This is a genomic window from Anoxybacillus mongoliensis, assembly GCF_014201515.1.
Classification (GTDB): domain Bacteria; phylum Bacillota; class Bacilli; order Bacillales; family Anoxybacillaceae; genus Anoxybacillus; species Anoxybacillus mongoliensis.
On the sequence record NZ_JACHEQ010000003.1, the window covers coordinates 1 to 57671 of the forward strand.

The window sequence follows — 57671 nt, forward strand, 5'->3', positions numbered from 1 at the left end:
CTTTCCGCTCCTTTTACACATGAGTATTTAGGAGCAGTATAACCATGGGAGAAGGTGTTCATACAGAAGTTACGGTTTTAAAGTGCATGTATATAAATCTCTATCTACTCGCTCCAAAAAAGCATATACACTCTCATTCAAATAGAGTGCTATAACCATAATCATTAATAATATACCCAAAGTCAATATAGTAATAATATTGATCATACATTCTCCCTCTTTCTTTTTCCTAAACCTTACCGGCTCTTTTTCTTCTTCCACTAATAGTAGTCAAGGGTGAATCCGACTTAACAACCCTCTTCCCCCCTTAAAAAGGTAGATATTGATGTGTTTCCGTATAATCTTCTTTGGACAGTAATATATCACCCCTCCTATAACTCGATGCAATCCCAATAATCAGTGATATAGCGGTGTTCAGCAGAAAAATCTTCCGCTATTCTCTTGGATGTGTCATCAGGATGAACAGAGATGATCTGCACATCTTTTTGTGCATGCCTATACTTAAGCAACACATCATAAAAATGATCATCTCCCGAAAGAAGCAAAATGCTGTCTAGCTGATGGAATTTTTCAAGCATTTTTTGAATGAGTTTTTGATCATCTATGTCATATTCTTTTCCATCAACAATTTCCTTGGCCTTTTCTTTACCATTCTTCACCTCTAACACCATAAACCCAGCTCGCTCCAAATCATCCTTCAACATCATTAGTTGTAACTGTACAAACTCTGTTTTTTTCTCTTCTTCATAGACAGGTAAAAAAAGCGATGCATATTGTCCCTTAATTCTTTCTTGAGCAGATATCCCATAAATTTTTGTAAATAGAGCATGATAATTGATTTTTAGATGATGAATACCTTTATAAATATTAGCTACATCCAAAAACACTCCTATTTTCTTTCGTTGTACACTATTCTCTTGGTTAAAGTAAAATCGAACAATCTCTTCAAAATCATTAAAAGATATTCCATCTTTCAAACGATTGTACAGCTTAAAAAAAGGTTTTTGATGATGGTAAATACTTATAACACTATTAGGGCAGTGTGAGTAGTAATAATTAAAAAACGAGGTAATTAACTTGGAAAAGGCCCGTAAATTTTGTTCCAATAATGTATAAGATCCACCCCGATTACATGTAAGTAAATCGTAACTAACAAAGAATATGATCTTACCACTCTTATCAAATAAAAAATCATCCAAACTAATATTTTCTACATCTACAGAAATTTTCTCATCCGTAATAGCGGTAAAAAACTGAATAAGTTGTATAACCCAGTGATCGTTATTGCCCATTTGTATGACATGAGAGTAGTCTATTGAGAAATTTCCACTACAGGAGTAAATCATCACTGGAATATAGCTCTTCATCCCAATTTGTTTCATTCTATCTATGTAACTTTTTGCATCACTTATATATCTCTCTATTTCTTTTCTATTCTTAACGTGATGACATATCTTCTCTAAATTTTTGATTTGAAGTGATATTCTTTTCAATGAATAGTCCTCATCTAATTCTGAAATAAGTCGATCCATCGCCTCGCTAGAATAAAACAATCTATCATTTTCGTAGTACTCAAACAATTGATCAATAGGCAAATATTCATAATTCGGCAATGCAAAAAAATTGGACTTTTTACCACACAGCATATAAGTTCTACGATGCACATTCATTGCGTAATAACAAGTAGCTGTGATAGAGTTACGAATCATCTTCTTGAAAGAAGGAAAAATTAACAACTTCCCATCCATTTCAATTAACACCCTCCCTCAACATGAATCAGAATTTGATTATTCTTCCACCCCCTCTACATTCAGTTGCATAATATTGTTCCACTCTATCACCGCCTTACGTATATTTACAAAAAATTATATCAAATACTACATAAATAATTTGTTGAATATTGTCGAATCGCGACTTAATAACAAAAGAATTATGTTTTTTCATTATTTAATTTTAATACATGTCAGTCTTCGATTTTCTAAAACAAAAATGGTAACTATTCACCCCGATAGTAGTATGTAAAAAAGCGCAACACAAATCGGGCATCTCCGTGATAGAAAATGCCCTAAGTGGTAGAAAGAACACGATCGAGCGTGTCGCCCGTCAACAGGAGGCATAACGAGTCCCACACGTTTTTTTCGTGTTTCGTCAGTGTGGAAACGATGCTTCTTGTGATACAAAAAGACTGGGCGAATGTTTCTTCGCGAAATGTACCCGAAATGTTCTCTTTCACTTTGACCATGCGAAGATCGCGTTCGGCTTGGTTGTTGTCAAAGGGAACATGCACTTCACGTAAGAAACGCAGCGCTTCTTCCTTTCGTTTCTGAAGCCGTCGAATAAAAGCGAGTGCTTTTTTCGGAAGAGGCTTCATCGTTTCCAATCGGTGCTGTGCTTTCATAAGGATGCGATCATACACTTGTTCCCATCGTTTCGCTTCTTTTTCGGAAAGTGCACCGTGATGGGCTTCAACGGCTTGTTTGGCGGCTAACAGAAACGTCGTCATACGCGATGCCCATGTATGTCCTTGTTCGATGAAGCCTTTTAGCTCACGTAAATGATGGGCATGGCAAAGGGCATGGGTGGCTTTTGTGTATTTTGGATACGTACCGAACCCATCGTGTATCATCGTTCCTTGATATCAGGGAAGAATCCCGATGTCATCGGTCGCTTTCTTTCCACGAGAAGCGTGAGGAGCCAAGTATGTATATCTCGATGTACACGCGACATGCACCCATGCGAGTTTCCCATTGATGCACAAACTTGTGTCATCGACATGCAGGATGTTGGATTCAAGTAAGGCGTCTTCGATGATGTCCATATTCGATTCCAGCGCTTCTCGTTTCACCATATTGGCAAGGGTTCCTGTACTAACCGAGTGTTGATATAACGCTTCGATTGTATCACTTAAACGCTTGTAAGGGATCAATTGGATATGATGCAAATAAACAACGAGTGCCGTGAGACGTGGACCGTATTGCACATGATTCGTGACATGTGGTGGAAACTCCGCTTGTTGAACACATCGGCAATGTGGACAGGATTTCACTTCACGCTCATGTTGTGTCACTTCGATCGTCACGGGAGGGAGATCGAACACTTGACGGACATCGACTCTGAACGGTTTGACTTCACACAAAGAAGCCCCACATCCTTGACACGTGTTCACACGATGGACGACACGATGATGTGGATGTTCCACTTGATGGAGCGTCGTTCCTTGATGCCCTTCTTGTCCGCCTGGCTTGTTGCCAGATGGCTGACGAGAAGAATGGGTGTGAAAACGGTCAGAAGATGGGGGCAAATGGCTATTGGAGCTGTTTTTTTTCGTGCGTGCTTCCAGCTCTTGAACGCGATACTTGAGTTGTTCATTTTCTTTGCGCAGCTGTTTGTTTTCTGTCAACAGTTGCTCAATGACTTGTTGTTGGTGAGTAATGAGCTGTTTTTGTTGTTGGACTTTGCCAATTAAGTTCTCTACTGTAAATACAGCTTGTTGTACCGTCAACATGCGATTCACCTCCTTGTCTATCAATATTCACATCATAGACAGGAAAAGCAAAAAATATTCAGCTCACTTTATGATGTGGCTGAATAGTTACCAAAAATGTATTATATGCTATTTGCATAATCGTATCACAGGCCAATCACTTTCCTCGTCTTTCCAAAAACATCTTCCATAAACGACAACTATCAAAAAAGAATTGAAATGCAAATTATTCAAACCTTTATCTTGATAAAACAAATAAAAAAGCATCTCATACACATGAGACGCTTACAATACATCTTCTTATCGCTCTGCCCTAATCGTCAAAATCGGCGTCTGTGTGTAAATGTCAAGATGAACATGTACATTTTTGACTATTTAAGAATGTACAAATTTACTCGTTTTCACTTTCCTTTTCTAAGTGATTTTTTAAACGATACGAGTTCCCTACGATGTTAATAACGGTTGCATGGTGTAAAATCCGATCTAAGATGGCATTGACTAACTTGGGATCTTAGAAAATCTCCCCCCAGTCTTTAAAATTGGCATTGGTCGTAAAAATCGTACTTTTCTTTTCATGTCGCAAATTAATCAACTGAAAAAACAGTTTGGCGTCTTCCTTATCAATCGGCAAATAACCAATTTCATCGATAATCAATAGCTTATATTTCGCGTAACACTTTAATCGGTTATCTAATCGATTTTCCATCCTCGCTTTCTTTAGTTGTAAAACTAACTCATGGTATTTGATAAAATACGTACTTGTTCTTTTTTTGGCTGCCGCAATACCGATGGCGGTAGCCAAGTGGGTTTTCCCCACTCCACTTTGTCCTAAAAAGACGATATTTTCTTTCTCTTCGATAAAACGTAAGGTGGTAAAGTCGAATATTTATAGTCTGTGGAATTTTTCTTTCACCTGCTTTAACGTCGCAACGATGAGAAAGCTGACAATGACTAATAAAAACCATGAACTTACTTTTCCTAAGTGAACGATGCTCCAAGCCTTCGTTTGGTTCGGGTATTGCCAAGCGCCAAAAAACGTAGCAATATTTTCCGCAATCCAAATAAAAAACCCGATGAGAAGAAATGAAAGCACAAGCGGCATGCGGTAACGAGTGCCATTTACTTCATACGTGACCGATGACGACCAAAAGACGATGATGACAAGTCCAATTAACCACCACCGAACGTCCATCCAATAATGATGGGTGAAAAAATTTAAATAAATCGCTGCAGCTAGTGGAACAACGATTGAAAATGGCGGCCATTTGACGAGCTCGACTTTTAACCGCCGCCACGCTTGGCAAAGATAGCTAGCGACACTCGCATACATAAACCCGCTATATAAAGGCACACCAAAAATTTTTGCATATCCTTCTTCTGGATAAGCCCAAGACCCTATGTGCACTTTAAACAGTTCAAGGGCAAGCCCGATGAGGTGAAACATCGTAATCACCTTTAGCTCATCTCTCGTTTCTAATCCAACGCGCACCATCCACCATTGCATGAAAAGACAAATGATAAGTAACCAATCATACCGCGGCAAGAAAGGAAGCGGCACTATTTTTGTCACGGCTAACGAGGCAAAAATGACAACGGGAAACAAACAAGATAGCGCTTGTTGCCAGCCAAAATGAACGAGCTGAATCAATGCTCTCATCGCTTTTGCCTCCCATTACATCTCGTCATCGCTTCGGTATTCTAAAATATCGCCAGGTTGACAGTCTAACGCTTTACAAATGGCATCTAATGTCGACAGCCGAATCGCTTTTGCTTTGCCGTTTTTTAAAATCGATAAATTCGCCATCGTAATTCCTACTTTTTCTGATAATTCCGTCACACTCATTTTCCGTTTCGCCAACATGACATCGAGATTCACAATAATCGCCATGTGCCCCACCTCAGATTGTTAAGTCATTTTCCGATTTGATTTCAATCGCTTTTTGTAAAAGCTTTTGCAGCACCGCGGCAAACACCGCGACGACCAGCGCTCCAAAGACTACCATCAATCCGATGATGATAATCCCTGGGGCATCATCCAAATCGGCAGTGAGATAAAAGAACGGCATGCCTGCGATATACAATAAACTAATGGACGTCGCGCAATGTTTTATATGCTTTAGAGCTTTTACCGATAAATCAGAAAACGCTTCGTTTTTGTCAATATAAGTTAAAATATGGAACGCTTGATACAACGCAAAGAAAAAAGGAATAGCGGTAACATAAAAAAAGATGACGATCGGATAGCGCAAATACGCTAATTCTGGCAACCACTCGGCATAAAAGTTAGGAAACTTAGGCAAGACAAATACACATAGCGCAACAATAGGAGCGCCGATAATAAAAATAGCGATTTTTAAAAAAAGTGTTTCTCGTTTCACAACAAGCACCTCACTTCCATCATTTCCATTTCATTTTAATCCATTGTTTATCGTTTTACAATAAATAATTATTGTTTTGGATAATTTTTTTATTCCAAAACAAAAAGCATTCCTCTTTTAGAGAAATGCCTGTTTCCATTAGATTATTCCATCGAGCAATAAAACTCAAAATAATGGTTACTCCATAAAGGATAAAGATGTTAAAGTTTCAACGTGCATTTATATAGTTTTATTCTAATACTCCCCTTTAATGACAAAAAACGACCCCCGAATCGTTCCGGCTAGTTTCGATTTTTGCTGGGCGAATTTAAACTTTCCTTCTAGCTCTTTCGGTACGTCCATGCCTTCCGAAAGCTTGAAACCAACCGCCCGCTTTTTACGGTCATCGACTGTATACATCACATTGACGACAAGACCATCTTCATAAAAAACGTAAGCAAATTGGATATTCTCCACTTGAAAACGTGACGTTTCTAAAGGCTTGGCCGCAAATTCAATCCCTCGCTCTTCTTTCAAAATTCGATGCACATAATCAATCGTTTCTTGACTTTCACTCGCCGGTACAACTGTAAATTCATGCTTGTATTTATTCATAAAATAACGGGCTTCGTTCGCACGCAACCCCGCAAGAGCATCTGCTACAGGCGAAGATTCTAAACCAACCGTAGATACGTTTTTAAAATCCACAACATAGGCCATTTCTATTCCTCCATTGCTATTTTCATCAGCGTGAATCATATCAAGCGTTAGAAGATGCCAAACCTAACACTCAACCGTGTATTCTTTAATTGTAGCGACAGATACACGGCAGATTCCAATAGTGATTATTCTTTTACGCCTTTCATTTCACAAGGCGAATATTTCTCGATAATGAGGAAAAGTTCATCGCAATGATTTTCTCCACTGTTACATATCTCACCGATCAACAAGCCCCTTAATCGTTTCGTCATACGCTTCGAGCGTTTCATTTAACACGTCGAAAAAGTCTTTCGAAATACCTTTTGGCAAGTTCACCTTGTTACTTTTCTTTACTACAATTTGGTTATTTTCAAGCTCCATCTGTATTTCGTCCCTTTGATGGATATCAAGCTTTTGGAGGAATTCAATAGGAAAAGTAACTCCTAGTGAGTTTCCGATTTTCAACACTTTCCGATCGGCATGTAGCATATGTCTCACCTCTATGTTATAACTGTTATAACAATTATAACATAGAGCAATATTTCAAACCGGACAACATTACTTTACAAATTTCGTTGAAAGAAAAAAGAGCGAGAAACATCGCTCGCCAAGAGGTACTGTGTATGATGTGTTCGATGGTTTGCTACTTTCGCCAAAAACTTGCACAATCGGCTTTCTCTTCGATATTAAAAGCAATCATTTTCTCTAGCAATTCATAATTTACTGGCTTATCCCACGGGATTCGAAACAATCCTTTCGTCGCGCTATAACCAGCTTGGGCGATTTCATCAGCAAAATACGTCATGCATGCTTCTTCCGGTGACACACTTACATGATGCTTTGCTGTGGAAAAACCGATAATAAATGTACCGTGATCGGTAAACATGGGCGTATTCCATTTGATTTGTGGTTTTAACTGTGGGAACGTATCACAAACCCATCGTAAAATTTCCTCTACTCGGTTGCGATGGTCGACATGATCGATCTTTGCTAAATATTGTTCAAAAACTTCCATAATTGTTCCTCCTCGCTACATCTCTCATCTTCATCCTGCTATCAACATTATGACATAAAACAATATGTCCATCATCCTAATATTACGCAAATAATTCGTCATAACTTTTTATCTTTTCTCATACAAATAAACCGTCCATATACAACAGGAGGCGATCATCATGGAGCGACAGGCGAAAGTAATTAGTATTATTAACTGGAAAGGCGGAGTTGGAAAGACGACCGTCACTCATCATTTAGCGACAGGACTGCAACATTTATCATCTGACGAATTAGAGCTACTCGGTCTTGAACAATCTCAACCGAAGGTGTTATTGGTAGATGCGGATGCACAATGTAATCTATCCATTTCATGTTTGACACCAGAGCGGTTTGAACAGTTAGCCTATCAAGAAACGCCACCGATCGGTACGTTGAAAGATTTAATTGAACATTACTTAAAAAACGAATATCCTCAAGTGGATGTAAATGATTTCATTTTAAAAGCGTGCGTGCGAAGTAAAAATGAGAAAGTGTATGAACATATTGATTTGCTTCCAGCACACGCTGAACTTATCCATACAGACATGGATATTGCCGTTTACTCACGGCCTCATTTTAAAGACCATTTATTTGGTTCAGATATTTATAAATTTCAAATGCTTCACCATATTTTAAACACGGTGAAACATGAGTATGATTTTATTTTTATTGACTGTCCACCAAATTTGAATTATATTACGCAAAATGCCCTCTATGCGAGCGATTATTATTTAATTCCAGCCATCCCTGATCGTCTATCTTCATACGGCATCTCAGCCATTAAAAATAAAGTAGATGAATTAAACGAAAGATTTCAATCGAGTGCAAAAGAATATAGCGATACAAAACTCATCGGCATCGTCCTCAATTTCATTCGCGAATACGGAAATCAGCCAAAACAAACACAAGAAAATATGATCAATACATTGAAACGTACGCTTTCATCTGACATGATCTTTCACAGCTATTTACCATACGGTGATGCCATCACGCGAGCATCGATGCTCAGTTATCCTGTATTTGCCGTTGAAAATAACCGCGCGAAACAAAGCGAATGCGTGAAAAAAATGACGCTTGAATTTTTAAACCGAATTGGTGGAGGAATTGTCGTATGAACGTAAACACATTAACACATATGTTAGAAAAAGCGCTCATTATTTTAAAACATTACGAACATTGCACTGTTGATGAGATGTTACAAGATCTTTCAGAAAAGTTACAAAATCAAACGATAAAAAAACAATCAACAAACGAAACAAACTATGCAAACGTCATTACACAAATGAAAAACATGACTAAAGAAGAAGCAACAGCATTTTTAATGACTTTTAAAAAAGAACAACTGCTTCATATCGGGGCACAAATGAATATAAAGTTACAAAAAAGAGAAACAAAACAACTATTGATTGAATCGATTATCACCCATTGCAGTTTTTCTGAACTATATAGCCAAATGGCGAAGCGAAAATTACAAAAACAAATGAGCGAACAGATATAAAAACTGTTCGCTCATGTTTGATACCACAACATCATTCCGATAACATCACTCGTTTCATTGCATCGTATGAAAGTGGACCGACATGTTTGCTACGAATGACCCCTTGTTCATCAATGATATACGAAGTCGGAATGGTGATCACTTCATATGTTTTACTAACTATTCCTTGCTCATCAAGCATAATATCGAATGATACTCCTTTTTCGTTAATAAACGTCTCAACGGCTTGATGATTTTTTTCTTTATTCGTCAAATTGACCGCTACAATCGCGACATGTTGTCCATACTGCTCATAAAATTGTTGCATCTCTGGCATTTCCGCGCGGCACGGAGGACACCATGACGCCCAGAAGTTTAAAACTACTTTTTTTCCTCGAAACTGAGACAGCTTCATTTTTTCGCCCTTTAATGTCATTAACTCGAAATCAGGGGCAATTTCTCCTACATCAATTCCAATGTTCGAACTCGATTGCTGTGAAGTTGTTTCTTTTGTCATATCCGATATGGATGGGAAGATGAAGACGAGAATATGAAACGAAACAAGCAGTTGCCATAGCTTTCTCGTCGTTTTTATACGTGAAGAAACGATAAAGAAAACAACAGCGACGACAGCTTGTAGCCAAATAAAGTGATTTCCTGGAAATTCACTTCCTTTCACCACACTGAATACGATCCAGTACCCGAAATATATAGGAGTAACCGAACGAATATAAACAGCGAACGGAATGTGCTGTTTTTTCAACTGCCAATATGTATACACGACAATAAATATTGCTGCTAAAACAAGACCAACAACGCCACCGTTAAAATAAAGGAGCGTTAACGGATTTTCTAGCACCACGTTCGGATGCACAATACCGTAACTCAATTTCCATATGACTAAACCATATATGAAACTGTTAAAAATAACATCCATCACATTTCGTTCCGCTTTTAAAACAAACACCCCGTAATAAAAAAACACGTACGTCATAAGCAAACTGACGATAAGCAATACATTTTCTCCTTGAATGACAATCGCTCCAAGCTGCAACGTATTTCCCTCTTTTCATTTCCATTTTTTCTTTTTTCAGTGCACGCATCCACCCCCCTCTATTATATTCACATATGTAACAATAGAAAAACGTGAAGTGCGTCAAAAACTTGCAAACTTCACGCTTTCCTCGTCTCTTATGTTTTTCGCGACTGCCTATACGCCCTCCACGACGTTCCAATTCGCGGCAAATGTTTCGCTTGCTCGCTTGAGTATACATACACAAATCCGGCCGTCTTTCCGTTTACGTCTGTCACGAATACTCGCTCATAATCGTTGTGCTTTCCTTCTCCGTCATATCCTTCAAGCCGATCCATTGCCCTTAGTCCTTTTTCGCTCACTGTCAGCCATTCCCCTTCCACCGGAGGAGCAGACGGATCAAGCACTAAAGCCGGGTACAAATCATAGACGCTATGAAGCCAACCACATACAGCACCTTTTTCGATATGTGTAACATACGGGGCAACGACACGATGATTCGCCTCCCCTTGCAGCAACGTCCCATATACGAACACTTGAAACGATTTCATCTTCGCTCACCTCATCATGTTACTTATAGTCATCCTGTTGTTTTTGCCTTTCCCAAAAGTGAAAAAATATGTGCTTGTAACTGTTTCTGGTATGGCTCAGACAATCGTTTTGCCCCTTCTAACAAAATGTTCGCATATTCATCAGACGGCGGAATCTCAGGTGTTTTTTTGTGAACAACTTCATACGTACTAGCTATTCGCATCGTTTTCGCTTGTTCGTCCCACACTTCAATTTCGCGACGCCGATAAAAATTCGGATGTCCTTCTCGTTTGTCCAACTGCTTAAAGTCCGGCACTTCAAACAAAATTCCCTCCACTCTTTCCCCCGGAGCATATACGATATCAGCGACTCCGCCTCGTCTTGTACGCGAATATACTGAAAATGCGAGGCGATAATCAAAAACAATTCCTGTTCCAACGTATTTAAAATTTGTCGTTCTTCTTAAGTCCGAAAACGACATGCAACTGCCGTACGCAAAATATAATGGCATATACATCCACACCTTTCATTTTGTTTATATGTGTCAACATATACGCAAAACCGCAAACAAGAACCGTATGTCACCCATACATCGTCCACATGCCGATATCAGAAAAACCAAGTCGTTTATAAATACGTCCTGCACTCGGATTATCATAAAATAAACATAACGTTTTGCCTGAGCGAATGTAGTCTTGGATGACACGCTTCATTATTTCGCTTGCATACCCTTTTTGACGATCATTCGGATCCGTACAAACACCGACAACCATTGCAGACAGCGTATTCTCTGCTGTTGTCGAGACAGACGACACCATGCGGCCATTCTCCTCGATATAATACGTGCGACCCGTGTTCGTCTCTAACGATTTGACAAGCATATCTCGCGATGAAGGAAGCACCGAAAACTCAGCAATGCGACTGCGCAACGCTATTATTCGATCCACATCATTGATCGTTGCTTGTTTTATTTCATAGCGGCTTTCTACTTCCGGAAATGTGATTTCGTTACATTCGCAAAAATACGTCACACGCTTTTTCCCAAGTGGCAAGAGAGGTTCAAATGCTGCAACAAGATCCGTTTTTCCAGAAAGTCGAACAGGATGAGCAGTATTTCTCATAATTTTAGCAAATCCCTCTATATCAAACTCCCCCGGAGCATATGGAATATACGAATCATAAAATCGCAACAACACAGCTCGCAACGCACCGTCCTCATCAAAGTCGCCCCACAGCTCTTGAAACTCCTGCTCGTATCCAAACGCTTCAATATCACCGATAATAAAAAGATTAAGTGACGGCTCTTGCTTTAAAAAAGAAAACACAACATGATGATCCTTCCTATTCAGCTTACGAATCATATCCATCTCTCCTTTCGATTAAATATTAATCCTACTATAGCAAACATACACACAATTTTTTGTCGAAATATGTAAAAAAACGAAAAAGATGAGGCTTGATTCTCGTCGCATACAAAAAGTGCACTCTCATTGTGATATAATGTAAAAAAGACAAAGAAGCAGGTGAGAGAGATGGAAAAAGCACAACACGGTCGTCTGTATTCATATAAAGATATTCAACAATGGGAAGGAAATTGGGAGCTGATTGACGGTGTCCCTTATTTGCTTGCATCGCCTTCATATGTTCACCAATATGTCGTGGGCGAACTGTATCTCGCCTTAGCTCCTTACTTCAAAGCACAAGGATGTCGCCTCATCTTATCTCCATTTGATGTACAATTCGATGCAGCTAAAAATGAAGAAGAAGCGCAAACCGTTGTACAGCCGGATTTATTCGTTATTTGCAACGTAACTCAACTGAAAAAAAACCGAGTACAAGGTGCACCCGACCTCGTGATCGAAGTGTTATCCGCTAGCACAGGAATTAAAGATCGAAATCAAAAATATTATTTGTATGAAGCAAATGGTGTGAAAGAGTATTGGATGGTCGACCCAAGCAATCGAACGATTGAAGTCATTGGCTTAGAAGACGGACGGTTTCAAAAACGGGCGGTATTCGGCCCGAAAGATGTGTTAACGTCTTTTTTGTATCCAGATTTAGCAATTTCGCTTGATTCCATCTTGCATATGGATGATGTGGAATAAGATAAAACCGGGCAGGGTTCCCTATCCGGCTTTTTATTTGCTTGAATTTAGTCGATAGTGCAATTTTCGTCCGTGCACGTTTTTCCTTCTTCCGCTAGCGATTGCAGCGATGAGGACTGCTGTTCTTCTGTCCACACTCTCTCTATCGCTTGTCGGAATACTTCAACAGGCTGGGCGCCAGAAATGGCGTATTTTTGATTCAATACGAAAAACGGAACGCCGCGGACGCCGAGTTGAGCCGCTATCGCTTCCTCATGTCGCACTTGTTCTGCATAACGACCATCATCAAGCACTACTTCCGCCTCTTTCCGATCAAGCCCTGCTGCTTCGGCGAGCTCCAGTAGCACGTTGCGGTCGCTAATTTGCTTCGATTCGGTAAAATAGGCGTAAAACAGCCGCTCTACTACTTCGTGAAGTTTCCCTTTTTTCTTCGCATATTGTGCTAGACGGTGGGCATCAAACGTATTGGTCGGCTTCATCGTTTCAAAACGGAACGTGAGACCCAGCGCCTCCGCTTGCTTGCCAATATCGGCATTGGCTCGCTTCGCTTCGTCTACCGAAATGCCGTATTTTTGCGCAATCATTTCGTGGATGTTGAGAGGCGTTTCTTTTTTTACATCCGGATCCAACTCAAAGCTACGGAATATGATTTCAACATTTTCCCGATGTGGAAAAGACGAAAGCGCCTCTTCTAACCGCCGCTTGCCGATATAACAAAACGGACAAACAAAATCGGACCATACTTCAATTTTCATCGTTACACCTCGGTTTTGTCCTCCAAAGCGGAGGGAATTTTCTTCCTTATTGTAACGAACACTTCTTTCTTACTTCAAATTATCTGCTTGAAACCGGTATCGTCACGCCATTTTGCGTCTGTAGACGCTTATTGCGGTTATATACGCAACAATGAGAATACCTAGACAACATGCGAGGGCGATCCATTGGATTGTTTTGTTTTGCATATCCTCCGCCCCCCTATACAATGGTAACCTTTGATAAATCAGCGCCTAGGCCTTTCAAAGAAGCATAGGTGAGTTTATCCATTACTGCGCCGTCAAAGCAGATGGTTTGGATAGCACGGTAATACTTCTTAGACAAAGTAAAACCTGGGTGGAACGAAGTATTTTTGAGTGTCGCGCCTTGAAAAGACACTTCGTTCAGCGCTGATTTGTTAAACTTGACACCGATAAAAGTCTGCCCTTCAAATCGTTTTCCTCTTAGGTCACAATATTTGAAGTCCACACCAATAAAAGTACAACGCTCAAACATCGTTTTTCTAAGGTCGAGTGCGTCAAACTTGACGTCTGTTAGTTTGGTGTCCGTGAATTTTGCTCCAGTCAGCCCTGATTTGCTAAAGTTGGTGCGTACAAGGATTGATTTCGTGAAATTCGCATCCGTCAAATCCGTAGCGTAGAATAGGCAATCTGTTAAATTAGCGCTGCTAAAGTTGGCTTCGCGCATATCGCTTGCCTTAAATAAACTCCCCGTTAGATCGGCTTCCGAAAAGTCGGAGTTGCGCAATGCACTCGCCACGAACTTTCCTTTATGTGCGATCACTCCTGCAAAGTCTCCCTTGGCTAGGTTGCTCGCACTGAAGTTTGTCAGTACTTGCCGCTCCAACGAATGGGAGAGGTTCGCGATTTCCAAGATGGTTTGTTCAATGTCACCGATGCTCTCAATGGTCATCTTAAATGCCGTTTCATCGTCCTTACCCTTAGCTTTCAGTTCACGGTATCGCTCCTGCAAATCAGAGAGTAAATCGGTTTTTAATTCAGTGATGCTTTTTACCTCATCGTATGGCGCGAAAACGCTATTTAAGTAGCTAGTCAACTTCTCGTTCATCTTATCAACGCTCCTTATAACAATTTATCTAGCACGCATTTTGCGTACTCCCAGTTGCTCTTGTTGCGGGCATAAGTCTCCTTGCCTTTTTCCGTAATTCGAAAATACTTACGCCGTCCACCTTGAGATTCGTCGCCCCAATACCACTCGATATCGCCACTTGCTTCTAGCCGCCGGAGGCTGGAATACATCGTCGCTTCCTTTAACTCATACTCTCCGCCCGAACGCTCGGCAATGAGCTTAACGATTTCGTAGCCGTAGCGATCTGCTTCGGATAAAAGGCGCAAAATGATCGTATCAGTGTGCCCACGCAGCAAATCGGATGTAATTTTATTCTCACTCATTATTAACACCTCACAATCATATTATCAAGCATATTACTATGTCTGTCAAGGTATTATTTTTGTTTTATTACATTATTCAATTTTATACCTGTGACATTTGCGTATTCGCATGAGGTTCCCCATTCAACTAAAATTCCTACCTTTATCCTACATACAAAACAAAAAAACAGGAGGTTTCTTCACTCCTGTCACAACTTATCGGCAACATCCAACGAGGACTATTGCCCTCGCTGTTTCTCCAAAAATTCTATTCGGTTGTGAAACGGATCAAGGAACGAGAAGCGATCAACACCTAGAATGGCTTTTTCGTCTTTCGTCATTACACCCTTTTCTTCCAAATAACGTCGTACTGCTTCAATATTTTCGACTTCAAACGCGGGATGGCTTTTACTTCGATATCCTTCACGGTTTTCAACACCAATATGCAGTCCTATATCGCCAACTTTATACCAAAGCCCACCGCTTGCTTTCAACGGTTCCGGTTTTTCGATTTCGGTAAAACCGAGCACCCCCGTATAAAAAGCCCTCGCTTCGTCTTCTGCACCGATCGGAATGCAAATTTGCACATGATCAAGCCGTTTGACAACAATGTTCATGCTCGTTCCCCTCTCTATGTTCTTTTCAAATTTCTATCTGGATCTCAGTATTTATCCCTTTCTACTCTCCGTCATTTGTTTCCAAACGGATCCTTTCGCTTCTTCGCCACCTTCGATTCGTTCAATTGCCATTTTTACTTGCATGCTTACTTCAAATTCCGGATCGTTTTCGGCTTCTTTTAACGCAGGCAAAACGGATTCATCGCCATTTTCATATAAAAACATCGCGGCACGCCAGCGAACAAGCTTGCTTGCATCTTTTAGCGCTTCGACCATCACAGGAATGGCCTCCACGTCACCAATATCAGACAAACAGTCGCCGGCTGTACGACGCACAGAAACGGCTGGATCCTTTAGCGCTTCATATAAATATGGAAGTACATTTTTTCCGCCAATCATTCCTAAATACGCAGTCGCTAAGCGACGAATAGCGACTTTTTCGTCTTTTAACGCCTTTGCCAACACAGGCAAATCGTTTTCCGTTGGCTCTCCCATTTGTTCCAACGCCGCATATCGTTTCGTCCAGTCTGGATCCTCTAGCATTTGTTCTGTCACTTGAACACTTGTTCGTTTTTGCGTTTTCGCCTGTTCGCCTTGTTTAAACATATTCACGAGCCTCTCAAGTCGCTCCGGTGGATAAGCAGCAGACAACTCCTCAACAACGTCAGCACCGATTTCTTCAAACGTTCCGTACCGAACGCCCTTTTCGACCCATTTTCTCTCCATGACGATATTCCCTGCATGTTTTTGCGCTTCTAACACCGCATCGACAAACGGCTGTGGCAAGCCAACTCGTCTCTCTTCGTGACCGTCCGTTAACTTCACTTGCATCGGTAAGCCATACAACATTTGCACATACACTTTCACTTCACCAAAATGCTCGTTGCGTACAGGTTCATTATCTTGGATTTCATCCACCTGCTCCCCAAATACTTCGCGCACCTTCGTTAAAATCGGTTTCCAGTCATATTTTGCATGCCGTTCGATAGCTAAAAAATCAGCGACATGGTAAATACCTTTCACGCCTTCAATTTGCAGCAATTGCTGGATAATGGCAGGCGAATGTGCAGCTTGCGCAGGTTTATAGTTATAACTTGTGCCAAATGGAAGCTCTTCATCGAGCAATACTTTCATTGTATTTGGACTTGGTGTCGGTTCAATCGATTGAATTTTCATTTGTTCCTCTCCTATCCTCTACAAAAAATATTTCGTAACTTCATTAAAAAGGAAGAAATAAAGAAAAGCAAAAGTTTCGCTCAATGAACCAAAAATAACCACCCCTATAAATCGCAGAGGTGGTTTCACATCGACTTACATAAACACTTTTGTCACTAAAATGTGTCGTATATCGTCATGAAGCGTTTCATACTTACAATCGTTTAGATCTTCTTTCGTTACCCAAGCAAATTCAGAATGTTCGTCGTTCAGTGTAAGTGAAGAAATATCATCATTTTTTGGTTTGACAAGATACGTAAAAACAACCCGATATATATCTTCGTCACCACTTTTGCTTTTTAAATTGCGAACGAATAGTTCTTCTATCAATTCTACATCCATATTCAATTCCTCTTTCGCTTCTCGAAACAAACCTTGGACGGGAATTTCGTCATATTTAATTTTTCCAGCAGGAACGTTCCATACATTCGGAGCTACCTTACAATGCTCTGCACGTTTTGTTAAAAGAACTTTTCCATCGTGCCATACAATCACTTCAACAGAAATTCGATAATTCGGATACATATATTTTTCCTCCATGTTATTCGAAATAAAAAGACAATAGCTTGTTTTTTCCCTATACTCAAAACAACTCTAACTGTTCTGTTTCACCTAACCGTTCAAGTGATTTCGGATCATAATCTTGGAAATAGGCGTGACAAACAGGTTCGGTTATACGCCCACCCTTCCTATCGTTCGAAATGGTGACACTTCCCATGCTTCATACGGTACTAAACAATTACATTTCATCGCATCCTGTACTCGTGAAGCGATATGAGGTCTCGTTATATATTTTGAAACGTTTTTATTATTTAGCAGAAAAAAATTTGCCTCCTTTATTTCTTGAGGCTGAATGTCCAATTCACCTTCTTCATACTTCGCACGAAATACAACAACTAATATATGGTCTGTAGCATTGTAATATACTCCCGTTACTCCTAATGGTACTATTTTTAATCCTGTTTCTTCATATACTTCCCTTACCAATGCATGATGCAAAGACTCCCCTTCTTCGACTTGTCCACCAGGAAGTTCCCATGTATCGGAACGGTAATGTGTTTTTACAAGCAATACTTCCGGTCATTTACAATATAACCAGAGACAGCCACTAAGTGCTTCGGTACAATCCTCATGTTCTTCTCATCCTTCACTGATTTAAATTTAAACATACATGCAGTTAACTTATTTTTCTTCATGTATTTAGCAAACTTCACTTTTGTGAGAATATATCCATTTAAAACAAAATTAACCAACCGTATAAAACAATGAATACTTATCCCTCACACAAACGGCAACGCTTGTTCATGGACTGAACGTGGATGGATCAACCCTCGATTATGAAAGGTTGAACTTAAATCAGCATAATGAACGGTGATTGGCAAACGTGTTTTCAGCATAGAATGGATGTGCATAAATGATAGCTTATATGCATCTGAAACGATATCCCGAATAGACAAACATTGCGTCTTTTGAACAATCTTTACAGCTTGCGCCATTCCTACAGATTCTCTTGGATCAGTTGCACATAAATAAGCCATCCTTTCCTTCGCATAACATAATCCTTGCACAGTAAACCAACGTCCGTTTGTGTATACAGCCATTCTTCTTCGCGGTCTTTTAATAATTTCAACGAAATCAAATGGGATTTGGAATGACTGCATATACCGTGTTAAATGATCTAAATCTTCGCGACATACGCCATCGCGGTGAAATGTAATATGAGCTGGCTTCATTCCATACATTTTCTCATAGCTAAATATACTCTCATCTATAATTTCTTCCATTGTACGATTGGCAATCGTTTCACCAGCTTCAGCAGTCATGACTGATTTTTGTTTGATCATTCGCCCGTCTTTTCCGATCACTTGAATAATCCCAGAAGCATGTTTGCCATGTTCATGACTGACATCTAAACCGATAAAGCAATCTGAATTCATCTCATCTGACAAAATCCACGGCTGAACTCCCGATTTTGCGTAAATTCCTAGTAGCACATTATATTGATAGTACAAATTTTTTACAACTGACGAATCAAATATGACAAACTGTGTCATTATATCTGCTTTCGCACCAAATTCTCGTTTAATTGCCATATATGCTCGATCAATATTTTCTTCCGTTCCAATGACAATAACAGTCCCATCGAACGCATCAGCGATCGACTTTAGTTCGAACGAAAGACGCTCACTTTTGAAAAAATCGACAGGCAATACTCCAAATAACTGACGCGGTTTTTTCGAGACATTTAACTTTACACCTAGCTTTTCAGATAAATCTTGTAATTTCTTTGTAAAATCCAATATTTCATCTTTCTTCCTTTGATCGTAATTTAATTCTGGATCAACAAAATAGCTAACGGTGACACTCTTCGGCTCATAAACACCAGCTTGACCTAAACCATCAGACACTTTCGTTGTTTTATAATCTCGACCAAATTCCATTAACGGTGAGGAGAGATTAAAAATATCATAATTAAGATTTGCCGCCCGAACGTTTTCTTTTCTGAAAGTCAACATGTTCTGATATTGCAACAAACGAAATATCTCTTGATAAAGTTTCGGCATTTTCTCATTCGGTGGCAACTTAATGATACGATTTACTTGCTTCGCGGTTGATGGCATCAATTGTTCATACGAACAAGTGAGACGTAATAAATGAGGCAAGTATGGAAAAATATCACCGGTTTGTGATCTGACATGCACAATAGGTGTCTTATTATGAACACCTTTTAATTTCCATTTTTCATTTTTTGTTATGTAATAATCTATCACACTTTGTTGTAAATACGGGCTTTTTTCTCCAGCTGTATACGGAGCCACCTCAACAAAAGTATAGTAGTATGATTTTTTATTGTATGAATCAACGACTTCCACCCCTTCTTTGATCAGTGGAGATCGATCACGAAGTAAGTCTTCTAATGTTTTTTTATATTCAAAACGATGTTGATATTCAAAGCCGATCAATATATTTCCGTTCTCTTCAACTGTAAAAGATAAGTAAATAGCCGGGTAAACAATAATTTCGTTCATTTCAATCGATTGTTCGGTTTTCAAACAAAACAAATCTTTGTAAATTTTATAGTCGTTTTTGCATCGTTCTATTAACTCTTGTTTCAATAACCTTTCCAATACCGTTCTTTCTGCGGCATTGAAACATTCTATTGCTCGGTACTCATGTTTAATATATTCATGATCACCCCAATGAGTGATCTCTTGAAACGATGCAATATATTGGCCGTGAGCAGCAATGGTCACATTAGGATTCCTCTTTCTTAACTCATAAACAATGTGATGAGCAAACGAGTATTTTTGGTTCGGGTTTAATAAAGATACAGTATAAATATGAAGTGGAATGTTGCTTGCATTTTCGTTTGCGATACACTCGGTTATATAGTATTGATTCATCTAACCAATCACCCCTTATGATGAATAGTCATCCGTGCATTGATTCGTTGACAATCATCGTGCTTATAACTCTCTTAATCGGTTTCGTTCAATTCTAATCGTATTGTCTTTACCATCAAGTAGATCAGCACGCTTGCTTCCGTAAATGCGAAAACGCGGGGATCCTTTTACGACCTTCACTGATAACCGAGGTGTTCCACGAAATTGCTGTTTATTTACATCCACACATGCAACGAATTCGTCCCAACGAACAATGGCGATAATTTGGTTATTGTCACTTACTTGCTTCTGACCGCAAATAAAAGCAAAAATTAGCGTTTTATCTGAATGATTTTCATGCACATTTATAATTTCCTGTATTTCGTTGTCACTAAATGTGAAAGACCATGTAAAATCTTCGGAGCCAGATGGGGTAGTATGATATTTTGCATAAATGATGTAATCGTCTTTATTTGTTGTAACCGTGTAAATTTGTCTACTTTCATTTTCTTTTTCAAACAATGCTGGTGCCAATCCTCCATTCACTAATGCAGAAAGAAGTGCACCATAATAATAATCTGCTTTGCAAATTGCTGTCACTTCGATCCCCCCATAAAATCAAATATCCCAATCCCATTATACGGAAAGAAAGCAGAAAATATTGTCGAATATTGTAGAAACTGATGGATAAATTTTGAGTATGTATTGCTACGTAAGGGGGATTTTTCCTTATTATTGGCACACACATACACAATAAAAGGGAGCCGAGTGACCCCCTTTGTTAATATAAGATCATGTTTAAGAAAGAGGAAGAGCACCATGTCATTTCAACATCTCAATCTCCTCCAAAGACAACTCCGTCAGTTCGTGAATTGTCTGTACATCGTAGCCTTTTGCTAGCATCTTTTTCGCGATCTTGTTATTGCAGACCTTCTTTCAAGCCTTTTTCTAACACTTTTTTCTCGTACGAAATGATTAACTCTAACACTTGTTCTTTTTCTTTCGTTTGCATTTCACTCATCTCGTTTCGCAATTGTTGTTCTTCTTCCTCCGATAGTTTCACATATGTTTCAAAATCAACACTATGATTTAAAGTTATTACTTCGAGGCATGGCAGGCACGGTATCAAAAGAAATGATCGCATGGATGTAAAGGTAAAGCTAGATGGGAAGAGGTTGACGCTTACTTTTATACATAATCAAACCATAAATAGCAAATAAAATGGTCAAGAATAAGAAAATTGTTAAAGTCATTGTTGAAAATTCAAGTTCATGTACACCATTTTCACCTGTTGCGAAATACTCTGTAGTATCTAATATAAAGTGAAACACAATCGCAGGTAAAATACTTTTGTTTCGAAGAACCAAAGCTGTATAGGCTATTCCTGCGGCTGCTGTCCAAAGGGCTTGAAATATACCGAATTTTATATCTCCGCCAACTAAAATATTCCCTAAATGAATAAGACCAAAAATGATAGAAGGTACAAAAAGCGTGATTTTTGTACCAAAGCGAAGGAAGCCTTTTATCAATACCCCCCTAAATACAATTTCTTCGTTTATCGCTACACACAACGCTGAAATCATTAAAACGAACATGTTTGAAAATCCACTTACATTAAAGCCAAGAATAATTAAAATGTAAATTGGAAGAACGAGCGGCGGTATCCATAATAACCATTCTTTTTTTGATACAGGTTTAGTTAAACCATTACCTTTCATATCTCCTGACCAATAAACAAGTGCAACCGAAGTGGTAGCGAAAAGCATTTGGATAAGCCAACCAAGTTCTTTTATGATATCAATGTTTGGTTGAAACAATTTAATTAAGCTCACTACCCCCAAACCTACAATTCGCGATGCAATTAAAATAAAGATCGCGAATAATATCGGATGATTCCTAAAAAAATTTTTCATTTCTTATTCCCCCTGTTGTAGATAGTTGCTTATAGGTTATCAATTTTATTAAAACCTATAAAATATATGATAAAGATTTTAATAAAATTGTTTATCCGTCCACGTCGTTTAAGCGACATGTACTCGGATGGGGTGTAACCCCACACCCGCTATCCCATTGGCGAACGCCTTTGGGAATACTTTTCTCATGATGTTATATGCCCCATTGACATCTGCGTGGATAAGCGTTCCGTTTTCAGATTGAAACAGTCCACGCTTGATTCGTTTTCCTTTGTATTGTTTTTGCTTTTTGATTTCTTCCATGTCTAAAAAACTGCATTTGGATGTATAGCTTTCTTCTGTCTGTTCTGCTTTGTACTGCAACTGATGAAGAAACGTGTGATACGGAATGTGAACGAACGCTTGATTCGTACGCTTTTCGAGATTGACTTCACGCTTCCAATCTTTATTCATCACCACCACAATCGTATCGCAGTCTAAAGACAACGCATGTTTCATGACAAAGGCACTCGCTTGGTGCATAAAATTTTCGACGATGCGGTTTCGTTTTTCTGTCATTTTGCTCATTCGTTTTGTCCAATCGAGTCCATTCATTTGTTTCGCTACTTTGCGATAATGGCTCATTTGTTTGTTGTCATATTGATTGGCGGATTTTAGACCTTTACCATTGATCACGATCGGTTGTTTGCCCACGTTGTTCACAATGGTTGCGAAGTTATCTAATCCTAAATCAATACTGATGTATCTGTTGTGATCTTGTTTGTTTGCTGGAATACTAATTTTGTAAACGACTTTGACGATGATATGGCGGTGTTTAGGAATGAATCGGATTTGTTGTAGCTTTCCTTTCATGTTTGTCTTTAGTTGAAACCCTTGAAAACAGGCGGGAATATTGTTTGTAACAGATAATACAATATCTTTTAGCACTACTAAACACCTCTATCTTGTTTACAGATACACAAATACTATAACAAAATCCAACAAACAACACTATCAAAATTTTTCGAAAAATTAAAAAAGACAGAAGTTTTATCAACTCCTGTCTAATCGGTTCTATCGATTCATTGTTCGGAGCATAAATTCATTTACATCTTTCTCTGGTCCGATGAATTCGACGTTTGTATGAATCGCTTGTAAGTGTTTGCGGGCGAAGTCGATTTTTGTTGCTTCTTCTGGACAGAGCCCGCCTTCCCAGTCGGTTCCTTTTGTTTCAAGCACAAAGTATAGTTTTTCTTCGCCATCTTTGTCGACGACAAGCGCCCAATCGGGATGGTATGCACCGATTGGCGTGTCGATTTTAAACCAATGTGGCAGTTTGACATATACTTTGACGTTTTCGTCTCTTTCGAATCGCTGTGCAAAACTCGCTTCGATATCCGAATCGTAGACGATATGATCGAACAACGATTTTTCACTACGAATCGCGTTGTTGTTTAAATACGCAAGCAGCTCTTCATTTTCAAACAGCTCGACGGCATAATATGCATCGTCGCCGATTTTGTAATATTTCACACCGTCTTTTAAAAGCAATTTCATTTCGCGCTGGATGACTTTTGTGACCTCTTCCATAAACTTTTGCGGATTGTTTTTAAAGTCATCGAGACGGTCGCAGCCCGTCAAAATTTCCACAATCGTTTTTCGCGTTAAATTCGTACGGTTTTGCAGTTCGGTAATAATATCTGGCAACGTATGGTGAGCGGTAACATAGTCTTCCACTCGCTCACTGACGGTTTCCAACTGCACTCCTTCCACGCGGTCAATCGCCAATTGATCTTTTCGGCTGATAATACGAATTCTTTCAATACGCGGCATGTTTTGAATGCTCTTTATGCTTTTTTGAATGAGTTGATCGCTGTCGATTTGAACGGAGTAGACCGTCTTATATTTAATTCGCTCCCAAAGCTGGCGAAACTCTTCACCAAAAAACACTTGCTTATTTAATTGTACTCTTTTCTTTTTCGTCGCATCTTTAATCGGCAAGTGCTGCAAGTAATGGTTTATTTCATGCAAAATCGCTTGCTTCCAAGGTCGAAACTCATCACTCATATTTAATGTATGATTACCTTGGCATGACAGGCGCCGTATCATGAATATCCTCTTTTCTCCTCCGCAACAATAGATAGTTGGGTAAATCCATTCTCTTTGTATGAGCGGTCAAGTCTTTGGAGGCGATTTTTTAAATAACGCTCAAGTTCTTTGTCCGTACAATATACAAAACAACCTTTTTGCCCTCTTGTTAACAATGTACGATACGTGTTTCGAATAATGTCGTCGGCTTGTTTCAATGCTTCTTCAGGATTTTCCTTTATCATTTTCTTTAATCCTTTTAGGGATTGGTCAGTTTTCGCACGTTTCGTGTAGTCTGTTTGTACTTTGCCGTCTTTGTAAATCAAATCGTCACCAATAATAACACCAACATAATCAAATTCTAACCCTTGACATGTATGAATACATCCAGCCTGTTTCACAGAATGTTCATCGATCGCCCATGTTTCGGAATTTCCTAGATTCCAACTCATATAAAAATTATGTTCTGGAATGATAATATCGTGAACATTCGGATCATTTTTACCCTCTTTTCTCCAGTCCCAACAGTATCCTGCGACAATACGAGATTTATTGTTCATTTCGTTTAACTTTTCGATTGCTGCACGAAGTTCATTTGGGTCGGAATATACCCTAAAATCATATTGAAGGTCGAAATAGTCGGCATTCGCTGTTTCCCGAATTTGTAATACATCATCAATCCATGCCAAATATCCATCTGATCCATTACATCGAAATTGAGATTGCAATGCTGTCTTTGTGATAATTGCTCCATACTCAGGAGCAAACTTCTCAATCATTTTCACGCTACCGATATCTTTTAATGTCACTCTCTGGCGCTCATCAATAAAGAAAATCGCTAATTTAGCTGCGTGTATAATTTCTTTCATTTGATTTTCGCCAAGATTTTGGAACATTCCCGACTTTTCATTTAATCGATGAGCTTCATCTACAATAAGCACATCTAGCTCATTCAAACGGGTGCCTATGTAACTTCCTGAGCTGGTAAACAAATTATCAATGTGGCTTTTTCGAAAATCTTGTTTTAACTTTTGAGCATACACTTTTCTCGGTGCCGCATTTTTCGTTACATATTGACATACAAGATGGCGTTTTGTTAATTCCACAAGCAAATTAATAGCAAGGACAGACTTTCCTGTTCCAGGGCCTCCCTCGACAATCAAAACGTGCTTTTCATTCGTTCTTACCGTCTCGCTAGCGAGTTGAAGAGCCGTTTCATATACAACCTTTTGATCATCAATCATAATAAACTCTCGATTACCTTTTAACATGTTGTTAAGAGAATCCTGCAACGATTTAGATGGTCGAATTCTTCCTTTTTCAATCTTATAAATATTTTCTTTATTGTCACCATATTTGACATACCGTTTAATAAACGAACGTAACTTAGCAGCATCTCCTTTTAAAAATACCGGGGCTTGCTCAATATAATATTGATATACAGGGTCTACTAAAGGATCATAAGTTTCGTTTAGCATATAGTTATGCAGGTAAGTACAGGGATAAAGTTGAATTTGTTCAGTTTGAACGTTCTCATTGTAATCCCGAATTAATGATGCATAAGACCATGCTTGGTATGAAGGATGTGTCGTTTCCACCATACTTCTGTTCATGACCGTCTTCACAATAGCCTCTTTCCCTACTACTTTTTCTACATGATCCCATTGTTTAAGCTCAACGATGACAACCGAATCATTTTGTTGATCGTCTAGTCCGGAGATAAGAAAATCTACTCGTTTCGATGTATGGGGAATTTTAAATTCAATCGCTATACCTGCATTATTCGGAATTTCATCATCGCTTAGTACTCGATACATATATTGCATCGAATTGTCCCATGCACGAATTTCTCTCTCATTCACATGTCCAATCTTCTCTCGAAAATTGTTACAAATGTTTTGTACTAATTGATCTTCAAATACATCGTGCAAAAACTCCTCTTTTGTCGCTTCATAAACAATCATCGATTCCTTCTCCCCCGTCTTCTGTTTTATTATCCTAACTCATTATATTTCTTTTTGGTTCCAAATGATTTTTCAATTGGATACTTTTTCTCATTTTTCTTTATTTTATCAAAAATGATTCGTTCTAAGTCAACCCCAAGTGCATCAGAAAGTAAAAGAGCATAAATTACTACATCTGCTAGTTCATCTTTTATATTTTCTAACCTGCTCTCAATGGCCTCTTCGCTACTTTTCCACTGAAAATTTTCTAACAGTTCTCCTGCTTCTATGCTTAATGATATGGCTAAATCTTTTGGATTGTGGAATTGTTTCCAGTTACGTGCATCGCAAAATTCAATGATTAGCTGTTGTAACTGTTTCAAAACAAGCACCCCTTCTGACAATTTGTAGTTAAACAATATAATGCCTTTCTCGGACCAATGTTGCTAATTTCCCGCTCTCTTCCTAACATATACGATTCCCCCCACTCCACGTTAGCGACCGATACCGCCAGTATAACAGAGCCGCCCTCACATAGTTATCGATCGCAATAGATAGCCATACGCCAATAAGCCCTAACACGAAATGAATGCCTAACATGTAAACTCCGACGGTTCGAATTGCCCATATGCCAAAGGCTGTGACGTACATTGGAAATTTAGCATCTTTATTGGCTTGTAAAACAGACGTTAGTATCGTAACGATCGCTGTTGCTGGCTGGGCGATTGTATCAACGCCCAGAACAGCAACGATTAGCGAAATAACTGTTTCGTTATGTGTAAACGCACGTGCTGTCAATGGTGATGTTAAAAATAGAAGGAAAGTTACGCCCGTCATCATCACCGAAGTACAAACTATAGAAATCAAACTATACGCCTTTGCTTCATTGTATTGACCTGCTCCAAGGCTTTTGCCAACAAGTGTTGTTGTTGCTGTTGCTAAACCTGTTCCGACAATGGATGAAAATAAAGTAAAATTCCCCGTTAACGTATGCGCTGCATAAACTTCTGTCCCCATGCGTACGATCATGCCAAAATAAATGATTTGTCCAAATCGCATAAATAATCGTTCCATAGAAGAAGGGATGCTTAACCGAACGAATTGTAGCATAACACTTTTTTGAAACTCCCACATATTCGTTGAAAAGACGAGCAATTGTTTCTTTTTTAGATGAATAAATAGTAAAATGACACCAAATATACGTGCGAAAACAGTAGCGACTCCAGCCCCTATGATGCCGAGCCCTTCAAAACATACGCCAAAGATGAAAATATAATCAAGGACAATATGTATTCCATTCATCCATAAGCCGATGCGCATAGGCGTTTTTGTGTCGCCAGTCCCTCTAACGATCGCGCCTAATGTGAACATCATAGATATGAAAATAGATGGCGTTGCGACGATTTGAAAATAAACGATTCCTGTTTGTAATACATGTTCGTTCGCCCCCATTAACCTAAACATATGTTCAGCGAAAAAGAATGAAAGGATCCCAAATGCTATTCCGATGACGATCGTTAATATGATGGAGTGAGAAATCACTTTTTTGACTTTTTGGCTATCATTAGCTCCTGTATATGTAGCAACGAGTACTGTTGCAGCAGTGCCGGTCGCTAAAAAGACGGCAAAGTAAATTTGCAAGATCGCATTTGCCATCCCTACGGAAGCTACTTCAGCTAAGCCGAGCTTGGAAATAAATAAAGAATCGACAAATCCGACAATGCTTTGAAGCAAACTTTCCATCATCGCAGGAATAGCTAATGAAATAAGTGGAAGCCAATACGTTCTTGTTCTCTGTATAATATTCAAACGGATTCACCTCTCTCTGACCATATGTTCATTTTAATCACTATTGCAAAGTCATTCAATTTCTCCTTCGTCACCATTATTCCTCATTTATTCCATACAAAAAGCACCAGGTCCCCCTGGTGCTCCGTTGCTAGCAACATGTTTGTTTGTCGTCTTTACAACATTCTTCTTCCTCTTTGCAGCAATCTTCCTTTTCCTCTCCCTCTTTTACCTCAATAATTTGCACATCGCAACAACCTTTTTCTTTTTGTGTAAATAACTTTTTGAACATAGAAATCTCCTCCATTTATATGATGTAAAACAAAAATCCGGATAACGTGGCCATCGAAATGACCGAAGCGATGAACGCCCAGACGAGTTTCTTTTGAAAAATGCTATGCAGTAGCGTAATTTCTGGTAAACTCGCGCCAGCCGAGCTAATCATAAGCGCCATGACCGGACCGAGCGCCATTCCTTTTGCCACAAGCATTTGCGAAATCGGCATCATCGTCGCTAGGCGAATGTACAACGGAATGCCTAATATCGCTGCGAGTGGCACGAGCCACCACGTATCACCTCCCATATATGTCGCAATCCATTCGGTTGGCACAATGCCGTGAATGAACGCACCAACGCCAGCTCCGGTGAGTAAATATGGATAAACCGTTTTCATGAGATGAAGTGTCTCGTACCACGCTTCTTGCATTGTCCGTTTTTTGCCGATGGCGACGTTTCCTTTCACGATGACACGTTTGACTGCCTTTTCAAAACCGAGCGCTTCGAGTGTAAAGCCGATTACAATCGAAAGTACAGTCGTCAACAACGTATAGGCGGCTGCTACTTTCACACCTAGTAAGGCAGTCATTATCGTTAAAATCGTCGGGTCTAGTACAGGGGAGGCAAATAAAAAGATCATGACCAAACCAAATCGGACGTTTTTGTTCAACAATGAAACGACAACCGGGATGGTTGAGCACGAACAAAACGGGGTCACAAACGCAAATAGTACTGCAATCATTGCCCCAATAATCGGATGGCGTTCTGCCAACAGCTGTTGCATGCGCTCGTATGGAATGTACCCTTCGATAAAGTTAATCACAAACGAAATGATCAAAAAAAGCGCCGTCAGCTCCAACACTAAAAATGCGAACGACTGTATCGTTTCCAAATAAACTCTCCCCTTTTATTTGTAATATGCAAATATTTATTCAAGCAATAGGCAAGATTTCTCTTGCCTTAAAACAGCGGTTTGCAACAAACGCTTGATTTTGCCATACATTCGTTCAATAAGCGAATGGAACGAAGGACGGTTTCGCGCTCAAATTCGCTCATATGCGAAAATACTTCACCTAAATATTCGTTCACTTCCGCGTCAATTTTCGCGGTGACGTATTTTCCTTCCGGTGTTAACGATAAAATGTAGACGCGTCGGTCTTGGGGGTACGGTGTTTTTTTCACTAAGTTCATTTTCACAAGCGTTTGAATTTGCCGGCTAAACGTTGTAATATCGATGGCTAATGCGTCAGCGACTTGTTGCATCGATGGTTCGTTCATGCGGTCGATTTCGTATAAAATATGACTTTGCACGAGCGATAATTCAATCCCGCCAACAGTGCAGCAATTGCGGTCTAACAACCCGAGACGTTTTGTCATCGTGTGGAATAGTTCACGAACATTTTCCATTTCCTCACCTCTTGATTTTATTATACGTTATTATTTGCATTTTGCAACTAAAAACAAAAAATATTTTTCTCCTCGTTTATAACATCCTAGTCCAACCTAAGACGAAACAAAGGTAAATTATTTCCTCATTATAACAAATGGATGCACGATCGCTACAAAAAAGACAGAAGCCCAGCGACTTCTGCCTTTTATGTTTATGCAATTTGAAGTGGCATATTTTCTTTTAAGCCAAGCGTTTGGGCAGCGAGCGTTTGTACGTCGCGTAAAAGCGCTTCGTTTTTCATTAGCGATACACCATATGATGGGATCATCTCTTTAATTTTCGCTTCCCATTGTTTCATTTCGTTCGGGAAGCATTTTTCAATCACTTCAAGCATGACGTGAACAGCTGTTGACGCGCCTGGAGATGCACCAAGTAACGCAGCAACCGAGCCGTCATGAGCGGCAACAACTTCCGTACCGAATTGAAGCGTGCCTTTGCCACCTGCTTCTGTATCTTTAATGACTTGTACACGCTGACCGGCAATAATGACATCCCAATCTTCGCTTTTCGCATACGGGATAAATTCACGCAATTCTTCCATGCGCTGTTCTTTTGATAACATCACTTGTTCAATTAAATATTTTGTCAACGCCATGTTTTTCGCTCCTGCCGCAAGCATCGTTAACACGTTATGCGGCTTGACAGACGTGATTAAATCAAACAGCGATCCGTTCTTTAAAAACTTCGGTGAAAAGCCAGCGAACGGTCCGAACAATAACATTTTTTTACCGTCGATAAAACGTGTATCGAGATGTGGAACAGACATTGGAGGTGCTCCAACTTTCGCTTTGCCGTACACTTTCGCATGATGTTGCTCGATAATGTCTGGATTGTTGCACACCATAAATAGCCCACTTACTGGGAATCCACCGATTCCTTTTCCTTCAGGGATGCCGGATTTTTGTAGCAAATGTAAGCTGCCGCCGCCTGCCCCGATAAAGACGAACTTCGCTGTGTGAACGTCAACTTCCCCTGTCGCTAAATTGCGTACTTTTACTTCCCATAAGTTGTCATTTGTTCGTTTCATATCTTCAACATGATGTTTATAATACAAATTCACATGCTTATGTTCTAAATGCTCAAATAACATGCGTGTTAAAGCGCCGAAATTCACGTCCGTTCCCGCTTCAATTCTTGTTGCTGCAATCGGTTCGGTAACGATACGATCTTCCATCATCAACGGAATCCACTCTCTTAATTTTTGCGGATCATCAGAAAATTCCATACCTTTAAATAAAGGATGATCCACCATTTGTTCAAAACGCTTCTTCAAAAATGCAACGTTTTCTTTCCCTTGTACGAAACTCATATGTGGGATTGGCATAATAAATTGTTTCGGATCACGGATGCGTTTGTTTTGAACGAGATAAGACCAAAATTGCAATGATTCTTGAAACTGCTCATTAATTTTAATTGCTTTACTTATATCGATTGATCCGTCCGCTTTTTCAACTGTGTAGTTTAGTTCACAAAGTGCGGCATGACCTGTTCCCGCATTGTTCCATTCGTTCGAGCTTTCATCTGCTGGTTGACCAAGCCTTTCAAACACAGCAATTTCCCACTCTGGTGCTAACTCTTTCAACAACGTCCCTAATGTCGCACTCATAATCCCCGCGCCAATTAAAATGACATCTGTTTTCATTTTAAACCCCCTAAATGTTCATCCGTCCATTTGACCAAAAATTTCTCCACATTTATTATAACACATTTCAATTATAGTATGTCACTATTATTCTTCATTTTACAAATGTGCCTATATGGTTAAATAAAAACGAATACAATTACATATTTTCGACAAAAAACAATATTCTTTTTTTAATGATTTTACAAAATGATTTGATATTTTGCTAGCTTTATTTTATAAAAAACGAACAAGGTTCGTCCTTGTTCGTTTTTACTCATCTCATTGTTCTTGCGTACGAATAAATTGATCGTAAAACGCAGCAAGTGATGTATAGACGTACGGAACGAGCCATAAAAATCCGATACCAAACGTGATAATTGAGAGAAGCCCCCAACCAATAAAACTCAAATATAATAAAAATAGTTTCCCTTTATATCCTTTCATACGTTTTTTACTTTCGCTAATCGCTTGAAGTGAACCGTATTCGGGATGATCTTTTAATAAAAAGAATGTTTGTGAATAAGATAACGATTTAATAATTCCAGGGACAATAAGTAGCAAACTCCATAAAAATATAAAAATACCGAATAAAATGGACGTACCGATGAGTTTTAATGATAACTTCCCATTTTGGTATACTGTAAACATTGGAGCGATTCGGACAGGTTCATGACGATACGCATCTAAAAATACCCAATACAAAACAACACTAAACGGAATGAGCGCAAACGAAATGAGCAAACTGACGATCGAAGCAGATGTTGGTACGTTTTCTTGTTCAACCCATACGTCCCATCCCCCGCTTAATACAACCTCAACTACCATAGGGAAAACGATGGTTACGAACGCATAAACAAGCATAAGAAGCACGGCACTGCCCCATTTTCCTTTCAACGCTTCCCTTGCTTGACGCCGTAATGATGATAATGTCATAAGATGAAGCCTCCCTTTGCATAATAATGCTTACACATATATTGTATGGTATTCCTGGTCATTGTAGCATATATTTATCCCTTTTATACAAAAAACGAAATACATTCCTCATATTTCTCGTATATAATGGACGTATCAAACAGATTGGGGGAAAGCAAATGAAAAGCATTAAACCAGGTCGTGGGTCATCCATGCAAGGATTTATCGGCAGTATCGCCACCATTTTATTCGGTATGTTTTGGACGTTTATGACTTTTTCTATTACGAAAGATTCTCCCATTCCAGGGTCACAAATCTTTCCTTTTTTCGGCTTCGTTATAATTGGTATCGGTATTTTTCAAGCTGTGTATCATTACAAAAACGCTACAGGAAAAGACCGAATGTCCATCGTCGATATTGTTGACGAAAATGAAGAAAAAGATCCGCTAAACGCTCGCTTGCGTCGTAACGAAGGAGAAAAGTTTTGTCCGTATTGTGGAACGATGGTTCAAACAAGCTTTCAATTTTGTCCATCTTGTGGGAAATCATTATAAAAAGTTCGGCGATCGCCGAACTTTTTTACTAATTTTTCTTTATGACCAAACGTGTTAGCCATATCACCCCGAAAACGAATAATCCAATTATTCCAAGCATGACGAGTTGAAAAATAATGTCCCCCATGTACATGAAATCAACTCCTTTTCTTTCCATTATACATTATTTTTCATATACGAGCCATGTCGGTTGATTAATTTTCGCTGACAAATTTACAATCTTTGTTTTTACACGACTTGCTTCTTTTCCTTGAAGCGGAATCGGCTGATAGTTGTTTCGTGTCGTGACAGATGAGATGCGAAACGGGATAATGCGAATCGTTGTTTTAGGTTGCTTTATGCCGTTGGCGAAATAAAACGTTTGTTGATAAACGAACGTATCTTTATCATTCGGATTTTTATTGCCTCCAAACATAAAATTGCCCAAGCTATAAACAATCATTTTTCCTTTATATTGTTCAATACCTTGAATGACGTGCGGATGATGACCAACGACAAGATCTGCTCCGCCATCAATCGCAAATCTTCCTAACGCTTTTTGCGTGGAATTTGGTACATAACTTCGCTCCTCTCCCCAATGAAAATGAACAAGAATAATTTGTGCCCCTTGTTTTCGTAATGTACCAATATCGCTTGCGATTTGCTTTCGCACCGCTTTCGTATCGCTCCATCCTTTATAACCGAGCGTACCAATTTTTACTCCTTTTACCGTTTTTACAAGTAGTATACCGTTTCCAAAATAGCCGATATTCGCCCGCTTTAATGTTGCGATCGTGTCCATATATCCTTTTTGTCCATAGTCGAACGTATGATTATTGGCAAGATTCACTCCTTCAATACTTGCATTCGTTAAAATATTGACATACGATGGATCGCCGCGAAACCGAAACTTCTTCTCTGCTTTTTGCGTGGCTGTTGTTAACGTTGTTTCCAAATTAACTGTTGTAAAATCATCTTGTTTAAAAATAGGCTCAATGTATTTCGTAAAAAAAGCGAGACTATTTTTTTTCGCTTCATGATCAAATGAATATGTATAGCCATAGTTTTCATCGCGACCAAGCGTCACATCGCCAGCAACACTTAACGTGATGCTCGTTTCCCCTTGCGCCCAAACCGGGTGGGCGAATAAAAACAAACAAACACATAAATACATACATATACTTTTCATCTTTCCCCACTCCCCTTTTGTGTATATCATTCTTTTTCTACACATGGGTTAGAAATCCTTTTTTTATTTTATTTGTTGATTATTTAGAACATAGTTTTATAAAAATATATAAAAAAGGATCGTAGATGTTGTCGCGATTGCTATGCCGATGAGCGTTTCGTATGGAAGCAATGTAAGCCTTTCTTTTGTTGACATATGTACACTAGCTGCAGTGATATGAAAAAAGCTACCGTGCGGTAAATGATCGAACACGGTTGCGCCCGCATGTACCATGGCTGCTCCAGCAAGCGATGAAACACCAGCTTCGATTAACGCTTCTCCAAACACGCGGCTCGCGATGGCTGTGCCTGCTGTTGTTGATGCGGTAACACCTGATAATAGCGCACCAGCAATCGGGGCAATCACATATGGGGAAAAACCGAATGATTCAAGCGTATGCATAAACGCTTGATGTAACGGCGAATTCGCAATCACACCTGCTAGCGTCCCTGTGCCAACAAGCATAAAAACAACACTGCTCATTTTTTCCATGCCCACACGTAGAAAGACGTTTAGCTCACTCGTTTTATTCATGGCCATTACACCAATTAATGCACCGACCGGTAAAGCGATAAGCGGATCAATTGACACCCCAAAAAGCGGACGTGACAATAAAAGAATGACCGCAACACCGGGAGCAACGATCGCCTTTTGCCATGGTGGTGTTTCTTTTTCAGCTGTTTCAATTTCTGGCATATGTTTGTCATCACCCCGCCACCGTTTCGCAAGCTGGTACGTGACAAAAAGACCGATCATAGCTGGTACGATGCCTGCCATCATAAGTGAAGAAAGAGGGACATGAAATGCCTCAGCAGCTGCAATTGTGTTTGGATTAGGGGAAATGATGTTCCCTGCTTTTCCCCCACCAATTAACGCGAGCAATATCGCAAAACGCGACATGTCCAGGCGATGTGCCAACGCAAGTGCAACAGGTGCAATCGTCATAATAGCGACATCAACAAATACCCCACATGCTGTTAATACCATCGCCGCAAAACATAGCGAAAATAGCACATATTTTTCCCCACAAGCTCGCACAAGTTTTCCCGCAATAGCCGCAGCTGCCCCAGACTGCATCAATACACCTGCAAGCACACCAGCAGATAAAACGCGCAAAATAGACGGGGTCATCTCTTTTGCCCCGTCCATCATGAGACGAACTGCCTCATCGATGGAAGCTCCACCGAATAAAGCACCAATAAACGCCCCGCACATCATTCCGTACCCTACTGGAACGTTTCGTAAAATAAGAACAATGGCTAACAAAAAAGCGACGATTGCTCCAAATATGCTCACTTTATCCATTCCTTTCTATATTATTCATTTCAAATTATATCCCCATTGTATGAGTATTGTCGAAAGTCATGCAAGCATAAGAAAAAGGTGCCCAATCGGACACCTTTTTCTTATGATGAAATCGTACGTTCAAAAGTATCAAACTGCTCTGTCACTTGTTTATCTGGCGCTGCTGTTAATACGCTGACGATAACAATAGCGATGAGGCTTGCGATAAAGCCTGGAACCATCTCATACATGACGCTAGCGTATGAAGAGTTTGCCCAAACGATAACCGTCGTCGCTCCTGCAATCATCCCTGCAAGCGCTCCCCATTTTGTCATACGACGCCAGCATAAGCTTAATATAATGACCGGACCGAACGAAGCACCAAACCCAGCCCATGCATAGCCAACAAGATTTAAAATCGTATTGTTTTGCTCATATGCTAGTATCAAGGCAACAATAGCAACAAGCAATACTGATAAACGACCGACAAATACAAGTTCTTTATCAGACGCTGAACGACGGAATAAAACTTTATACAAATCTTCCGTTAGCGAGCTTGATGTAACAAGCAATTGCGATGAAATCGTGCTCATAATTGCCGCTAAAATGGCTGCCAGTAAAAATCCTGTAATAAGCGGATGAAATAAAATTTCACCAAGTTTAATAAATACCGTTTCTGGATCTTCTAACGTCATACCGGCTTGTTTAAAGTAAGCGATTCCAAAAAGACCTGTGAGCATCGCGCCAACAGACGAAAAGATCATCCATCCCATCCCGATTCGGCGTGCTTGTTTCATCTCTTTTACCGATGAAATCGCCATAAAGCGAACGATAATGTGTGGTTGTCCAAAATAACCAAGTCCCCAAGCGAATAAAGAAATGATGCCGACTACGCTTGTTCCTTTAAACAAATCGAGCAAATTCGGATCGATGTCGCGAATCGTTGCTGTTGTCTCTGTGAGTCCCCCTGTATGCATAAGTGTCACAACAGGTACGAGAATAAGTGCAATAAACATGATGAGACCTTGCACAAAGTCTGTCCAGCTGACCGCTAAAAATCCCCCGAACAACGTGTACGCAATGACAACACCAGCAACAATCCATAACCCTGTATGGTAATCTGTACCGAACGAGTTTTTAAACATCACCCCGCCAGAAACGAGGCCAGAAGAAACGTAAAACGTAAAGAAAATCATAATAACAAATCCAGAAACGAGGCGAAGTAACTTCGATGTATCACCAAAACGATTTTCTAAAAAGGATGGAATCGTAATCGAATCGTTCGCTACTTCTGTATATACCCGTAAACGAGGAGCGACGTATAACCAGTTCGCATACGCCCCTAAAGCTAGTCCGATGACGATCCATGAAGCGCTTAACCCTTGCGCATACATCGCGCCAGGCAAACCGAGCAACAACCAACCGCTCATATCGGACGCCCCTGCGCTTAACGCCGTCACCGCTGGACCGAGCGTTCGACCACCTAACATATAATCAGACAAGTTGGACGTCCGTTTATATGCCCAATACCCAATGAGTAACATCCCCACCATATATACGACAACAGATGCAATAACCAAAACAATCTCCCCTTCCTTTGTTGTCTATAAAAACCCCTTTGCACCTATCATTATACTAAAATATGTTCACAATTTGTACAAAAAATTATTTTCCAAAAAAGCCTTTTAACGCGAACGCCACGTTTTGCGGACGTTCTGCCAATCGGCGCATAAAATAACCAAACCAGTCGTTTCCGAACGGAACGTATACACGCATTGTATATCCTTCTTTCGCAAGCTGTTGTTGCATATCTGTCCGAAAACCATACAGCATTTGAAACTCAAATTGGTTACGCGGAATATTATTCTCTTCTACAAATGTTTTTACTTTTTCAATAATATGATGGTCGTGTGTAGCAATGGCCGTATAACTGCCGCTTAATAAGTGAATGCGAATAATATTCATGTAGTTTTCATCAATTTGTTGCTTATCTTGAAACGCTACTTCAGGTGGCTCCTTATATGCTCCTTTCACTAAACGAAGCGATACCCCTTTTAAATCTTTTACATCTTGTTCGGCGCGATATAAATATGCTTGAATGACAGTGCCGACATTATCATACGTACGACGAAGTTCATGCAATAAATCGAGCGTCGCTTGACAATGACTAGAATCTTCCATATCAATGCGCACAAAATTGTTATACCGTTTGGCTGTTTCGACAATTTGACGCATATTGTTTAAACAAAAATCAAAATCAATATCGAGACCAAGTTGGGTCAATTTAACCGATAAGTTACTGCGGACACCCGCACGGTGAATGGCTTCTAACGTACGAATGTTGTATTGTGTTGCCTCGATTGCTTCTTCGCGATTGGAGACGAATTCACCTAAATGATCAAGCGTACAAACGAGCCCTTTTTCATTCAGTTCGCGCACTTTTTTGATAGCGCTTTCAATCGTCTCCCCGGCAACGACTTGGGAAGCCCCGAAACGGAGCCCCCATTTTTTCGCTGCTTGATTTAACATTTTACTTTGCGAAGCGTATAGAAAGATATTTTTCGATAGCTGTGCGAGCATGTTGTTCACCTCTTTTAAATGTTAAAACATTTCGCTAACCGTTTTTGCTTGCATGTGTAACAATAAATAGTCTGGACCGCCTGCTTTCGAATCCGTTCCTGACATGTTGAAACCGCCAAACGGATGATAACCGACAATCGCTCCTGTACAACCGCGATTAAAGTACAAGTTACCGACGTGAAATTCTTCTCGTGCTTTTTCTAAATGGGCGCGATTATTTGAAATGACCGCACCTGTTAATCCATAATCTGTGTTGTTGGCTACTTCGAGCGCTTCATCAAACGTTTTTACTTTCGTAAAGGCGACAACTGGTCCGAAAATTTCTTCTTGCATGATGCGTGCGCTTGGAGCGACGTCCGCAAAAATTGTTGGTTCGATAAAAAATCCTTGTGAATCGTCTCCTTTTCCACCCGTCATGAGCTTTCCTTCTTGTTTTCCAATTTCGATGTAGCCCATGATTTTATCGTACGATACTTTATCAATGACCGGTCCCATAAATGTGCTTTGCTCTTCAGGGTTGCCAACTTTTAATTGTTTTGTTAGCTCAACAACACGCGCAAGCACTTCGTCGTATACATCTTCAAGCACGATCGCTCGCGAACATGCGGAACATTTTTGTCCTGAAAAACCGAATGCAGAAGCGACAATGGACTGTGCTGCTAATTCAAGATCAGATTCGTTATCGACAATGATTGCATCTTTTCCTCCCATTTCCGCAATGACACGTTTCAACCATTTTTGACCAGGTTGAACGATCGCAGCACGTTCATAAATGCGGCAGCCAACGGCGCGCGATCCTGTAAACGAAATAAAGCGCGTTTGCGGATGTTCGACGATATATTCGCCTACTTCCGCTTCTCCACCAGGTAAGTAGTTTAGTACCCCTTTTGGAAGACCGGCTTCTTCCATAAGCTCAACAAATTTTGCAGCGACAATTGGCGCACGATCAGATGGTCGTAAAATAACTGTGTTTCCTGTCACAATGGCAGCCACTGTCGTTCCAGCCATAATCGCAAGGGGGAAGTTAAATGGCGAAATAATTAAACCGACGCCAAGCGGCACATAAAAAAATCGGTTCGCTTCACCCGGTCGGCTCAATACGGGCACACCTTCTGAAAGAGAAATCATTTGCCGAGCGTAATATTCTAAAAAGTCAATGGCTTCTGCCGTATCTGCATCGGCTTCTTTCCACGGCTTCCCGACTTCTTTTACTAACCAAGCTGAAAATTCATGTTTTCTTCTTCTTAACATCGCGGCAGCGCGAAACAATACGTCCGCACGCGCCTGCGGCGACACGCGCTTCCACGTCTCAAACGCCGAAAGTGCAGCAGACATCGCTTCATCAGCAAGCGCTTTCGTCGCTTTCGACACAACGCCAACAACTTGTTGTTTATTCGCTGGATTCGTCGACACGACTTTTTCTTCAGTAACGACTCGTCGTCCCCCGATAATGATTGGATACTCTCGTCCAAGTTGTGTTTCGACGTAAGCGAGCGCGTTGCGAAACGCTTCAGCTTCGTGTTCAAGCGTAAAGTTTGTAAACGGTTCATGTTTGTATGGTACTGTCACATGCATCGATCCTTTCACGAATTTGTCACATATTCTACGATTCATTATAATTTATACTTTCTGAAAATTGTTTGTCGTTTACATATAATCATTTCTACTTATTTTTGTTGTTCATCCACAACATCTTCCTTATATTTGTATAAAAGGAGATCAATATACAACATCATTCGTTGTTCAAAATCATGAAGCGGTAGATTCGTAATTGTCTGCATGCGCTTTAGTCGATAATGCAATGTGTTGGGATGAATGTATAAACTTTCAGCCGTTTGCTTTATATTGCAGTCATGTTGAATGTATGCACGAAGCGTGTGCAAAAAGTCCGTCCCATGTTGTTCGTCGTGCTTTTTTAGTTTCGCTAACGCTTCGTTTTTATAGCGACGTTGCTTATATTGTTCGTATATGAATGGAATAATGCGATAAATTCCTAAATCACCGTAAGCATGTGGTAAATACTCATCCATATGTCTTTTTAAATGAATAACTTCCATCGCTTCTTTGTAGCTATCACGCAACCGTTGCAAACCGCTATACTCATTGCCGATTCCAACAATAACGTCACGATCCATCTCACAACGAAAGTCTTGTTGCAATTTTGTCATCATCATTTTTAACACATCAATCGGTCGCTGTGTGGTCGTCCCCCCCACAATAAGTAAAAATGGATGATGATGTTCGATAAAAAAAGTCGGGGCATGTGTTGTTCTTGTTATAAACGTCATGTATTGACGAATGTCATCTTTCTTTTCATTCTTCTGAACATATAAAGCGGAAACAACAAATGACGAAGGGAGCGCTACACCAAGTAGCTGGGCTTCCATTTGAACATCACGTTCACTTATGTCACGATATTGAATAAAACGGAGAAAAAGGTCATTGATTTCTTCTTGACGTTTATAACGTTTTCCCATTTGTTCATGTAACATATGTGCCGCTTCTTTTGCCACGTCTTCCATTCGTTTTCGCTGCTCCTCTGTCAAATCGTGAAACGACGCTTGCACCCAAAGATAACCGTACACTTTCCCTCCGTGTTTTAAACAAACGACCGCGCGAGCACCAAGATCAATATCGGGAAGTGGAGGGATGCTAACAACCCCGTCTGCCTGTTCAATTTTTTTCATCCATCCATGTTCATGTAAATATTGAAAAACGTGGGCAGATGCCCGTTTACTTAAAATCGTGCGCATGCGTACTTCATCCGTTTGATCATGATGCCCACTATATGCAAGCAATTCAAAATCACGTGATTCAATCGTTACCGGACGCTGCAATTCAAAAAATAATTGATCGACTAATTTATGCAACGAAATCCCCTCCTTAATTTTTATTATGCGTGATCAAAGACGTGAAAAAAAGACTTCGGGCTGTCCCGAAGTCTTTTGCCATTAACGTTTTCCTTTTACATAAGGCGTACCGAGCGCTTTTGGCGCATCTGCTCGTCCGATAAAGCCAGTCAGTGCTAAAATCGTTAAGGCATACGGTAAAATGAGCAAATAAACAGTCGGTACGTTTTTCAAAAACGGAATCGCTTGCCCAACAATACTTAAGCTTTGTGCAAATCCAAAGAAAAGAGCCGCTCCCATCGCACCAAGCGGATGCCATTTTCCGAAAATCATCGCAGCGAGCGCCATAAACCCTTGACCAGAAATTGTCGCATGGCTAAAATCGCGTGAAATGATTGTTGCATAAATGGAACCCCCGATTCCCGCGAGTGCACCACTTAACATCACCGCGATGTAACGCATTTTTGCTACGTTAATTCCCATTGTATCCGCCGCCATCGGATGTTCTCCAACCGCACGAAGACGAAGCCCAAACGGCGTTTTGTAAATGACGTACCATACAACAAACGCGAGTACAATCGCTAAATAAGATGGCAAATATCCGTTTGAGAATAAAATCGGACCGATGACTGGAATTTTGCTTAAAATTGGAATATCGATTTTATCAAATCCAACTTGCACTTGGTCTGTTTGACCTTTTCCATACCACATTTTTACAAGAAACAACGATAATCCTAACGCTAAAAAGTTGATAGCTACCCCACTAACGACTTGATCAGCGCGAAGCGAGATGGCTGCTACCGCATGCATAAGCGAGAAAATAGACGCAACAACCATCGCCACAAGCATGGCAAGCCATGGTGTTAATTGTCCAAATTGATCGGCAAACGTTAAGTTAAACACTACACCGGTAAACGCGCCGATAACCATTAACCCTTCTAATCCGATATTTACAACACCGGAGCGTTCACTAAATACGCCGCCAAGCGCCGTAAAAATGAGCGGGGCCGCAAAAAAAATCGCGGAAGGAATAATAATTTCAAGAATGTTCAACATTTATTTTCCCTCCTTTTTGAAGCGCGTAAGCACAAGACGAATTAAGTAGCTTGAAGCCACGAAGAAAATAATTAACGCAATGACGATATCAACAAGTTCCGTTGGCACATCGGCAGCTGATGGCATTTCAAGCGCTCCAACTTTTAGAGCCCCAAAGAGGACAGCTGCTAAAATAATTCCAAATGCATTATTTCCGCCAAGAAGAGCGACCGCAATTCCATCAAATCCGACTCCCGTAAACCCAGCTTTGACAGAGACGTTTTCAAATGTTCCTAATCCTTCCATCGCTCCAGCGATGCCTGCGAATGCCCCCGAAATAACCATCGCTAATATAATATTGCGATTGACGTTCATACCTGCATAATGTGATGCATGTTGGTTAAAACCGACGGCACGAAGTTCATATCCTGTTGTCGTTTTCTCAAGTAAAAACCACATGACAACAGCTGCAATTAACGAAATAATAATGCCGTAATGAAGCGTAGAGTAATCTGTTAACGATTGTAAAAACTCTGAACGTAACGATGCTGACGGATGGATTTTTTCTGATTTAAATCCTTGATCGGATAAAACAGAACGAATGACCGCATTCGATACGTATAGCGCAATATAGTTCATCATAATTGTGACGATAACTTCATGAACACGGAAACGTGCTTTTAAAAAACCAGGAATGAATCCCCAAAGCGCCCCAGCTACTGCGGCCGCAATAATTGCGAGCGGCAAATGAATGACTTTTGGTAGTTCAAATGCCACACCAACCCAAACGGCAGCTAGCCAGCCAACAATAAGCTGTCCTTCTACACCGATATTAAATAATCCTGTACGAAAAGCGAACGCAACAGCTAAACCTGCTAAAATATACGGCGTGACTTGACGAATCGTTTCTCCAATGTAATATCGATCACCAAAAGCGCCGTACAATAAAGCAGAATACCCAGCAATTGGATCATACCCACTGATGATCATGACAATCGCACCGGCGATAATTCCGAGAATGACCGCAAAAACAGGGACGAGAATATTCGTTAAACGATTTTCACTCATGATGATACACCTGCTTCCTTCCGTTTGCTTCCTGCCATCAATAAGCCAAGCTCTTGTTCTGTCGTTTCTTTCGGGTCGACAATGGCAACAATTTTCCCTTCATAAATGACAGCAATACGATCGCTAACGTTCATAATTTCATCTAATTCAAACGAAACAAGCAATACTGCTTTTCCTTTATCGCGTTGTTCGATGAGACGTTTGTGAATGAACTCAATCGCTCCGACATCGAGTCCACGCGTTGGTTGCGCGGCAATAAGTAAATCTGGATCGCGATCTACTTCGCGCCCGATAATCGCTTTTTGTTGGTTTCCTCCTGATAAAGCCCTCGCCTTTGTATATTCATCTGGCGTACGAACGTCAAACTCTCGAATAAGCTGACGCGCTTTATCGTAAATGGCTTTAAAGTTCAAAATACCACGCTTTGAATATGGCTCTTTGTAATATGTTTGGAGCACCATATTTTCTCCGATTGGAAAATCGAGAACAAGACCATGTTTATGACGGTCTTGAGGGATGTGTCCGACACCTGTTTCTGTAATTTGACGCGGTGTTAAATTGCGAATTTCTTTACCATTTAAACGAATGGAGCCTGACTCTGATTTGATTAAACCTGTGATTGCTTCGATGAGCTCTGTTTGTCCGTTTCCGTCTACTCCTGCAATGCCGACAATTTCCCCTGCATGTACCGTTAAATTTAAATGATCAACCGCAGTAATCCCACGTGCATCTTTCACGACTAAATTTTCAATTTCAAGGACAGGTTTGCCAACTTTTGGCGGTTGTTTTTCCGTTTTGAAATGTACTTCACGCCCAACCATTAATGAAGCAAGTTCGTTCGGGTTTGTTTCCGATACATTTAATGTGCCGATGCCTTTTCCGCGACGAATGACGGTCACGCGATCGCACACTTCCATAATTTCTTTTAATTTGTGCGTGATTAAAATGATGGATTTTCCTTCCCGTACAAGCGCTTTCATAATTTGGATAAGCTCTTGAATTTCTTGTGGTGTTAACACAGCTGTCGGTTCGTCAAAAATTAAAATATCTGCTCCACGATATAACGTTTTTAAAATTTCTACACGTTGTTGCATGCCGACAGAAATGTCTGCGATTTTCGCTTTCGGATCAACCGCTAAACCGTATCGTTCAGAAAGCTCGCGCACTTCTTTTTCTGCCTTTTCAATGTCAATTTGCCCACCTTTTGTCGGCTCGCTCCCTAAAATAATGTTTTCTGTTACCGTAAACGTATCAACAAGCATAAAATGTTGGTGTACCATCCCGATCCCTAAGTCATTGGCAACGTTCGGGTTGGCGATATTTACTTTTTTTCCTTTGACACGAATTTCCCCACCATCCGGTTGATATAAACCGAATAACACGTTCATTAACGTTGATTTTCCAGCACCGTTTTCACCTAATAACGCATGAATTTCCCCTTTTTTCAGTTGCAACGTAATGTTATCGTTTGCCACAAAATTCCCAAAAACTTTGCGGATGTTCAGCATCTCAATTACGTATTCCAAACGTGATCCACTCCTTATATGAGCATGGTTTACATCACTAAATGAAAAGCTGCAACATGTTGCAACTTTTCATTTAGTGATTCTCCGAAGGGCTCTCCCTTCGGAGAACAAGAAATTCAAGAAATTATAGAGAAGCTTCAAATTGTTTATATTCGTCGCGAGTTGTAGGTACTTTTACTTCGCCGTTAATAATTTTTTGTTTCCACTCATCAACTTTTTTCAACACGTCTTCAGGAACATTGTTTTTCGTTGTTGGCGCAATACCTACACCATCTTCTTTTAAGCCGTATTCAACTGCTTGACCGCCTGGGAAGTTACCGTTTTTCGTTTTTGTCGCTAAGTCATATACAGCAACGTCAACACGTTTCACCATAGATGTTAACGTTACACTTTTATCTGTTCCAGGTACTTTTCCTTCTTCGTATTGGTCGCGGTCAACACCGATGACCCAAATTTCTTTGTTTGGATCTTGTTTTTTCAAGTCGATCGCTTCAGAGAACACACCGTTTCCTGTCGCACCAGCAGCATGATAAATTACGTCAATGCCAGAAGCGTACATACTTGAAGCGATGGCTTTTCCTTTATCCGCTTTGTCAAATGCACCTGCGTATTGCACTTCAACTGTCGCATTCGGATTTACAGCTTTTACACCAGCACGGAAACCGCTTTCGAATTTTTCAATTAATGGAATTTCCATACCACCGACGAAGCCGATTTTATTTGTTTTTGTCATTAAACCAGCAACAACACCGACAAGGAATGAGCCTTCATGCTCTTTAAATGTGATGCTTGCAACGTTTGGTTTTTCAACCACGCTATCAACGATCGCAAATTTGTTATCTGGTTTTTGGTCTGCAATTTCTGTAACGGCATCTGTCATTAAGAAACCGATTCCGAAAATAAGATCAAAATCGTTACGCACAAGTTTATTTAAGTTTGTTGCATAATCCGCATCGCTTTGTGACTGTAAATAGTCATAGCCACCTTTTCCTTTTTTCAAGCCGTTTTCTTCACCAAATTTTTGCAAACCTTCCCATGCAGATTGGTTAAACGATTTATCGTCAATTCCACCTACGTCTGTAACCATCGCTACGCTGAACTCAGACGCTTTTCCTTCTTCTTTTTTCGGCTCTTCTTTTGCTTGTCCACAACCGCCAAGAAGCATGCCGGCAGTCAACAATAAAGACATCGACAATCCAAAACGTTTTTTCTTCATGAATTATTACCCCCTCAGTTTTGAAATATGGATGAGTAAAAAGTGAAATGTAAAATATCCTTCTCCCTCCAATGTCACCTCCTTAATAGGATAAGCACTTTTATAAGTTACACACGTTTCCGTAAAACGTGGAAACTAAACTTATCTGATTTGAAATAGTCAATCGAGTATAAAATAGGTTCGTCATTTTCATCAAAATGCATTTGTTTTAAAACTAAAAGTGCTGTTTCTGGCTCACATTGCAAAATCGGCGACACTTTTTCATGATAACCGAGCGGTTCGATATGGGTAACAGCATACGCGATATACCGATTCGCTTCATTATGTAATATTTCTAATAACGACTCATTTTCATAAGCAATTCCTTTAGGTAAATATTTACAAGGTACTTTGTCAATGCAGTAAACGACCGGCTCGTTATTCGCGGTTCGCACCCGCTCAACAACAAGTAAATCTTCCTCTTTATGACATTGAAAGCGCTTTATATCATCTTCAGTCGGTTTCTGAATCGAAGAAGATAAAAAGATCGTTCCTGGTTTGCGTCCAGCTTGGCGAATCATCTCCGTCACGCTACTTAGTTGTTCAATACCTGACGTAAACATCGGTCGGGAACTCACAAATGTCCCAACACCGTGGCGGCGGATGATGACGTTTTCTTCTTCTAATACTCGTAATGCTTCACGCAACGTCGCTCGGCTAACTCCTAATTGTTTTGCTAATTCAAATTCAGAAGGAAGCTTTTCTTTTTCCTTGTATACCCCTTGCTCAATATCCTTTTTAATCCGATCAATGACTTGTAAATATAAGTGTCGATGATCTGTTTTAACAGACATTCACCATCCCCCACCTTAGATATCAGACATCTGATGTTAGACAAATTTCTTATCAATAATATAACATTTTTTTATCTATAAATAAATAGCGAATAAAAAAAATGTCGAAAAAAGTCGTAAGAAATAATATGTAAGCGATTGTAATAATATATCATTATTATGTCCCATTTATACAAAAAAGAGGCTTATTTTTCAGCCTCTTTTATGACGTTTTTGCTTCATCATTTGACGATACGAGCACAGCGCGCGGTTTACTTCCTTCATAAGGTCCGACGATGCCTCGCGCTTCCATCGCATCAATTAAACGTGCAGCACGGTTATAACCGATGCGGAATCGTCGTTGCAACATCGAGACAGATGCACTTTGCATGTCAATGACGAGCTGCACCGCTTCATCAAACAACTCATCATCGAACGCTTCTTGTGGTTCGTCATCTTGCGCCATCATCGTTTCTTCATATTGTGCTTTTTGTTGTGAAATGACATATTGCACGATGTTTTCTACTTCTTGATCGGACACAAAAGCACCTTGTACTCGAACAGGTTTGGAAGCACCGACAGGTAAAAAGAGCATGTCGCCACGCCCAAGTAATTTTTCAGCACCTCCCATATCTAAAATCGTACGTGAATCGGTTTGTGATGATACGCTAAATGCGATGCGAGATGGAATGTTTGCCTTAATGACACCTGTAATCACATCGACGGATGGACGCTGTGTTGCGATAATTAAATGAATGCCTGCCGCACGCGCCATTTGGGCAAGACGGGTAATGGAATCTTCTACATCACTTGAGGCAACCATCATTAAATCAGCGAGCTCATCAACAATGACAACAATATATGGTAACAGAGGCTGCTTCGTTTCCGCTGTTTCATTATGCCGCTCAATATATTCGTTATATCCTTCAATATTGCGCGTGCCTGTATGCGAAAATAGTTCATATCGCCGCTCCATTTCGCTCACTACTTTTTTTAATGCTTGAGACGCTTTTTTCGGATCAGTGACGACTGGAGAAAGCAGATGCGGAATGCCGTTATATACGCTTAACTCAACCATTTTCGGATCAATCATCATCATTTTTACTTCATGAGGTTTCGTGCGCATGAGTAAACTAACGATAATGGCATTAATACATACACTTTTCCCGCTTCCTGTTGCGCCCGCAACAAGTAAATGCGGCATTTTATTCAGTTCAGCAAGCACCGCTTGTCCGGAGATGTCACGTCCAAGTCCAATTAACAGTTTCGCCTCTTTCTTATCTGCTTCTTTCGCCTCTAACACTTCTCGTAAAGAAACCATCGCAATTTCCTCATTTGGCACTTCAATTCCGATCGCTGATTTTCCTGGAATCGGAGCTTCAATGCGAATGTCTTTTGCCGCTAGGGCGAGCGCTAAATCGTCACTTAAACTAACAATTTTACTTACTTTCACACCAACATCTGGATATACTTCATATCTTGTGACAGCTGGTCCGATATGCACTTTTGTTACTTTTGCCTTTACACCGAAACTTTGAAACGTTTTCTCAAGTTTGCGAGCATTTTCATAAATACTTTCTTTTTCTCGCGATTGATCAACGGTCTTTGGTGGAGAAAGCAATTCAATGGGCGGCAGCGCATAATCTGTTTCATGTGTTTGCATAAATACGATCGGATTTTCTTTTTCAACTACTTCGTGAAAATTAGAAATAACAGGTCCTTCGATCATAGTTTCTTCTTCTTTTTCTTCTTTGTCTTCTTGTTCTTCGAGCGCCGTCACCACTTCAATATGCGGCTGTTGTTGCTTTTCTTTTTTCGGACGATTCAAAAACGAACGGACATCCGCAATGACAGCTTTTGTTTGCGTTCGCATAAACGAAAGGAACCATTCTATTCCTTTACCGGCTGTATCACGCAACGTTTTACCTGTAAGAAGTAACACGCCAATGATCATCAATAATGAAGCAATCCATTTTGTTCCTAATTGATCGAATAAATAGTAGCTTATCGTATACAATAAAGCACCGAGCATCCCACCGCCTAAATCAGAAAAAGAGCTACTTTCTCCACGCACATCTGCCCAAAATAGTTCCCACGTTGTTCGAATAATGCTTGGATTTACTAATTTCCCATTGCGCGATAAAATGTGAAACAGCGTCTCATGACTAAACAACAATAGTGAAAGGATAATCAAATACAAACCGACAAGAATACGGTGAAAAAATGAAGGCCATGCACGCTTCCAAATGACATATAGCGACGTCACAAGCGCCCCTAATAACGCAACGATATACCACTCACCCATAAAAAAGCGGGTAGCAAAAACGAGCGAACGCCCGACGGCTCCGACATTTGCCATCGCAATGACCGTACATGCTAACATCGTTAAACCGATTAACTCGAAGCGTAACGTTTTTTTCCATTGATCTTGTTTGTTTGTGCGACGTTTATTTTTCTTTCCCATTTCGTCCACTCCAACATGTAAGATGAAAAAGCAGCCAACAGAGAAGCGTGGCTGCTTGTTCTTATTATACCATAAATTGTAGTGATGTCGCATGAAGTTTTGTGCCCGGTTCATACGTCAAATAATGTTTTGGATCGCTACTTAGTACACGCACAATTTCATACTCATTCGTTTCTGTCTGTTGCACAAGCAACGTCACTCCGTTATATTGAACGGTGCGGTGTTTTCTATACTCCGTTTCGTTCGTTTGAAAAACTAAAAACTCTGGAACGATTGTATGTAAAATCATTGTAACATTGCCCCTTTTTGATTAGATCGGTCAATGAGTTCTCGTAATTTATACATCGCTTGTGACAATCCTCCGACTTCATCAATTAAACCGTATTTCACGGCATCTGTTCCTACCACATTCGTTCCGATATCACGCGTTAAATTGCCTTTAGAAAACATGAGTTCTTTAAATTTTTCTTCACTAATGTTTGAATGTTTCACAACAAAATTGACGACGCGCTCTTGCATTTTATCTAAGTACTCAAACGTTTGTGGCACGCCAATGACAAGACCTGTGAGGCGAATCGGGTGAATTGTCATCGTTGCCGTTTCTGCGATAAATGAGTAGTCGCAAGACACAGCAATTGGCACACCAATCGAATGACCTCCACCGAGCACAATCGAAACAGTTGGTTTGGACATCGAGGCCAACATTTCTGCAATAGCTAACCCTGCTTCGACATCACCGCCTACTGTATTTAATACGACAAGCAATCCTTCAATATTAGGGTTTTGCTCAATTGCCACAATTTGTGGAATAATATGTTCGTACTTTGTCGTTTTATTTTGCGGCGGTAACTGAATGTGCCCTTCAATTTGTCCAACGATTGTTAAACAATGAATCGTTGAATCAGAAGAAAATTGCGGAACATTCGTTTGACCGAGCTGAACAATATTTTCTGCTGGAGACGGCTTCGTTTCCTCTTGAGATATATCTCGTTCTTCCATAACAATCCCCTTTCTGTTGCGTCATGTCGTTAGTATACGTGAACATCGACATGTTCATACAAAAAACACCTGCGACACGCAGGTGTTTTCTTGACTTTGAGCATGTTGTTTTATACTTCCATAATAATTGGTAAAATCATCGGTTTTCGTTTTGTTTTTTCAAATAAATATTGGCTAAGAGCATCACGAATGTTTGTTTTTAATGAAGACCATTCAATGACGTAATCTTCCATACTCTTTTCTACAATCTCTTTTACAATTTTTACCGACTCCCCAAACAGCGTTTCGGATTCGCGCACATATACGAAACCGCGTGAAATCATTTCCGGACCAGCAACGATACGCTTATCTTGTTTACTTAACGTCACAACAACGATCATTATTCCATCTTGTGAAAGTAAACGGCGATCGCGCAACACAATATTCCCTACATCACCTACGCCCAATCCGTCAATTAAAATTTGACCACTTGGCACTTTGCCACCAAAACGGGCGTGACCATTACGAAATTCGATTACTTCTCCTTTTTCAATCAAAAAGATCGCATCTTGACGAATGCCGACAGCTTGGGCGATTTTTCCATGCGCTTTTTGCATACGAAATTCCCCGTGTACCGGGATAAAATATTTTGGCTTCATAAAATTTAACATTAACTTTAATTCTTCCTGATATCCGTGCCCAGACACATGAACTTGGCGTTGTCCATATACAACATTTGCTCCTGCACGATATAATGCATCAATCGTTCGAGCAATAAATAGTTCATGACCTGGCATTGGGGAAGAAGCAACGATGACCGTGTCTCCTTCCTTAATGTTGATATATTTATGCGCCTGTTTCGCCATGCGCGCTAGTGCTGCCATCGGTTCTCCTTGATTGCCTGTCGTTAAAATGACTAAGTCGCGATCGTGGTAACGATCCACATCACTCATCGAAATGATCATGCTTTCATCCAATTTTAAATATCCGAGACGCACCGCGATATCGATTACCTTATGCATATGCCGGCTCATAATAACAACTTTTCGCCGATGATCACGAGCAGCGTGCAACACTTGTTGAATGCGCGTAATATTTGATGCAAAACAAGCAACGATCACACGACCTTGCGCATTGTAAATGACGTCGGAAATCTCTTGACCAACAACCGCTTCAGAACCTGTATATCCCGGTTTTTCTGCGTTTGTGCTATCTGATAATAAACAAAGCACGCCTTGAGCCCCAATTTGTGCCATTTTACCAAAATCGGTGCGACATATACCAACAGGTGTTTGATCAAATTTAAAATCGCTCGTATATACAATGGCGCCTTGCGATGTTTGAATACTTACCCCAAGACAATCCGGAATGCTATGATTCGTTTGGAAAAATGATATGATAGCTTTGTCAAATACGATCTCGCTGTCAGCATGTATTTCGATGCGCTTCGCTTTCGATGTAATCCCTTGCTCTTTTAATTTTTCTTCCATGAGCGCAAGCGTCAATTTTGCCCCATACACAGGTACAGTAATTTTTCGCAACACGTACGCAATGGCGCCAATATGATCATCATGACCGTGCGTTAAGAAAATGCCACGAATACGTTCTTGTTGTTCAACTAAGTACGAAATATCAGGGATGACCATATCAATACCGAACATTTCGTCCTCTGGAAACATAAGACCTGCATCGAGAACGAAAATGTCTTCGTCCACCTCGACGACATACATATTTTTTCCTACCTCTCCAACGCCGCCGAGGGCAAACACACGAATTTTCTCTGCTTGTTTCATCTTAAATCCTCCTACAATCAACCAAACTCACCCGCTCAAAGTCACTTACATCCATTATAACTGATTCAACAATAAAAAAGAAAGGGATGAATTCCCTTTCTTTTAACCTTGTAACACATGCATCAGTTGCAAACGTTCTGATTCAGTAAGTGGCACAAGTGGAAGTCGAACAGAGCCAACATCTAACCCCTTCAACTGTAAAGCCGTTTTTACTGGGACAGGGCTTGGCGCAGCAAATAATGCTTTCATGATCGGTAATAACTGTTGATGCATCGTTGCCGCTTTTTTATTGTCTCCACGCATGAAAGCGTCCATCATTTCTTTCATTTCATTGCCGATAATATGCGAAGCAACGGAAACGACACCGCTTCCCCCAATCGCTAACACCGGAAGCGTCAAGCCATCATCGCCGCTATATAACATGAAATCATCGCGTGTTTTTGCAATAATTTCCGTCATCGCATCTAAATTGCCACTTGCATCTTTGACGGCTACAATGTTCGGAATTTCGGAAAGACGAACGATCGTTTCAACGGAAATATTGACAACTGCTCGCCCCGGAATGTTATACACCATGACAGGCAACGATGTGTTTTCAGCAATCGCTTTGTAATGCTGATAAATGCCTTCTTGATTTGGCTTATTGTAATAAGGTGCAACGACCATAACGGCATCGACACCGATTTCTTCTGCCTTTTTCGTTAGTTCAATCGATGCACGCGTATTGTTGCTTCCTGTTCCTGCAATGACAGGTACGCGCCCGTTAACAACTTCGACAACATGGCGAAAAAGCGCCAATTTTTCTTCTGTCGTTAACGTCGGTGATTCCCCTGTTGTTCCAGCAACAACAAGTGAATCCGTACCGTTTTCAATTAAATAGTTAATTAATTGCGTTGTTTTCGCAAAATCGATATTCCCTTTATTGTCAAATGGGGTGACCATCGCTGTGGCAATTTGACCAAATTGAACCACAATTTTTCACTCCTAACTAAAGTATTGTTTCTGTTCGGCAAGCTGAAATGCATCGTGTAATGCATTCACCGCTTCTTTTAAATGCTCTTCCTTCACCAGTACCCAAATAGTCGTATGGCTATCAGCTGATTGTAAAATTTGAATGCCACGTTCGGATAACGCGGTAACAATTTTCGCTGTTACCCCCGGGACACCAGCGATGCCTGCCCCAACAGTCGATACTTTCGCGCAACCGCGTGTGACAGTTGGCTCATAGCCAAGCTTTTGCAACGTCGCAATGGCGCGATCTGCCACATCGCTCGATACGGTATATACGACCCCGTTCGGTGAAATGTTAATGAAGTCGACACTGATTCCTTCGTTTGCCATTGCTTTAAATACTTCCGCTTGTAAATCGTAATGTCCCTCTTTCGCTGGCACTTTAATTTGCGTAATGTTTGAAACGTGCGCAATTCCTGTCACTAATCGCTCTTTCACATCGCTTCCTTTTTTTCCAATCGATGTGACAAGCGTCCCTGGGGCATCAGAATACGTCGAACGAATGCGCAGAGGCACTTTCGCTTGCATCGCAATTTCGACCGCACGTGGATGAATGACTTTCGCCCCTTGATATGCCATATTGCAAATTTCCGTATATGTCACGACATCAAGTGGTCGTGCATTTTCTACGATACGTGGGTCTGCTGTCATCACACCTTCAACGTCGGTAAAAATGTCAATCCATTCCGCACCTAGTGCAGCGCCGAGTGCGGCTGCTGACGTGTCGCTCCCACCGCGTCCGATCGTTGTTACATCTCCGTTTTCGGCAGCACCTTGAAAACCTGCGACAACGACAACATCATGCTCTCTCAGCGCACGCAACAACCGCTCACAACGCATATCGATAATTTTCGCATTCGTATGATCATTGTTCGTACGAAAGCCTGCTTGCGCTCCGGTAAAGGCTGTGGCTTTGACACCATGTTTGTTTAACATGTTTGTGAAAACGACGCTTGAAATAATTTCCCCACACGCCATCAATAAATCTTTTTCACGGTTTGTCACATATGCATTGGCTCCGTCAATGAGGCTAAGAAGCGTATCCGTTGCATACGGATCTCCTTTTCGCCCCATCGCCGAAACGACGACAACAACTTTATATCCGTCTTCCAACGCTTTTTCAATATGTTTACGCGCTAAATTTCGGCCGTGTTCATCACGAACAGACGTACCGCCAAACTTTTGAACGATAATTTTCAACGTCAACACCTCGATGCTGATTTTACGCTTTCACAAGCCCTAATTTTAAAAGACTTTCGGCAATTTGAACAGAGTTCCATGCTGCTCCTTTTAACAAGTTATCAGAAACGATCCATAAATGGAACCCTGTATCGCGATGTAAATCTTTGCGAATGCGACCAACGAATACGTCATTTTGTCCTGTTGCATACAACGGCATTGGATAAAGTTGTTCGCTTGGATCGTCTTGCAAGACAACACCCGGGGCTTCTTTTAGGAGCGACTGGATTTGCTCGACCGATACTCCTTCTTTTTCTACTTCAATGTAAACGGATTCCGAATGCCCTACCATCACCGGAATGCGTACACACGTTGCTGCTACTTCCAATTCCGGCATATGCATAATTTTTTTCGTTTCATTAATCATTTTCATTTCTTCAAATGTAAACCCGTTATCTTGAAATTTATCAATTTGTGGAATGGCGTTAAATGCAATCGGATAATGTTTGCGATCCGATTTTACCGGTAAAATTTCCGGTGTCACTTCTTCTCCATTTAACATATGCGCGGTTTGCGTTTTTAACTCTTCTACCGCTTGTGCTCCTGCTCCTGACACTGCTTGATACGTCGAGACGATCACACGTTTTAGTCCAAATGCTTGGCGAATCGGTTCGAGCGCAACAACCATTTGAATCGTTGAGCAGTTTGGGTTAGCAATAATTCCATTATGCCAATGTAAATCTGCTTCATTCACTTCAGGAACGACAAGTGGGACGTTTTCATCCATACGAAATGCACTCGTATTATCAACAACAATTGCTCCACGTTTCACCGCTTCAGGAGCAAGTTGCTTCGATACCGCTCCTCCTGCACTAAATAATGCGATATGCACTCCTTCAAAGCTTTCTGGCTTTGCTGCTTGCACTTCAATTTCTTCACCTTTAAACATGACTTTTTTTCCAGCTGAACGCTCCGATGAAAGTAAAGACAATTTAGCAATTGGGAAATTTCTTTTTTCTAACGTTTGAATCATTTGCTGTCCGACAGCTCCAGTCGCGCCAACGACGGCGACATGTAATCCTTTTTGCTCCATCTCTTCTTCTCCTTCCAACTGATAGACAATTTTAATATCATTTATTTTAGCACATTCATTCATAAAGGAGAGACGTTTTTTATAAATTTTCTTGCAACTGTTTATTTATGAGCGACGATGTTCAACGATGACCGGCTGAATTTGTCGACCTTCTAGCGCGGCTTCTACTGTATCGAGCAATAAAGGCATATGAGCCACCATCGAATTTGGCTTTTTAAATGGATCATCTTGCCCAAATGGAATGAAGTAAATATTTTTTGTCGCCATCAATCGCATTAAATTCACTCCATTTAAACCGAGCGCGTCATTTGTCGAAATGCCGACAACAACCGGACGATGATTGCGCATTGTTGCTTTTGCTGCCATTAATACCGGGGAATCTGTCATTGCGTTGGCTAATTTGCTCATCGAATTACCGGTTAATGGTGCAATGACCATACAATCAAGCGGTAATTTCGGTCCTAATGGCTCTGCTTTTACAATTGTATCAATGACTTGATGACCTGTCATCTCTTCAAGCTTTTTCACCCATTCTTCCCCTTTGCCAAATCGGGTATTTGTCGATTGTACGGTATATGAAACGATCGGAATGACGTCTGCCCCTTTAGCAATTAATTTTTCAATTTCTGGCATCACCGCATCATATGTGCAATGTGATCCGGTTAAGCCGAAGCCAATGCGCTTTCCTTGTACGTTCATCTTTTATTCTCCTTTCTTTTTTTCAAATCTGCTGAAAGAAGTTGTGCTAATACGTTCGCGACAATTTGCCCCGCTGTTTTCGGAGCGACAATACCAGGGAGCCCTGGAGCTAATAACGCTTGAATACCGCGTTTTTCCGCATATCGAAAATCTGTTCCGCCCGGTTTTGATGCTAAATCGATAATGAGCGTATGAGCAGGCATTTTCGCAATGACGCTTGCGGTTACAATGGGATGTGGGATCGTATTAATACAAACGTCAATATCTTTCACGTGTTGTTCTAAATCGTTTAAATGAAACGGTTCAAGCGCCATCTCTGCAATGCGCGCTAAATGTTCGGAGCGGCGGGCCCCCACTTTTACTTTCGCTCCTAAAGCCGCAAACGTTCGAGCAACGGTCATACCTACGCGGCCTAACCCTAAAACAGCAACGCGTGACCCATGAATTGTCACATCTGTATGTTGAATGACCATCATGACCGTTCCTTCTGCCGTAGGAATCGAGTTATAAATAGCGACATCATCGCGTTCGAATAGTTGAACATGTTTTCGTCCGACCGACTTAACGACACGGTCTAAATAGTCATTGGTAATCCCTGAGTAAACGGTACAATGCGTCGGGGTTTGACGGAGTAATTCTTCTGTAAACGTCATTTTTTCGTTTGAAAATACCGTTTGAATTTCACCGTCCATGCTCGTTCCGTGAACAGGTAAAATAATAGCATCCACTTCGTGAAAATCGACTTCGTGAATTTTCATTTTCGTTACCCCAGCAAAGCCATGGTCTAATTGATCGAAGCCAACAAGTGACAGTTTTGCGTCAAGTTCCATCAATTTCCGAATGACTTCAAGCTGCCGAGCGTCCCCACCGATGATCGTAACGTGCATTCCTGTCAGCATGAGTTCATTCACCCTCTTATACATCTAGTTTTTTGCCCATCGTTACTTTCACATCTTATGATGTCGGTTATAAAACGGTGAGCGGAAAATAAAAAAAGACACCCCTTTAGGTGTCTAGTCATCGACATCAATTAAAATCATATCAGAGCCGATCCTTTTTACACGGCTCCACGGTACGCGTATATCTGTCCCATCTTTTCGAAAGCCGAACCATTTCGTTGTCGGAATTAAAAGCGCTTGAATTTGACCTGTTCGTTCATTGATTTCTAAATCTGTTTGTCCTAAAATACCGAGCCGCTCTGCTCGCTTCATATCGACAATTTCTTTTCCGCTTAGTTCACTTAATCGCATACGTCGTCCCCCTTTCTTTATCATTGTAGAAAAAAAGCATAAAAAAATGCCTGCAAGTTTATTGTTGCAGGCTTTTTGGCAATGTCCCTTCCGGACTGATGAGGGCAACGGAAAAGTCGTCTGTAAAAATCGTGTGCGCCATGCGGTCAACGCTTTCCTTTGTCACGCGATCAATGCTTTCAATGATTTCATCGAGCGAGCGATGACGGCCGAGCAACAGCTCATTTTTTCCATTTCGGCTCATACGACTATTTGTACTTTCTAAACTTAACATTAAGTTCCCTTTCATTTGCTCTTTGCTATTTTCTAGCTCTTTTTCAGTAATTCCATCTTGTTTTAGTTGTTCAATCGTTTGTTGAATCGTATCGAACAAAAGATCAAGCTGATGGCTTCCTGTCCCTCCATAAATCGTTATCATTCCTCCGTCGCGATATGCGGAATGGTAAGAGAAAACAGAATAAGCTAATCCGCGTTGCTCACGCACTTCTTGGAAAAGACGACTACTCATACTTCCGCCTAAAATGTTGTTTAAAATAATTAAACTATAAATATCTTCATGCCCAATTGACAACCCATTAAATCCAATACATACGTGCGCTTGCTCCGTCTCTTTTTTGCGCGCGATTTTATGCGGACAAAACGTTGGTGCGATATGCGCATCGTTACCTTTTTGTCTCGTAAACGAGCCGAAATAAGCTTCGACTTGTTGAATAAATGACTCATCGACATTCCCTGCAATGGAGATCACAACGCGATCAGGCGTATACGATTCATACATATATTGCCGTAACGTATCCCCTGTAAACGTCGCTAACGTTTGCTCCGTTCCTAAAATCGGATAACCGAGCGGATGATTTCCATAACTTGCCTTGCTTAATAGATCATGGACGAGATCATCTGGTGTATCTTCATACATTTTAATTTCTTCGAATACGACATTTTTTTCTTTTTGTAACTCTTCATCTACAAACGTAGAGTGGAAAAACATATCGGCTAGTA

General features: G+C 40.4%; 56 protein-coding genes and 5 pseudogenes (1 of these 61 running past the window's edge). 4 read left to right on the forward strand and 57 right to left on the reverse strand.

What is annotated here, in order from left to right:
* Positions 1–371 precede the first annotated feature (371 nt).
* The 9 genes and pseudogenes from HNR43_RS03595 to HNR43_RS03635 all read right to left on the reverse strand — a co-directional run bounded on the left by HNR43_RS03595 (position 372) and on the right by HNR43_RS03635 (position 7555).
* Positions 372–1760 carry an NYN domain-containing protein gene (locus HNR43_RS03595; RefSeq protein ID WP_183241388.1) on the reverse strand — a complete coding sequence of 463 codons (1389 nt, stop codon included), beginning with the start codon at positions 1758–1760 and terminating at the stop codon, positions 372–374.
* Between the two features lie 305 nt (positions 1761–2065).
* Positions 2066–3505 (reverse strand): annotated as a pseudogene (gene tnpC, locus HNR43_RS03600) (IS66 family transposase).
* A 370-nt stretch (positions 3506–3875) separates the two neighbouring features.
* Positions 3876–4370 (reverse strand): annotated as a pseudogene (gene istB / locus HNR43_RS03605) (IS21-like element helper ATPase IstB); the annotation flags it as partial.
* The gene (locus tag HNR43_RS03610) at positions 4371–5141 is read right to left on the reverse strand and encodes a DUF817 domain-containing protein (protein ID WP_183241390.1); all 771 of its coding nucleotides are present in this window, start codon (positions 5139–5141) and stop codon (positions 4371–4373) included. It abuts the pseudogene before it with no gap.
* A 15-nt stretch (positions 5142–5156) separates the two neighbouring features.
* On the reverse strand, positions 5157–5372 hold the full coding sequence (locus HNR43_RS03615) for a helix-turn-helix domain-containing protein (protein ID WP_077428228.1): 216 nt from the start codon (positions 5370–5372) through the stop codon (positions 5157–5159).
* Positions 5373–5382: 10 nt separating this feature from the next.
* Positions 5383–5862 carry a DUF2975 domain-containing protein gene (locus HNR43_RS03620; protein ID WP_183241392.1) on the reverse strand — a complete coding sequence of 160 codons (480 nt, stop codon included), beginning with the start codon at positions 5860–5862 and terminating at the stop codon, positions 5383–5385.
* Positions 5863–6096: 234 nt separating this feature from the next.
* Positions 6097–6561 (reverse strand): phage tail protein, encoded by a 465-nt coding sequence (locus HNR43_RS03625; protein WP_183241394.1) that lies wholly within the window; start codon positions 6559–6561, stop codon positions 6097–6099.
* A 216-nt stretch (positions 6562–6777) separates the two neighbouring features.
* Positions 6778–7029 carry an AbrB/MazE/SpoVT family DNA-binding domain-containing protein gene (locus HNR43_RS14330; RefSeq protein WP_183241396.1) on the reverse strand — a complete coding sequence of 84 codons (252 nt, stop codon included), beginning with the start codon at positions 7027–7029 and terminating at the stop codon, positions 6778–6780.
* Positions 7030–7183: 154 nt separating this feature from the next.
* Positions 7184–7555, reverse strand: a complete 372-nt coding sequence (locus tag HNR43_RS03635) for an iron chaperone (RefSeq protein ID WP_183241398.1) — start codon at positions 7553–7555, stop codon at positions 7184–7186.
* A 160-nt stretch (positions 7556–7715) separates the two neighbouring features.
* On the opposite strand from HNR43_RS03635, the gene HNR43_RS03640 reads away from it, so the two are divergent.
* The gene (locus tag HNR43_RS03640; protein WP_183241400.1) at positions 7716–8690 is read left to right on the forward strand and encodes a ParA family protein; all 975 of its coding nucleotides are present in this window, start codon (positions 7716–7718) and stop codon (positions 8688–8690) included.
* Positions 8687–9073 (forward strand): hypothetical protein, encoded by a 387-nt coding sequence (locus tag HNR43_RS03645; protein WP_183241402.1) that lies wholly within the window; start codon positions 8687–8689, stop codon positions 9071–9073. Before HNR43_RS03640 ends, HNR43_RS03645 begins: the two co-directional genes overlap by 4 nt.
* A gap of 31 nt (positions 9074–9104) precedes the next feature.
* Here HNR43_RS03645 and HNR43_RS03650 read toward each other — a convergent pair whose 3' ends face one another.
* The 4 genes from HNR43_RS03650 to HNR43_RS03665 form a co-directional block, all read right to left on the reverse strand.
* Positions 9105–10046 carry a TlpA family protein disulfide reductase gene (locus HNR43_RS03650; protein ID WP_183241806.1) on the reverse strand — a complete coding sequence of 314 codons (942 nt, stop codon included), beginning with the start codon at positions 10044–10046 and terminating at the stop codon, positions 9105–9107.
* A 197-nt stretch (positions 10047–10243) separates the two neighbouring features.
* Positions 10244–10636: a gamma-glutamylcyclotransferase family protein gene (locus HNR43_RS03655; RefSeq protein WP_183241404.1), complete on the reverse strand. Its 393-nt coding sequence runs from the start codon at positions 10634–10636 to the stop codon at positions 10244–10246.
* A 29-nt stretch (positions 10637–10665) separates the two neighbouring features.
* Entirely contained in the window at positions 10666–11127 is a 462-nt protein-coding gene (locus tag HNR43_RS03660) for a gamma-glutamylcyclotransferase family protein (RefSeq protein ID WP_183241406.1), read from the reverse strand.
* A 70-nt stretch (positions 11128–11197) separates the two neighbouring features.
* Positions 11198–11977, reverse strand: a complete 780-nt coding sequence (locus HNR43_RS03665; RefSeq protein ID WP_183241408.1) for a GNAT family N-acetyltransferase — start codon at positions 11975–11977, stop codon at positions 11198–11200.
* Positions 11978–12148: 171 nt separating this feature from the next.
* Between HNR43_RS03665 and HNR43_RS03670 the strand changes: the two genes are divergently transcribed.
* Complete coding sequence (locus HNR43_RS03670) at positions 12149–12721, forward strand: Uma2 family endonuclease (RefSeq protein ID WP_183241410.1); 573 nt, start codon at positions 12149–12151, stop codon at positions 12719–12721.
* A gap of 47 nt (positions 12722–12768) precedes the next feature.
* Here the strand turns inward: HNR43_RS03670 and HNR43_RS03675 are convergent, their stop codons facing one another.
* The 21 genes and pseudogenes from HNR43_RS03675 to HNR43_RS03775 all read right to left on the reverse strand — a co-directional run bounded on the left by HNR43_RS03675 (position 12769) and on the right by HNR43_RS03775 (position 32095).
* The gene (locus tag HNR43_RS03675) at positions 12769–13476 is read right to left on the reverse strand and encodes a DsbA family oxidoreductase (RefSeq protein ID WP_183241413.1); all 708 of its coding nucleotides are present in this window, start codon (positions 13474–13476) and stop codon (positions 12769–12771) included.
* 220 nt (positions 13477–13696) lie between these two features.
* On the reverse strand, positions 13697–14563 hold the full coding sequence (locus HNR43_RS03680; protein WP_183241415.1) for a pentapeptide repeat-containing protein: 867 nt from the start codon (positions 14561–14563) through the stop codon (positions 13697–13699).
* A 14-nt stretch (positions 14564–14577) separates the two neighbouring features.
* Complete coding sequence (locus HNR43_RS03685) at positions 14578–14907, reverse strand: PadR family transcriptional regulator (RefSeq protein WP_055441076.1); 330 nt, start codon at positions 14905–14907, stop codon at positions 14578–14580.
* A gap of 218 nt (positions 14908–15125) precedes the next feature.
* Positions 15126–15503 (reverse strand): VOC family protein, encoded by a 378-nt coding sequence (locus HNR43_RS03690; RefSeq protein ID WP_183241417.1) that lies wholly within the window; start codon positions 15501–15503, stop codon positions 15126–15128.
* 51 nt (positions 15504–15554) lie between these two features.
* Entirely contained in the window at positions 15555–16679 is a 1125-nt protein-coding gene (locus tag HNR43_RS03695; RefSeq protein WP_183241419.1) for a virulence factor, read from the reverse strand.
* A gap of 135 nt (positions 16680–16814) precedes the next feature.
* Positions 16815–17243, reverse strand: a complete 429-nt coding sequence (locus HNR43_RS03700; protein WP_183241421.1) for an NUDIX domain-containing protein — start codon at positions 17241–17243, stop codon at positions 16815–16817.
* 147 nt (positions 17244–17390) lie between these two features.
* Positions 17391–17887: pseudogene (locus tag HNR43_RS03705) on the reverse strand (NUDIX hydrolase).
* Between the two features lie 111 nt (positions 17888–17998).
* Positions 17999–20122, reverse strand: a complete 2124-nt coding sequence (locus HNR43_RS03710) for a Piwi domain-containing protein (RefSeq protein ID WP_183241424.1) — start codon at positions 20120–20122, stop codon at positions 17999–18001.
* Positions 20123–20185: 63 nt separating this feature from the next.
* Positions 20186–20701, reverse strand: a complete 516-nt coding sequence (locus tag HNR43_RS03715; protein ID WP_183241426.1) for a hypothetical protein — start codon at positions 20699–20701, stop codon at positions 20186–20188.
* Between the two features lie 222 nt (positions 20702–20923).
* Positions 20924–21176, reverse strand: a pseudogene (locus tag HNR43_RS03720) (DUF4351 domain-containing protein); the annotation flags it as partial.
* Positions 21177–21261: 85 nt separating this feature from the next.
* Complete coding sequence (locus HNR43_RS03725) at positions 21262–22014, reverse strand: CPBP family intramembrane glutamic endopeptidase (protein ID WP_183241428.1); 753 nt, start codon at positions 22012–22014, stop codon at positions 21262–21264.
* A 108-nt stretch (positions 22015–22122) separates the two neighbouring features.
* Positions 22123–22941 carry an RNA-guided endonuclease InsQ/TnpB family protein gene (locus HNR43_RS03730; RefSeq protein ID WP_343055724.1) on the reverse strand — a complete coding sequence of 273 codons (819 nt, stop codon included), beginning with the start codon at positions 22939–22941 and terminating at the stop codon, positions 22123–22125.
* A 126-nt stretch (positions 22942–23067) separates the two neighbouring features.
* Positions 23068–24075 (reverse strand): annotated as a pseudogene (locus tag HNR43_RS03735) (restriction endonuclease); the annotation flags it as partial.
* A gap of 23 nt (positions 24076–24098) precedes the next feature.
* Positions 24099–26045, reverse strand: coding sequence for a DUF2075 domain-containing protein (locus tag HNR43_RS03740; RefSeq protein ID WP_183241430.1), 1947 nt, complete (start codon positions 26043–26045; stop codon positions 24099–24101).
* 29 nt (positions 26046–26074) lie between these two features.
* A complete protein-coding gene (locus HNR43_RS03745; RefSeq protein ID WP_183241432.1) occupies positions 26075–26407 on the reverse strand; it encodes a nucleotide pyrophosphohydrolase in 333 nt (110 codons plus the stop codon).
* A gap of 82 nt (positions 26408–26489) precedes the next feature.
* On the reverse strand, positions 26490–27833 hold the full coding sequence (locus HNR43_RS03750; protein ID WP_246346239.1) for an MATE family efflux transporter: 1344 nt from the start codon (positions 27831–27833) through the stop codon (positions 26490–26492).
* A gap of 130 nt (positions 27834–27963) precedes the next feature.
* Complete coding sequence (locus tag HNR43_RS03755; protein WP_183241824.1) at positions 27964–28104, reverse strand: hypothetical protein; 141 nt, start codon at positions 28102–28104, stop codon at positions 27964–27966.
* A gap of 15 nt (positions 28105–28119) precedes the next feature.
* Positions 28120–28980, reverse strand: coding sequence for a permease (locus HNR43_RS03760; RefSeq protein ID WP_183241434.1), 861 nt, complete (start codon positions 28978–28980; stop codon positions 28120–28122).
* 68 nt (positions 28981–29048) lie between these two features.
* A complete protein-coding gene (locus HNR43_RS03765; protein ID WP_006321746.1) occupies positions 29049–29495 on the reverse strand; it encodes a MarR family winged helix-turn-helix transcriptional regulator in 447 nt (148 codons plus the stop codon).
* Positions 29496–29689: 194 nt separating this feature from the next.
* Positions 29690–31180: a malate:quinone oxidoreductase gene (locus HNR43_RS03770; RefSeq protein WP_183241436.1), complete on the reverse strand. Its 1491-nt coding sequence runs from the start codon at positions 31178–31180 to the stop codon at positions 29690–29692.
* 261 nt (positions 31181–31441) lie between these two features.
* A complete protein-coding gene (locus HNR43_RS03775) occupies positions 31442–32095 on the reverse strand; it encodes a DUF975 family protein (RefSeq protein ID WP_183241438.1) in 654 nt (217 codons plus the stop codon).
* A gap of 158 nt (positions 32096–32253) precedes the next feature.
* On the opposite strand from HNR43_RS03775, the gene HNR43_RS03780 reads away from it, so the two are divergent.
* Entirely contained in the window at positions 32254–32628 is a 375-nt protein-coding gene (locus HNR43_RS03780) for a zinc ribbon domain-containing protein (protein ID WP_183241440.1), read from the forward strand.
* Positions 32629–32656: 28 nt separating this feature from the next.
* Here HNR43_RS03780 and HNR43_RS14260 read toward each other — a convergent pair whose 3' ends face one another.
* The 23 genes from HNR43_RS14260 to HNR43_RS03895 form a co-directional block, all read right to left on the reverse strand.
* On the reverse strand, positions 32657–32785 hold the full coding sequence (locus tag HNR43_RS14260) for a DUF4083 family protein (RefSeq protein ID WP_183241442.1): 129 nt from the start codon (positions 32783–32785) through the stop codon (positions 32657–32659).
* Positions 32786–32791: 6 nt separating this feature from the next.
* Entirely contained in the window at positions 32792–33781 is a 990-nt protein-coding gene (locus HNR43_RS03790) for a CapA family protein (RefSeq protein WP_425486520.1), read from the reverse strand.
* A 111-nt stretch (positions 33782–33892) separates the two neighbouring features.
* The gene (locus HNR43_RS03795; RefSeq protein ID WP_183241447.1) at positions 33893–35140 is read right to left on the reverse strand and encodes a GntP family permease; all 1248 of its coding nucleotides are present in this window, start codon (positions 35138–35140) and stop codon (positions 33893–33895) included.
* 101 nt (positions 35141–35241) lie between these two features.
* Positions 35242–36699, reverse strand: coding sequence for a sodium/proline symporter PutP (gene putP / locus HNR43_RS03800; RefSeq protein WP_183241449.1), 1458 nt, complete (start codon positions 36697–36699; stop codon positions 35242–35244).
* An 85-nt stretch (positions 36700–36784) separates the two neighbouring features.
* Positions 36785–37699: a proline dehydrogenase family protein gene (locus tag HNR43_RS03805; protein ID WP_183241451.1), complete on the reverse strand. Its 915-nt coding sequence runs from the start codon at positions 37697–37699 to the stop codon at positions 36785–36787.
* Positions 37700–37720: 21 nt separating this feature from the next.
* Entirely contained in the window at positions 37721–39268 is a 1548-nt protein-coding gene (gene pruA, locus HNR43_RS03810; RefSeq protein WP_183241452.1) for an L-glutamate gamma-semialdehyde dehydrogenase, read from the reverse strand.
* Positions 39269–39366: 98 nt separating this feature from the next.
* Positions 39367–40569, reverse strand: a complete 1203-nt coding sequence (locus tag HNR43_RS03815; RefSeq protein WP_183241454.1) for a PucR family transcriptional regulator — start codon at positions 40567–40569, stop codon at positions 39367–39369.
* 81 nt (positions 40570–40650) lie between these two features.
* Positions 40651–41604, reverse strand: a complete 954-nt coding sequence (locus HNR43_RS03820) for an ABC transporter permease (protein WP_055441098.1) — start codon at positions 41602–41604, stop codon at positions 40651–40653.
* A complete protein-coding gene (locus HNR43_RS03825; RefSeq protein ID WP_183241456.1) occupies positions 41605–42651 on the reverse strand; it encodes an ABC transporter permease in 1047 nt (348 codons plus the stop codon).
* Positions 42648–44177: an ABC transporter ATP-binding protein gene (locus HNR43_RS03830; RefSeq protein ID WP_183241458.1), complete on the reverse strand. Its 1530-nt coding sequence runs from the start codon at positions 44175–44177 to the stop codon at positions 42648–42650. Before HNR43_RS03830 ends, HNR43_RS03825 begins: the two co-directional genes overlap by 4 nt.
* 124 nt (positions 44178–44301) lie before the next feature.
* Positions 44302–45393, reverse strand: a complete 1092-nt coding sequence (locus HNR43_RS03835) for a BMP family lipoprotein (RefSeq protein ID WP_035047737.1) — start codon at positions 45391–45393, stop codon at positions 44302–44304.
* Positions 45394–45500: 107 nt separating this feature from the next.
* Complete coding sequence (locus tag HNR43_RS03840; protein WP_183241460.1) at positions 45501–46226, reverse strand: GntR family transcriptional regulator; 726 nt, start codon at positions 46224–46226, stop codon at positions 45501–45503.
* A 202-nt stretch (positions 46227–46428) separates the two neighbouring features.
* Positions 46429–48669: a DNA translocase FtsK gene (locus tag HNR43_RS03845; protein WP_183241462.1), complete on the reverse strand. Its 2241-nt coding sequence runs from the start codon at positions 48667–48669 to the stop codon at positions 46429–46431.
* A 64-nt stretch (positions 48670–48733) separates the two neighbouring features.
* The gene (locus tag HNR43_RS03850) at positions 48734–48958 is read right to left on the reverse strand and encodes a YlzJ-like family protein (protein WP_183241464.1); all 225 of its coding nucleotides are present in this window, start codon (positions 48956–48958) and stop codon (positions 48734–48736) included.
* On the reverse strand, positions 48955–49668 hold the full coding sequence (locus tag HNR43_RS03855; RefSeq protein WP_183241466.1) for a ClpP family protease: 714 nt from the start codon (positions 49666–49668) through the stop codon (positions 48955–48957). The genes HNR43_RS03850 and HNR43_RS03855 overlap by 4 nt, the downstream gene beginning before the upstream one ends.
* Before the next feature lie 110 nt (positions 49669–49778).
* Entirely contained in the window at positions 49779–51440 is a 1662-nt protein-coding gene (locus HNR43_RS03860) for a ribonuclease J (protein ID WP_183241468.1), read from the reverse strand.
* A 102-nt stretch (positions 51441–51542) separates the two neighbouring features.
* A complete protein-coding gene (dapA, locus tag HNR43_RS03865) occupies positions 51543–52412 on the reverse strand; it encodes a 4-hydroxy-tetrahydrodipicolinate synthase (RefSeq protein ID WP_183241478.1) in 870 nt (289 codons plus the stop codon).
* 12 nt (positions 52413–52424) lie between these two features.
* The gene (dapG, locus tag HNR43_RS03870) at positions 52425–53651 is read right to left on the reverse strand and encodes an aspartate kinase (protein WP_183241480.1); all 1227 of its coding nucleotides are present in this window, start codon (positions 53649–53651) and stop codon (positions 52425–52427) included.
* 22 nt (positions 53652–53673) lie between these two features.
* Positions 53674–54723 (reverse strand): aspartate-semialdehyde dehydrogenase, encoded by a 1050-nt coding sequence (gene asd, locus HNR43_RS03875; RefSeq protein WP_183241482.1) that lies wholly within the window; start codon positions 54721–54723, stop codon positions 53674–53676.
* A gap of 105 nt (positions 54724–54828) precedes the next feature.
* A complete protein-coding gene (gene dpaB, locus HNR43_RS03880) occupies positions 54829–55422 on the reverse strand; it encodes a dipicolinate synthase subunit B (RefSeq protein WP_183241484.1) in 594 nt (197 codons plus the stop codon).
* Positions 55419–56321, reverse strand: coding sequence for a dipicolinic acid synthetase subunit A (dpaA, locus tag HNR43_RS03885; RefSeq protein WP_246346240.1), 903 nt, complete (start codon positions 56319–56321; stop codon positions 55419–55421). Before dpaA ends, dpaB begins: the two co-directional genes overlap by 4 nt.
* Before the next feature lie 114 nt (positions 56322–56435).
* Positions 56436–56672, reverse strand: a complete 237-nt coding sequence (locus HNR43_RS03890; RefSeq protein ID WP_183241488.1) for a YlmC/YmxH family sporulation protein — start codon at positions 56670–56672, stop codon at positions 56436–56438.
* Between the two features lie 58 nt (positions 56673–56730).
* On the reverse strand, positions 56731–57671 hold the 3' portion of the coding sequence (locus HNR43_RS03895) for a M16 family metallopeptidase (protein ID WP_183241490.1). 301 nt of this gene lie beyond the right edge of the window; 941 of the gene's 1242 nt are visible here — the last part of the coding sequence; its start codon lies off the right edge, out of view; the stop codon is at positions 56731–56733.

Coding starts and splice junctions, on each gene's coding strand:
- HNR43_RS03840 (WP_183241460.1), bottom strand. CDS start 46,226: ATGTCTGTTAAAACAGATCATCGACACTTATATTTACAAGTCATTGAT.
- HNR43_RS03615 (WP_077428228.1), bottom strand. CDS start 5,372: ATGGCGATTATTGTGAATCTCGATGTCATGTTGGCGAAACGGAAAATG.
- HNR43_RS03675 (WP_183241413.1), bottom strand. CDS start 13,476: ATGAAAATTGAAGTATGGTCCGATTTTGTTTGTCCGTTTTGTTATATC.
- HNR43_RS03855 (WP_183241466.1), bottom strand. CDS start 49,668: ATGGAAGAACGAGATATATCTCAAGAGGAAACGAAGCCGTCTCCAGCA.
- HNR43_RS03685 (WP_055441076.1), bottom strand. CDS start 14,907: ATGAGTGAGAATAAAATTACATCCGATTTGCTGCGTGGGCACACTGAT.
- HNR43_RS03725 (WP_183241428.1), bottom strand. CDS start 22,014: ATGAAAAATTTTTTTAGGAATCATCCGATATTATTCGCGATCTTTATT.
- HNR43_RS03655 (WP_183241404.1), bottom strand. CDS start 10,636: ATGAAATCGTTTCAAGTGTTCGTATATGGGACGTTGCTGCAAGGGGAG.
- HNR43_RS03780 (WP_183241440.1), top strand. CDS start 32,254: ATGAAAAGCATTAAACCAGGTCGTGGGTCATCCATGCAAGGATTTATC.
- HNR43_RS03860 (WP_183241468.1), bottom strand. CDS start 51,440: ATGAAACAAGCAGAGAAAATTCGTGTGTTTGCCCTCGGCGGCGTTGGA.
- HNR43_RS03660 (WP_183241406.1), bottom strand. CDS start 11,127: ATGCCATTATATTTTGCGTACGGCAGTTGCATGTCGTTTTCGGACTTA.
- dpaA (WP_246346240.1), bottom strand. CDS start 56,321: ATGCTGACAGGAATGCACGTTACGATCATCGGTGGGGACGCTCGGCAG.
- HNR43_RS03690 (WP_183241417.1), bottom strand. CDS start 15,503: ATGAACATTGTTGTCAAACGGCTTGATCATGTGCAAATTTGCATTCCG.
- HNR43_RS03835 (WP_035047737.1), bottom strand. CDS start 45,393: ATGAAGAAAAAACGTTTTGGATTGTCGATGTCTTTATTGTTGACTGCC.
- HNR43_RS03635 (WP_183241398.1), bottom strand. CDS start 7,555: ATGGAAGTTTTTGAACAATATTTAGCAAAGATCGATCATGTCGACCAT.
- HNR43_RS03890 (WP_183241488.1), bottom strand. CDS start 56,672: ATGCGATTAAGTGAACTAAGCGGAAAAGAAATTGTCGATATGAAGCGA.
- HNR43_RS03825 (WP_183241456.1), bottom strand. CDS start 42,651: ATGAGTGAAAATCGTTTAACGAATATTCTCGTCCCTGTTTTTGCGGTC.
- HNR43_RS03645 (WP_183241402.1), top strand. CDS start 8,687: ATGAACGTAAACACATTAACACATATGTTAGAAAAAGCGCTCATTATT.
- HNR43_RS03755 (WP_183241824.1), bottom strand. CDS start 28,104: ATGTTCAAAAAGTTATTTACACAAAAAGAAAAAGGTTGTTGCGATGTG.
- HNR43_RS03845 (WP_183241462.1), bottom strand. CDS start 48,669: ATGGGAAAGAAAAATAAACGTCGCACAAACAAACAAGATCAATGGAAA.
- asd (WP_183241482.1), bottom strand. CDS start 54,723: ATGGAGCAAAAAGGATTACATGTCGCCGTCGTTGGCGCGACTGGAGCT.
- HNR43_RS03850 (WP_183241464.1), bottom strand. CDS start 48,958: ATGATTTTACATACAATCGTTCCAGAGTTTTTAGTTTTTCAAACGAAC.
- HNR43_RS03740 (WP_183241430.1), bottom strand. CDS start 26,045: ATGATTGTTTATGAAGCGACAAAAGAGGAGTTTTTGCACGATGTATTT.
- HNR43_RS03770 (WP_183241436.1), bottom strand. CDS start 31,180: ATGAAAACAGATGTCATTTTAATTGGCGCGGGGATTATGAGTGCGACA.
- HNR43_RS03700 (WP_183241421.1), bottom strand. CDS start 17,243: ATGTATCCGAATTATCGAATTTCTGTTGAAGTGATTGTATGGCACGAT.
- HNR43_RS03805 (WP_183241451.1), bottom strand. CDS start 37,699: ATGCTCGCACAGCTATCGAAAAATATCTTTCTATACGCTTCGCAAAGT.
- HNR43_RS03790 (WP_425486520.1), bottom strand. CDS start 33,781: ATGTATTTATGTGTTTGTTTGTTTTTATTCGCCCACCCGGTTTGGGCG.
- HNR43_RS03670 (WP_183241410.1), top strand. CDS start 12,149: ATGGAAAAAGCACAACACGGTCGTCTGTATTCATATAAAGATATTCAA.
- HNR43_RS03650 (WP_183241806.1), bottom strand. CDS start 10,046: ATGACGTACGTGTTTTTTTATTACGGGGTGTTTGTTTTAAAAGCGGAA.
- HNR43_RS03710 (WP_183241424.1), bottom strand. CDS start 20,122: ATGAATCAATACTATATAACCGAGTGTATCGCAAACGAAAATGCAAGC.
- HNR43_RS03625 (WP_183241394.1), bottom strand. CDS start 6,561: ATGGCCTATGTTGTGGATTTTAAAAACGTATCTACGGTTGGTTTAGAA.
- HNR43_RS03695 (WP_183241419.1), bottom strand. CDS start 16,679: ATGAAAATTCAATCGATTGAACCGACACCAAGTCCAAATACAATGAAA.
- HNR43_RS03640 (WP_183241400.1), top strand. CDS start 7,716: ATGGAGCGACAGGCGAAAGTAATTAGTATTATTAACTGGAAAGGCGGA.
- HNR43_RS03795 (WP_183241447.1), bottom strand. CDS start 35,140: ATGGATAAAGTGAGCATATTTGGAGCAATCGTCGCTTTTTTGTTAGCC.
- HNR43_RS14330 (WP_183241396.1), bottom strand. CDS start 7,029: ATGCTACATGCCGATCGGAAAGTGTTGAAAATCGGAAACTCACTAGGA.
- HNR43_RS03820 (WP_055441098.1), bottom strand. CDS start 41,604: ATGTTGAACATTCTTGAAATTATTATTCCTTCCGCGATTTTTTTTGCG.
- HNR43_RS03680 (WP_183241415.1), bottom strand. CDS start 14,563: ATGAACGAGAAGTTGACTAGCTACTTAAATAGCGTTTTCGCGCCATAC.
- dpaB (WP_183241484.1), bottom strand. CDS start 55,422: ATGAACGTACAAGGAAAGCGCATTGGCTTCGGCTTAACCGGATCACAT.
- HNR43_RS03610 (WP_183241390.1), bottom strand. CDS start 5,141: ATGAGAGCATTGATTCAGCTCGTTCATTTTGGCTGGCAACAAGCGCTA.
- HNR43_RS03775 (WP_183241438.1), bottom strand. CDS start 32,095: ATGACATTATCATCATTACGGCGTCAAGCAAGGGAAGCGTTGAAAGGA.
- HNR43_RS03665 (WP_183241408.1), bottom strand. CDS start 11,977: ATGATTCGTAAGCTGAATAGGAAGGATCATCATGTTGTGTTTTCTTTT.
- HNR43_RS03765 (WP_006321746.1), bottom strand. CDS start 29,495: ATGGAAAATGTTCGTGAACTATTCCACACGATGACAAAACGTCTCGGG.
- HNR43_RS14260 (WP_183241442.1), bottom strand. CDS start 32,785: ATGGAAAGAAAAGGAGTTGATTTCATGTACATGGGGGACATTATTTTT.